The 57,247-nt window shown below is 53.2% G+C and carries 55 protein-coding genes (1 of these 55 cut by a window edge); 14 read left to right on the forward strand and 41 right to left on the reverse strand.

Annotated elements, in window-relative coordinates; genetic code table 11:
- Window positions 1-33: 33 nt before the first annotated feature.
- The 14 genes from cysC to DEP07_RS10305 form a co-directional block, all read right to left on the reverse strand.
- The gene (cysC, locus tag DEP07_RS10240; RefSeq protein WP_173596855.1) at window positions 34-663 is read right to left on the reverse strand and encodes an adenylyl-sulfate kinase; all 630 of its coding nucleotides are present in this window, start codon (window positions 661-663) and stop codon (window positions 34-36) included.
- 47 nt (window positions 664-710) lie between these two features.
- Window positions 711-1,853, reverse strand: a complete 1,143-nt coding sequence (gene sat, locus DEP07_RS10245) for a sulfate adenylyltransferase (RefSeq protein WP_173596854.1) — start codon at window positions 1,851-1,853, stop codon at window positions 711-713.
- A gap of 44 nt (window positions 1,854-1,897) precedes the next feature.
- Window positions 1,898-2,614 carry a phosphoadenylyl-sulfate reductase gene (locus tag DEP07_RS10250; RefSeq protein ID WP_173596853.1) on the reverse strand — a complete coding sequence of 239 codons (717 nt, stop codon included), beginning with the start codon at window positions 2,612-2,614 and terminating at the stop codon, window positions 1,898-1,900.
- The gene (locus tag DEP07_RS10255; RefSeq protein ID WP_122963936.1) at window positions 2,611-3,696 is read right to left on the reverse strand and encodes an inorganic phosphate transporter; all 1,086 of its coding nucleotides are present in this window, start codon (window positions 3,694-3,696) and stop codon (window positions 2,611-2,613) included. Before DEP07_RS10255 ends, DEP07_RS10250 begins: the two co-directional genes overlap by 4 nt.
- Before the next feature lie 18 nt (window positions 3,697-3,714).
- On the reverse strand, window positions 3,715-5,235 hold the full coding sequence (gene cobA, locus DEP07_RS10260) for a uroporphyrinogen-III C-methyltransferase (protein ID WP_287102435.1): 1,521 nt from the start codon (window positions 5,233-5,235) through the stop codon (window positions 3,715-3,717).
- Between the two features lie 54 nt (window positions 5,236-5,289).
- Window positions 5,290-5,526, reverse strand: a complete 237-nt coding sequence (locus tag DEP07_RS10265) for a DUF3906 family protein (RefSeq protein ID WP_287102436.1) — start codon at window positions 5,524-5,526, stop codon at window positions 5,290-5,292.
- A gap of 44 nt (window positions 5,527-5,570) precedes the next feature.
- On the reverse strand, window positions 5,571-7,187 hold the full coding sequence (locus DEP07_RS10270; protein ID WP_173596851.1) for a nitrite/sulfite reductase: 1,617 nt from the start codon (window positions 7,185-7,187) through the stop codon (window positions 5,571-5,573).
- Complete coding sequence (locus DEP07_RS10275) at window positions 7,153-7,965, reverse strand: sirohydrochlorin chelatase (protein ID WP_122963933.1); 813 nt, start codon at window positions 7,963-7,965, stop codon at window positions 7,153-7,155. Before DEP07_RS10275 ends, DEP07_RS10270 begins: the two co-directional genes overlap by 35 nt.
- 184 nt (window positions 7,966-8,149) lie before the next feature.
- Window positions 8,150-8,920, reverse strand: coding sequence for a potassium channel family protein (locus DEP07_RS10280; RefSeq protein WP_122963932.1), 771 nt, complete (start codon window positions 8,918-8,920; stop codon window positions 8,150-8,152).
- A gap of 40 nt (window positions 8,921-8,960) precedes the next feature.
- Entirely contained in the window at window positions 8,961-9,398 is a 438-nt protein-coding gene (locus DEP07_RS10285; protein WP_063228032.1) for a DUF350 domain-containing protein, read from the reverse strand.
- A gap of 21 nt (window positions 9,399-9,419) precedes the next feature.
- The gene (locus tag DEP07_RS10290; RefSeq protein ID WP_287102466.1) at window positions 9,420-10,661 is read right to left on the reverse strand and encodes a glutathionylspermidine synthase family protein; all 1,242 of its coding nucleotides are present in this window, start codon (window positions 10,659-10,661) and stop codon (window positions 9,420-9,422) included.
- Complete coding sequence (locus DEP07_RS10295) at window positions 10,661-10,927, reverse strand: hypothetical protein (RefSeq protein WP_122963930.1); 267 nt, start codon at window positions 10,925-10,927, stop codon at window positions 10,661-10,663. Before DEP07_RS10295 ends, DEP07_RS10290 begins: the two co-directional genes overlap by 1 nt.
- A 12-nt stretch (window positions 10,928-10,939) precedes the next feature.
- Window positions 10,940-11,389, reverse strand: coding sequence for a hypothetical protein (locus DEP07_RS10300; protein ID WP_173596849.1), 450 nt, complete (start codon window positions 11,387-11,389; stop codon window positions 10,940-10,942).
- Window positions 11,390-11,766: 377 nt separating this feature from the next.
- Window positions 11,767-12,567, reverse strand: a complete 801-nt coding sequence (locus DEP07_RS10305) for an inositol monophosphatase family protein (protein WP_287102437.1) — start codon at window positions 12,565-12,567, stop codon at window positions 11,767-11,769.
- Between the two features lie 179 nt (window positions 12,568-12,746).
- Between DEP07_RS10305 and DEP07_RS10310 the strand changes: the two genes are divergently transcribed.
- The gene (locus DEP07_RS10310) at window positions 12,747-13,124 is read left to right on the forward strand and encodes a hypothetical protein (RefSeq protein WP_274874158.1); all 378 of its coding nucleotides are present in this window, start codon (window positions 12,747-12,749) and stop codon (window positions 13,122-13,124) included.
- Between the two features lie 3 nt (window positions 13,125-13,127).
- Here the strand turns inward: DEP07_RS10310 and DEP07_RS10315 are convergent, their stop codons facing one another.
- Window positions 13,128-13,616 carry a PaaI family thioesterase gene (locus DEP07_RS10315; protein ID WP_122963926.1) on the reverse strand — a complete coding sequence of 163 codons (489 nt, stop codon included), beginning with the start codon at window positions 13,614-13,616 and terminating at the stop codon, window positions 13,128-13,130.
- 210 nt (window positions 13,617-13,826) lie between these two features.
- Here DEP07_RS10315 and ilvD point away from each other — a divergent pair, with 210 nt between their 5' ends.
- Entirely contained in the window at window positions 13,827-15,503 is a 1,677-nt protein-coding gene (ilvD, locus tag DEP07_RS10320) for a dihydroxy-acid dehydratase (RefSeq protein WP_122963925.1), read from the forward strand.
- Window positions 15,504-15,586: 83 nt separating this feature from the next.
- Here ilvD and DEP07_RS10325 read toward each other — a convergent pair whose 3' ends face one another.
- The 7 genes from DEP07_RS10325 to DEP07_RS10355 form a co-directional block, all read right to left on the reverse strand.
- Window positions 15,587-16,654 carry a glycosyl hydrolase family 18 protein gene (locus DEP07_RS10325; protein WP_173599137.1) on the reverse strand — a complete coding sequence of 356 codons (1,068 nt, stop codon included), beginning with the start codon at window positions 16,652-16,654 and terminating at the stop codon, window positions 15,587-15,589.
- Between the two features lie 34 nt (window positions 16,655-16,688).
- Window positions 16,689-18,452 (reverse strand): polysaccharide deacetylase family protein, encoded by a 1,764-nt coding sequence (locus DEP07_RS10330; RefSeq protein WP_242774888.1) that lies wholly within the window; start codon window positions 18,450-18,452, stop codon window positions 16,689-16,691.
- A gap of 45 nt (window positions 18,453-18,497) precedes the next feature.
- Complete coding sequence (locus DEP07_RS10335) at window positions 18,498-20,360, reverse strand: glycosyltransferase (RefSeq protein ID WP_122963923.1); 1,863 nt, start codon at window positions 20,358-20,360, stop codon at window positions 18,498-18,500.
- A 20-nt stretch (window positions 20,361-20,380) separates the two neighbouring features.
- Window positions 20,381-21,694, reverse strand: a complete 1,314-nt coding sequence (locus DEP07_RS10340) for a nucleotide sugar dehydrogenase (RefSeq protein ID WP_122963922.1) — start codon at window positions 21,692-21,694, stop codon at window positions 20,381-20,383.
- A gap of 26 nt (window positions 21,695-21,720) precedes the next feature.
- On the reverse strand, window positions 21,721-23,178 hold the full coding sequence (locus tag DEP07_RS10345; RefSeq protein ID WP_122963921.1) for a polysaccharide deacetylase family protein: 1,458 nt from the start codon (window positions 23,176-23,178) through the stop codon (window positions 21,721-21,723).
- Between the two features lie 115 nt (window positions 23,179-23,293).
- The gene (locus DEP07_RS10350; protein ID WP_371736944.1) at window positions 23,294-24,739 is read right to left on the reverse strand and encodes a polysaccharide deacetylase family protein; all 1,446 of its coding nucleotides are present in this window, start codon (window positions 24,737-24,739) and stop codon (window positions 23,294-23,296) included.
- Window positions 24,740-25,135: 396 nt separating this feature from the next.
- Entirely contained in the window at window positions 25,136-25,636 is a 501-nt protein-coding gene (locus DEP07_RS10355) for a C40 family peptidase (protein WP_122963919.1), read from the reverse strand.
- A gap of 453 nt (window positions 25,637-26,089) precedes the next feature.
- Here DEP07_RS10355 and trmB point away from each other — a divergent pair, with 453 nt between their 5' ends.
- Together trmB and DEP07_RS10365 are read left to right on the forward strand one after the other, a co-directional pair.
- A complete protein-coding gene (trmB, locus tag DEP07_RS10360) occupies window positions 26,090-26,734 on the forward strand; it encodes a tRNA (guanosine(46)-N7)-methyltransferase TrmB (protein ID WP_242774884.1) in 645 nt (214 codons plus the stop codon).
- 115 nt (window positions 26,735-26,849) lie between these two features.
- Window positions 26,850-28,331: a sensor domain-containing diguanylate cyclase gene (locus DEP07_RS10365; RefSeq protein ID WP_122963917.1), complete on the forward strand. Its 1,482-nt coding sequence runs from the start codon at window positions 26,850-26,852 to the stop codon at window positions 28,329-28,331.
- Window positions 28,332-28,352: 21 nt separating this feature from the next.
- Here the strand turns inward: DEP07_RS10365 and DEP07_RS10370 are convergent, their stop codons facing one another.
- The 3 genes from DEP07_RS10370 to DEP07_RS10380 all read right to left on the reverse strand — a co-directional run bounded on the left by DEP07_RS10370 (window position 28,353) and on the right by DEP07_RS10380 (window position 32,110).
- Complete coding sequence (locus DEP07_RS10370) at window positions 28,353-29,072, reverse strand: response regulator (RefSeq protein WP_122964069.1); 720 nt, start codon at window positions 29,070-29,072, stop codon at window positions 28,353-28,355.
- A gap of 38 nt (window positions 29,073-29,110) precedes the next feature.
- The gene (locus DEP07_RS10375) at window positions 29,111-30,697 is read right to left on the reverse strand and encodes an ATP-binding protein (RefSeq protein WP_122963916.1); all 1,587 of its coding nucleotides are present in this window, start codon (window positions 30,695-30,697) and stop codon (window positions 29,111-29,113) included.
- Between the two features lie 102 nt (window positions 30,698-30,799).
- Entirely contained in the window at window positions 30,800-32,110 is a 1,311-nt protein-coding gene (locus DEP07_RS10380; protein ID WP_122963915.1) for a CitMHS family transporter, read from the reverse strand.
- 227 nt (window positions 32,111-32,337) lie between these two features.
- Here DEP07_RS10380 and DEP07_RS10385 point away from each other — a divergent pair, with 227 nt between their 5' ends.
- Window positions 32,338-32,559 (forward strand): hypothetical protein, encoded by a 222-nt coding sequence (locus DEP07_RS10385; RefSeq protein WP_122963914.1) that lies wholly within the window; start codon window positions 32,338-32,340, stop codon window positions 32,557-32,559.
- A 126-nt stretch (window positions 32,560-32,685) separates the two neighbouring features.
- Here DEP07_RS10385 and DEP07_RS10390 read toward each other — a convergent pair whose 3' ends face one another.
- The 5 genes from DEP07_RS10390 to DEP07_RS10410 form a co-directional block, all read right to left on the reverse strand.
- Window positions 32,686-33,552, reverse strand: a complete 867-nt coding sequence (locus DEP07_RS10390) for an ABC transporter permease (RefSeq protein WP_063228018.1) — start codon at window positions 33,550-33,552, stop codon at window positions 32,686-32,688.
- A complete protein-coding gene (locus DEP07_RS10395; protein ID WP_242774879.1) occupies window positions 33,524-34,486 on the reverse strand; it encodes an ABC transporter ATP-binding protein in 963 nt (320 codons plus the stop codon). The genes DEP07_RS10390 and DEP07_RS10395 overlap by 29 nt, the downstream gene beginning before the upstream one ends.
- Before the next feature lie 115 nt (window positions 34,487-34,601).
- On the reverse strand, window positions 34,602-35,780 hold the full coding sequence (locus DEP07_RS10400; protein WP_122963912.1) for an anti-sigma factor family protein: 1,179 nt from the start codon (window positions 35,778-35,780) through the stop codon (window positions 34,602-34,604).
- Window positions 35,777-36,325, reverse strand: a complete 549-nt coding sequence (locus DEP07_RS10405; RefSeq protein WP_122963911.1) for an RNA polymerase sigma factor SigX — start codon at window positions 36,323-36,325, stop codon at window positions 35,777-35,779. Before DEP07_RS10405 ends, DEP07_RS10400 begins: the two co-directional genes overlap by 4 nt.
- A gap of 108 nt (window positions 36,326-36,433) precedes the next feature.
- Window positions 36,434-37,135 carry an AAA family ATPase gene (locus tag DEP07_RS10410; RefSeq protein WP_122963910.1) on the reverse strand — a complete coding sequence of 234 codons (702 nt, stop codon included), beginning with the start codon at window positions 37,133-37,135 and terminating at the stop codon, window positions 36,434-36,436.
- Window positions 37,136-37,202: 67 nt separating this feature from the next.
- Between DEP07_RS10410 and DEP07_RS10415 the strand changes: the two genes are divergently transcribed.
- Window positions 37,203-38,627 carry a L,D-transpeptidase family protein gene (locus tag DEP07_RS10415; RefSeq protein WP_217022347.1) on the forward strand — a complete coding sequence of 475 codons (1,425 nt, stop codon included), beginning with the start codon at window positions 37,203-37,205 and terminating at the stop codon, window positions 38,625-38,627.
- Between the two features lie 142 nt (window positions 38,628-38,769).
- On the opposite strand, the gene DEP07_RS10420 is transcribed toward DEP07_RS10415, so the two are convergent.
- From DEP07_RS10420 to tkt, 3 genes are all read right to left on the reverse strand, one after another.
- Window positions 38,770-39,120 carry a hypothetical protein gene (locus DEP07_RS10420; protein ID WP_122963908.1) on the reverse strand — a complete coding sequence of 117 codons (351 nt, stop codon included), beginning with the start codon at window positions 39,118-39,120 and terminating at the stop codon, window positions 38,770-38,772.
- 95 nt (window positions 39,121-39,215) lie between these two features.
- Entirely contained in the window at window positions 39,216-41,792 is a 2,577-nt protein-coding gene (locus DEP07_RS10425; RefSeq protein WP_287102439.1) for a transglycosylase domain-containing protein, read from the reverse strand.
- A gap of 169 nt (window positions 41,793-41,961) precedes the next feature.
- Entirely contained in the window at window positions 41,962-43,968 is a 2,007-nt protein-coding gene (tkt, locus tag DEP07_RS10430) for a transketolase (protein WP_122963906.1), read from the reverse strand.
- A 129-nt stretch (window positions 43,969-44,097) separates the two neighbouring features.
- Here tkt and DEP07_RS10435 point away from each other — a divergent pair, with 129 nt between their 5' ends.
- A complete protein-coding gene (locus tag DEP07_RS10435) occupies window positions 44,098-44,253 on the forward strand; it encodes a hypothetical protein (protein ID WP_167470275.1) in 156 nt (51 codons plus the stop codon).
- 15 nt (window positions 44,254-44,268) lie between these two features.
- On the forward strand, window positions 44,269-44,727 hold the full coding sequence (locus tag DEP07_RS10440; protein WP_122963905.1) for an NUDIX hydrolase: 459 nt from the start codon (window positions 44,269-44,271) through the stop codon (window positions 44,725-44,727).
- A gap of 33 nt (window positions 44,728-44,760) precedes the next feature.
- Here DEP07_RS10440 and DEP07_RS10445 read toward each other — a convergent pair whose 3' ends face one another.
- From DEP07_RS10445 to DEP07_RS10455, 3 genes are all read right to left on the reverse strand, one after another.
- Complete coding sequence (locus tag DEP07_RS10445; protein WP_063228180.1) at window positions 44,761-45,369, reverse strand: DedA family protein; 609 nt, start codon at window positions 45,367-45,369, stop codon at window positions 44,761-44,763.
- 226 nt (window positions 45,370-45,595) lie between these two features.
- Entirely contained in the window at window positions 45,596-45,802 is a 207-nt protein-coding gene (locus tag DEP07_RS10450) for a YqgQ family protein (RefSeq protein WP_063228008.1), read from the reverse strand.
- A complete protein-coding gene (locus tag DEP07_RS10455; protein WP_122963904.1) occupies window positions 45,799-46,197 on the reverse strand; it encodes a hypothetical protein in 399 nt (132 codons plus the stop codon). The genes DEP07_RS10450 and DEP07_RS10455 overlap by 4 nt, the downstream gene beginning before the upstream one ends.
- A gap of 186 nt (window positions 46,198-46,383) precedes the next feature.
- On the opposite strand from DEP07_RS10455, the gene DEP07_RS10460 reads away from it, so the two are divergent.
- Window positions 46,384-47,559 (forward strand): MFS transporter, encoded by a 1,176-nt coding sequence (locus DEP07_RS10460; protein WP_281868136.1) that lies wholly within the window; start codon window positions 46,384-46,386, stop codon window positions 47,557-47,559.
- 204 nt (window positions 47,560-47,763) lie between these two features.
- On the opposite strand, the gene abc-f is transcribed toward DEP07_RS10460, so the two are convergent.
- From abc-f to DEP07_RS10480, 4 genes are all read right to left on the reverse strand, one after another.
- Window positions 47,764-49,704, reverse strand: coding sequence for a ribosomal protection-like ABC-F family protein (gene abc-f / locus DEP07_RS10465; RefSeq protein WP_242774873.1), 1,941 nt, complete (start codon window positions 49,702-49,704; stop codon window positions 47,764-47,766).
- A gap of 457 nt (window positions 49,705-50,161) precedes the next feature.
- A complete protein-coding gene (locus tag DEP07_RS10470; protein WP_242774871.1) occupies window positions 50,162-50,953 on the reverse strand; it encodes a stalk domain-containing protein in 792 nt (263 codons plus the stop codon).
- A 149-nt stretch (window positions 50,954-51,102) separates the two neighbouring features.
- Window positions 51,103-52,041, reverse strand: a complete 939-nt coding sequence (locus tag DEP07_RS10475; protein ID WP_122963900.1) for an AEC family transporter — start codon at window positions 52,039-52,041, stop codon at window positions 51,103-51,105.
- A 15-nt stretch (window positions 52,042-52,056) separates the two neighbouring features.
- Window positions 52,057-52,458, reverse strand: coding sequence for a hypothetical protein (locus DEP07_RS10480; RefSeq protein WP_122963899.1), 402 nt, complete (start codon window positions 52,456-52,458; stop codon window positions 52,057-52,059).
- Window positions 52,459-52,780: 322 nt separating this feature from the next.
- On the opposite strand from DEP07_RS10480, the gene DEP07_RS10485 reads away from it, so the two are divergent.
- The 5 genes from DEP07_RS10485 (at window position 52,781) to DEP07_RS10505 (ending at window position 56,899) form a co-directional block, all read left to right on the forward strand.
- Entirely contained in the window at window positions 52,781-53,599 is an 819-nt protein-coding gene (locus DEP07_RS10485) for an amino acid ABC transporter substrate-binding protein (RefSeq protein ID WP_122963898.1), read from the forward strand.
- Window positions 53,600-53,677: 78 nt separating this feature from the next.
- Window positions 53,678-54,514: an amino acid ABC transporter substrate-binding protein gene (locus DEP07_RS10490; protein ID WP_173596836.1), complete on the forward strand. Its 837-nt coding sequence runs from the start codon at window positions 53,678-53,680 to the stop codon at window positions 54,512-54,514.
- Window positions 54,501-55,196: an amino acid ABC transporter permease gene (locus DEP07_RS10495; RefSeq protein WP_122963896.1), complete on the forward strand. Its 696-nt coding sequence runs from the start codon at window positions 54,501-54,503 to the stop codon at window positions 55,194-55,196. The genes DEP07_RS10490 and DEP07_RS10495 overlap by 14 nt, the downstream gene beginning before the upstream one ends.
- Before the next feature lie 17 nt (window positions 55,197-55,213).
- Window positions 55,214-55,951 (forward strand): amino acid ABC transporter ATP-binding protein, encoded by a 738-nt coding sequence (locus DEP07_RS10500; RefSeq protein ID WP_122963895.1) that lies wholly within the window; start codon window positions 55,214-55,216, stop codon window positions 55,949-55,951.
- A gap of 576 nt (window positions 55,952-56,527) precedes the next feature.
- The gene (locus DEP07_RS10505) at window positions 56,528-56,899 is read left to right on the forward strand and encodes a YybH family protein (protein ID WP_122963894.1); all 372 of its coding nucleotides are present in this window, start codon (window positions 56,528-56,530) and stop codon (window positions 56,897-56,899) included.
- 36 nt (window positions 56,900-56,935) lie between these two features.
- Here DEP07_RS10505 and DEP07_RS10510 read toward each other — a convergent pair whose 3' ends face one another.
- Window positions 56,936-57,247 carry the 3' portion of a hypothetical protein gene (locus DEP07_RS10510; RefSeq protein WP_287102440.1) on the reverse strand. 9 nt of this gene lie beyond the right edge of the window, so only the last 312 of its 321 coding nucleotides appear in the window; its start codon lies beyond the right edge, outside the window — the gene reads right to left on this strand; it ends in the stop codon at window positions 56,936-56,938.

Here is a 57,247-nt window from a genome sequence, read left to right on the forward strand (position 1 = left end):
CATGCGTGGCGCACCAAAAAAAGCACGGCGCATTTACGCGTCGTGCTTTTTTTCGTAGGCGAGGATGCCCGCCTGCTCCAGATAGGCCAGGATCGCAGCAACCGACTCCTCAATCGACTGCTCGCTGCTGGCGACGACAAGCTCTGGCTGATCCGGCTCCTCGTAGGGCGCAGAAATTCCGGTGAACTGGCCGATCTCCCCGCGCCGCGCCTTTTGATATAGCCCTTTCACGTCTCGCCGTTCGCATTCTTCCAGCGGACATTGGACGTAGACTTCGATAAATTCCCCTGCCGCTACCAAACTGCGCGCCAGCTCGCGATCCGAGCGATACGGCGAAATAAACGCGGTCAGGACAATCACGCCTGCATCCACAAACAATTTGGCAACCTCGCCGATGCGGCGAATGTTCTCTTTTCGGTCCTCTTCCCCGAATCCCAGTCCCTTGTTCAAGCCGTGACGGATATTGTCGCCATCCAGCACATAGCTCGCCAAGCCGCGCTGATTCAGCTCGTGCTCGACCGCGTTGGCCAATGTCGACTTGCCCGCCCCGGACAAGCCCGTGAACCAGAGAACAGCGCTTTTATGTCCAGCGCGCTGCTGCCGCTGTTCTTTCGTCACCGTTGTCGGGTGCCACACAATATTCGCAGCACTGTCGTTCGCCATAGTCGTTCCCCTTTCTTCCCTTCCTTGCCAAAAAGCTGCTTGCCTGGTCATACGGAGATCGGCCGCAACCCCTCGATCAACACTTGCGCCACTTCCGGACGGCTAAATTCCGCTGGCGGAGCTTCGCCGCGAGACAGCATTTCCCGCACCTTCGTTCCCGACAAGGCGACATGGTGTTCAGCGCTGTGCGGGCACGTCTTCGCAGATGCCATATTACCGCATGTCTTGCAGTAGAAGCTGTTCTCGAAAAACAGAGGCGTGATGCCCAGTTCCTCAGGCTGGAACTGGCGGAAAATATGCTGGGCGTCATATGTACCGTAGTAGTTGCCGACACCCGCATGGTCTCTGCCTACGATAAAATGAGTGCAGCCGTAGTTTTTGCGCACCAGCGCGTGGAAAATGGCTTCGCGCGGCCCGGCGTAGCGCATCGCGGCAGGAAACACGGCCAGCTCGACCCGCTCAGCCGGGTAGTATTTGTCCAGGAGCACCCGATAGCTTTTCATCCGCACTTCGGCCGGAATATCATCGGATTTCGTCTCGCCCACGAGCGGATTGAGAAACAGGCCATCGACGGTTTCCAATGCCGATTTCTGGATGTACTCATGCGCCCGATGCACAGGGTTGCGCGTCTGGAAGCCGACGACCGTTTTCCAGCCTTTGGCGGCAAACGCCGCTCTCGTTTCCACCGGGTCGAAATGGTGAGCAGCAAACGCCCCTTTATCAGCTCGCCGCACCAACGTAATCGGCCCGCCGAGATACACATCAGGACGTTCCAGCAGCTTTTTCACGCCGGGATGGTTCTCGTCGTCCGTGCCGTATACGAGGCGCGCTTCCTGCCGCTTATCCGGGGAATAAATGTCGGAAATTTCCAACAGGCCGTACACCTCGCCCTGATAGACCAGGCGCACCGCGTCTCCTGCTTGCAGACTTCCTGCCACAGCTGCTGAAACGGGAAGCGTGATCGGAATGCTCCAGACCGATCCATCGACCAGCCTCATGCGTTCCACGACAGATGTATAGTCGTGCCGATCCAAAAATCCGGCAATCGGACTGTATCCTCCGATCGCGATCAGCTCCAAATCTGACAGGGCAAAAGCATCCAGTTCGACCTCTGCTGTCGCACGGGACAGGTCAGCGGTCGGATCAAAACGGTTTACCAGTACGTTGCCATGCGGAATGCTACCACTCACTTTCAAGCCCTCCTCATCCATATCCGTTTTCTCTATCTTCACACTCACTTGGCGAGATGCAGCCCGCACTCTGTCTTGCCCAGATGCGACCAGCGACCAGCGCGTTCGTCTTCGCCCGCTCTGACCGGACGCGTGCATGGCGCGCAGCCGATGCTCGGATAGCTTTGGTCGTGCAAAGCATTGTACGGCAGCTCGAACACACGAATGTACTGCCACACCTCTTCTGCCTTCCAGTGAATCAGCGGGCAAATTTTCAGCGACTGAAACTTCTCGTCGCGATTGACAAACTGGACGTCTGCTCTTGTCGCAGACTGTTCGCGGCGCAGTCCTGACATCCAGGCCACTGTGCCCTTCAACACGCTTTCCATCGGCAACACCTTACGCAAGTGGCAACACAGATCCGGCTTCGCGATCCACAGTTCGTCGCCGTGCTCTGCTGCCTGCTGGGCAAGCGACAGCTGCGGCTCCTTGATCGTCAATTGCAGCGCAGGATAGCGGGCACGCACTTTTTCAATCAGCTCATACGTCTGGGCAAAGTGCAGATGGGTATCCAAAAACGTGACGCGGGCGTCTTTTTTCACATCGCTGATCATATCGATGAGCACCATGGCTTCTGCCCCGAAGCTGCATGAATAGATCAGATCATCGCCAAACGTCTCGTAGGCCCACTTGATGACATCGACGGTATCTCCCTTTGCCAGCGTTTTGTTGATCGCGGCAAGCTGCTCGGCTGTTGCCGTGTCGTAATGTAAACGGCTCATATGCCCCCTCCTTGATCGTTGATGGAACTGTTTTCCCTGCGAATCAGCCGGATCAGTCCTACGAAGCCCAATGTCGCTACGAATACGCTCACGAGCACGACGAGCGTGTACAAATCCGAGCGCAAAAAGAGATGGACAAACGCGAAGGAAACGACCAGCGAGGAAACAGGCGAGACAATCCAGACCATGAGAATTTGCTTGATAATCCCTTTTTGCCACAAAACAAAACCTCGCTCAGACGTCCCGACACCCAAAATCGCGCAAGTAGTCGCCTGCGTCAGAGGCACGGGAATCCCGAACAAAGACGCGACAATCACCAATGTCCCACCCGTTGCCGATACGGCACTCCCTTGTAAAAGCGACAGCGACGTAATTTTCTTGCCGTTCGTTTCCAGCACTTTTCCGCCCAGCAACAGGCACCCGGCAGCGACGGCCAAACCGCCGAGCCACACGCCGGAGTCGGTCGACATCAAGCCTGCTCCCACTAACGGGCCAACCGCATTCGCTACGTTGTTCATTCCGGCTGAAAACGCTTCGTATACCCCACACAAAACGAGCAAGATCGTCAGCCAGCGCTCTCCTTTGGAGCCTGGTTTTTGCAAGTCTGGCCAGCGCCGCTCCACACGGGAAATGACCCTCCCGGCGACGTAGGCTCCGATAAAAGCCGCGATTGGCACCACGATCCAAAAGAACAGAATGACGAGAATGTGCCCCACAAACAGCGACTGATAAGCAAGCCCTACCCCGACGATCGATCCGACTGTCACTTCGCTGGTCGAGAGCGGAATCCCGAGCAGGTTTGCGCCAAAAAGCGTCAGTGTGGCGGAAGCAAGGATGATCACGACGACCTCGATGCTGAGCAAATTCGTCGGAATAATTCCTCCGCTAATCGTCTTGACGACCTCGCCGCCGCCAAGCACAGCTCCAAGCAGAGCCGCGATGGCGACGAGAATCATCGCAAGCAGCTTGCTTTTAACCGCTCCGCTGCCGTATGCTGCACCCATCGAAGCAGCAGTCCCGCTTGCGCCGATATTCATTGCAAAAAACAAAGCGATGGCGATGGCGACGTAACTCCAATCCACGAGCAGCCCTACCTCCTGTCATGCCAATCTGTTTTTCCAAAAAAGCAGGGGCGCCGGATTCGTTACACTGGCGATTTGCTCATGCGGATGGATTCCTTGGGCAAAGCTTTCCAGGCTATCGTCGATGACGATGCGCCACCCCATTTTTTTCGCCACCTGCTGTGTACGCTGGTTGGCGCAAAAGAGTGGCACATTCTCCCAGCCAGCCCCTGCAAAATCCGCCAAGGCAGGCAAAACCTCGCCGTCATCGGCTGCAAACCAGTCAAACGGCCGCTTTTTTATCCAGGAAACAATCGGATGCGTCTCCTCCCACTCCAGGACTCCCCCTGCTGTGAGATGGATGACATCTGCCGCCGGATGGGCAAGCGCTGCCACGCCTTTTGAGCGCAGATGCAAAACCCGCTGTTCCCCGTTCTTTTGCACAAGCTCCTCGATCAAAGCCGACGAAGCGAGCGACTCGGCAAAGACCCGCTCCGGATACAATCCTCTGTCCGCCAGAAACAGTGCTGTACGCTCCCCGCGCGCGGCGAGCTTGCACGTCAGCTTTCGCAGGTCAAAGCGGCGCCTGCCAAGCTCCGCGAGAAACGCCCTCGCTTGCCGCTCGTCGTCGAGCAGCACCCAGCTGTATGCCGCCATGTCTTTTGGCACGCCCAAGCATTCCGCTGCCAGCAAGGGCCGCTCCGCAAGCGGCAGGGGGACCACTTCTGCCCCTAGCTGCTCCAGGCGGTTCGCCAGCAGTTGGCTGCCTGATCCTGCCCGGGTTGCCACGGCCACCCGCTGTCCGAACAGGGGCCGAGACTCGTACCAGTTCAATTGCTCGCGAAGCTGCACCACTTCGCCGACAATGATGATCGCAGGTGCCGCAAAACCTGCTTTGGCTACATCCTGATCGATCGTCGCAAGCCTGCCGACCAATGTTTGCTGCTCGCCAACCGTGCCCCATCTGACCAGGGCGACTGGGGTATTTCCCGCTTTTCCGCACGCAAGCAGTTGCTCTTGAATGTGCGGCAAATTTTTCACGCCCATGTAAATCACGAGCGTCTCCACTCGGGACAATGCCTGCCAATCCACTTGCTTGTCGGCATTTTGCTCGCAGAGATGTCCGGTGACAAAAGCAACGGAGGAGCTGAACTGGCGATGGGTCAACGGAATGCCCGCATAGAGCGGCGCAGCCATGCCGGAAGTAATCCCCGGCACGATCTCATACGCCACGCCATGCTCCACGCACATTTGCGCCTCTTCGCCGACCCGGCCGAACATGCTCGGGTCCCCGCCTTTCAGGCGCACGACGTTATTCCCCTGTTTGGCTTCTCGTATCAGCAGGAGGTTGATCTCTTCCTGCGGCAGCGTATGGCTGTCTCTTTCCTTGCCGCAGTAAATGAGTCTGGCTTCCCTTTTGACATGGGAGAGGAGCAACGGACTAGCCAGACGGTCGTAGACGACGACATCCGCATTTTGCAGCGCCTCCATCCCGCGGATGGTAAGCAGTTTCGGATCGCCGGGGCCTGCCCCTACAAAGACGACTCTGCCAGCATTCATTGTTGATCACTCCTCCTTGACGCCTTCCTAGCATGAAAAGCAAAGCTGCCTGTTTCAGAACCGGGATGTCTCCACGACGTAGCCGACTCCCTGACGGCCGAGCGGCTTTTTCTCGACCAGGCTCAGCTCCTTGACCTTCGGCGGGACAATCGTGTGCCGAAGCAGGTTGTTTTCCGCAGTGGAAAAGGCACGCTCATCCGATTTCGCAATCACGACCACGGTCAGCAACTGGCCTTCTTCCAGCACAGCCTCCAATTTGTACAAATAGCTCTCGGCTTGTTCCTCTGCCATGGTACTCCCTCATTTCCTCAGATTGCGTTTTTCGCTCGGCTTGGTTATGCGGTTTGCAAAATGCTGTCGACTTGCTCCTGAATCCGGGCAAGCCCGACCCGTTCGACGTAGCGCCAGTATTCCTCGCCCTCCAGCCGATCTTCCTTGTAAAGCGCGATCAGCTGCGCCAGGAAAGCCCCCAGCCTGTCTACGGTGACGCGCGCGTTCAGCTTGCGGTTGAATTGCGGCTCTTCCAGCGTTCCGCCTACGTGGACATCAAAAGCTTCGACCATCCCGGCTGGCGTCTTCACCAGCGCGCCTTGCAGACCGATGTCGGCAATCTGGCGTTGTCCGCACGAGTTCGGGCAGCCGATCATGTGGATGCGCAGCGGTGTGTCGAGCGAAACCGCATCATCCAAATATTGCGCCAGCCCGCGCATTCTTTCTTTTGTCTCGACGATAGCCAGATTGCAATACTCGATGCCTGTGCAGGAGACGGCATATCCGACAAACGTATTCGGCTTTAGTTTGAAACGGTTGACAATCAGCGGTTCTTGGCGGAACGCCGCCACTTTTTCTTTGGCGATGTTACGGATCAGGATATTTTGCGTGTTGCAGGCTCCGATCGTGCCATCCCCGTATTCGTCCGCCAGACGAGCCAGTTCGATCAGCTCCTCCGCGTTCATCCGCCCGACGGGGACAGACAGCCCTGCGTAGTACAATCCTGGCTGGCGCTGCTCGTGCAGACCGTAGAAGTAACCGCCGTTCCAGCCTTTCGTCAAATCCTCTCCGCCAGCTTCCAGCTCGCCTACCAGTTGGACAAGCTCTTCCTTGAACTTCTCCGGTCCCCAGTCCGCCACCAAAAATTTCAGGCGGGCATGCGTGCGCTTCTGCCGATAGCCGAAGTCGCGGAACAGCGTCGTGACGCCTGCCGCCACTTTGACGACTTCTTCCGGACGGACGAAAATATCGAGCTTTTTCGCCAAATACGGCTTTGCCGACAAGCCTCCGCCCACCCAGACGTGAAAGCCGATGACTTCTTCGCCAGCGATGACTTTTTTCGCCGGAGTAAAGGCGAGGTCGTTGATTTGCGCATGGGCAGCGTTGTAAATGTTCGCAGATACGGACATTTTGTATTTGCGCGGCAGGTTGGAGAAGTCGCGGTTAAGCAGGAAAAACTGCTCCAGCTCGGCTACGATCGGGCGCGTATCCAGCACTTCATGCGGATCGATTCCTGCGAGCGGATTGCCCATGATCTGCCGCGGACAGTCTCCGCAAGCTTCGAAGGACGACATGCCAGCCGCACCGAGCCGATCAAAAATGTCTGCGAGCGACTCTACGGTCAACCAGTGAAACTGGACAGCCTGACGCGTCGTTACGTCGACCAGATCGCGGCCGTAATCCTGGGCGATTTTGGCAAGCACTCTCGCTTGCTCGCTGCTCATGATCCCGCCAGGTATGCGCACACGCATCATGAAGTGGCCGTCTTTCGGGCGTTGCTGGTAGACACCCGCCCACTTGAAGCGGTCCATATCAGAAGATTCGATCGATTCGAAGCCTTCTTTGGAATAAGTGTTGACGATTGTCTCGATGACATCCAGTCCGTCCTTTTCCAGCTTGGTAAATTCCATTTTGTTCAGGGACGGATCATCTGCCCACTTCCACTGTTTTCTCTCTGCCATGCTCATACACGCTCCTTTGCGTAAAAAGGTCTGTTACAAGTGCCATGCGAATCGATTGGGCAATCCAATCAGCAATCAGCGGATGGGGCAAATACGCGCTGCCGTTATACCGATACGACAACTCTGCCAGCCGTGCCGGAATCGCCTTGCGGGTGAAATACCCTTGACTGACAAACAGAGGGAGCACGATGACCTCCCCTTTTTCCGAGAGCGCCACGACTTGTTCCCGCAGCGTGTCTGGCCGAAGCGTCGCATATCCGGCTGCAGCAAAGGCATAGCGGTTTTGCAGGCGAAACGTCATGCGGCGCAGCAGCTTTTCCCATCGCTCCTGGCATCCCGGCCAGTCGCTGCCGTGACCGACGAGCAACAACGCTTCCTTGCGAGGATCTTTTGCCAACTCCATGGCGCGCTGTCCGACGATCTGCTCCACCAGCGAATGATCTTCCAACGGCGGACACCATAAAATCCTCGCCCGAACAGGAATGCGCACCTGCTCCGTCTCCCAGGTGGGCCAAGGCGTAAGCCCCAGCATCGCCCGTATCTCTGTCACATGATTGCTGCCCGCCGAGGCAAACAGAGGAACCACGACAATCCGCTTCGCTCCGGATGCCTCCAGACGCTTCCACTCGTCGCTGATGCTGCGCCCCTCTACTCCCCCCAGATAGGCGACCCGGGTCGGCAGCTCGCTCTGGCACTGCCTGACTGCTGATTCAACCAGATTCAGCCAGTCGGGATCGGGAGAACCGTGAGCGATTACCAAAGCCGCAGTTTTTGCCATCGGATATACCCCTCATCCAAACTTTTTTAGTAAATCATATGTGTTTACTCGGAATTATAAATGGGTTGCTTTTCCGCGTCAACAATCAATTCGTATTTCTTCGGTATAATCTTCACGAAAATAGCTTCTTTTCTGTATTTTCCCCCGAAAAGTCATGAAAAAAAGCTGCCGGCGCACCGACAGCTCACTCTTCTTCGTGTTTCTTTCTCGTTCGACGATACAATAAGTCCAGACTTTCTTTTAACGTCTCGTACTCTTCTTCCCGCAAGCTCTCGATTTGCTGGATGTAGGAAATCGTCTGCTTCCGGATTTCTTCTGTCAGTCGGTCGGTTTCGGAGTCGCTTTTGGCATCGTGCGTCTCCGTCCAATGGGTCGCAAAGTTGGCTGTCAGCGCACCGATCATGCCAATCCCTGTCACCATCAAAATCGTCGCCATGATCCGCCCGCCTGACGTCACAGGGGAAATATCCCCGTACCCTACCGTCGTCGTCGTCACGATCGACCACCAAAGCGCATCGGTGAAGCTCTTGATATTTTCGTTCACGCCGTATTCCAGCAAATAAATCGCTGTCGAGCTCCAGAGCATGATAATCGTAACGACCCCGAGAACTTGCCGCATAGGGCCGGAGCGGATGACGCCAAGCAAAAACGGAGAAGCCCGCACAATGCGCACCAAACGCAGGACACGCATGAACCGGGCCAAATACAAATACTGGTCCAAGGGAATCATCGCCACCAGATCGAACCAGTTGGAGATGACAAACTGCCGCTTGTTTTTTGCCTTCCACAAGCGAACCATATATTCTGCGATGAGCATGACGATAAGCCCGTTGTCGACCCAATGCATCAATTCGTCTGTCAGCAGCGGGTGGTTCGAGAAATCAGCAAAAAGCAAAATTGCATACGTAATTACTAGCATGATGACGAATATCTCATACATGACGCGCCAAAACACGAAGGACTCCTCCCGAGGACCGATCCCGCTTTTCTATATCTTAGTAGCTGATGAGAGCCGCCATCAGCAAGCCTGCCGCAATGCTCAGCCGGGAGGCGAAAATGCCGACAGAAACGTTGCCGTTCGGGATTTCCGACACCACTTTGAACGGCGTGATCCACTCGAACAAATAAAAAATAACGACTTGAAACACCATGCCAACCAATCCCCACACGACCAGATCCAACAGGTTGACGGAGTGATAGACAGCGGATGCAAGCACGATCGCCAGACCGATAATTTTTCCGCCCAAATCGTGTGCCGCTGCTTTCGCCGCCGCCATTTTTTTCGGGTCGTCTGTCTGTGCCCCGTCTTTGATCAACGCAAATTCCTTATACGGAGTCGTAAACGTAAAAACGAAAATGCCGACTGCCAATATCGGAATAGTCACGGCCAAATAGGCCAAAAAATTGAGTATGTAACTCCATTGTGTAATCATGCCGCACTCCTCTCCTTTTCGTTACCCTTTCATGCCGACCGGCAAGTAATAGGACAAGTTGTTGGTGATCGGGCCGCCGACACGGGCCACGACCGCAGACGCTTCTCCGCCAATCCAGAAGGAGCCCCACAACAGCCTGCCTTGATACGGGCCTGACAGCGTCTGTACCGTAATCTCGGGCAATTCCACCCGCTTTTGATAAATCATCGGCTGCTCCCAGTAAAATTCCTCCTGATCTTTTTCGACCAGTGTCCCATCGGCTGCAAACAGCGCGACACCGCCACCCTCTCTGCCGAAAATCGGCTTGGTGACATAGTCATTCGCTCCTGCAAACCGATTTTCGAAGTACGTTGGAAGCATGTACGTCTCGATGATCGCGTGTTCTTCTTCCTGGAAAAATTCGCCTGCCTCGTGCAAGTTCCAGATCAGCGCCTGGAGCGCTTTCGTCTGGATCAAAAACGCAGACGGCGGATTGATAATCGCCAGTTTTTTCGCAGCGATCAGGGAAAGCACGTGCTCCCCTGTGGGATAGCCGTCTTCGTCCCGCTCTTCGGCCAGCTTTTCCAAAGCGTGCAGCCGATACAGCACATCGACGGGAAGCAAGCTGCCCTCTGCTTCGACGTACAGTCCGTCTTCCCAGACGCGAAGCTTTTCCAGCGGCGCAAATCGGGCGTCGATTCCCGACTTTTCCATCAGATACAAGGTCGTTCCCTTGTCTTCCTCGTGCCAGTCCAGCGAGCTGAACCAGACGTGCTCAACCGGATAGCCCTTGTCTTTGTAAGCTTGCATCAGCCTGGCAAAAGCGCGTTGCAGCTGCGCGTCCATCCCGGCATTCGGGTTTTTCACCCCGAAGTAGCGACACGCGTGTTCGTTGACGTGAAAAGCTTCCACAATCCCTGTCGGGGTATCGCTGTTGCATTCCAGCATCTTCAGCCCTTCGCTCGTGCTGGCGAAGTCAAAGCGGCCGATCGCTGTAGGCAAATCTTGCAGGACAGCGGTTCGCACGGTTTGCAACGCTCGCGCCGGAACGCCCAACTCAAGCAAAAGCGCATCGTCCGCGCGTTGCAAGACAGGCATCACTTTCGTAAAAATGCGGCCGAGCTTTGCCGTTGCTGTCGCAAGCTCCTCCCGAAACGATTCGGAGATGAGGTGGATATCCGCCAGCGCGTACTCTTCCCCGTACATCCAATCCCACAGGAAAATTCCTTCCTCGCGCAAAGGGCCGTACAGCGCTTCTCTTCGGTTCTTGTTATCCACTTCCATCACCCCGAGCTGGACACACCCGAGCTGCCGATTCCGCCTTTGGAGCTGCTGGGGCTAATGCCGCTGGATACTCCTGACGACTTGCTTTTGGACGAACTGCCGCCGTAGTAGCCGGACGATCCGCGCGAACTGCTCCCGCCGTCGTCGCAATATCCGTCATTGTCATCGTCGTAGCAATCGTCATCATAATCAGACGAGCATCCGCTGATAGCCAGCGTTGCCGCCACAAACAGACCGACCACCTTTGCCGATTTTGTCAGTGCCATGCTTTTTCCCTCCTACCCTGCCGGCTGTGCGTAGTAAATGTACACCTGACGATCCTCATCCACCTCAGCCGAGGTTTTTTCCCATTCGCGGCCATTCAGATACAAATAGTCGCTTTGCAAATGCAGGAGAGCATCGTCGTCATCTTTGAACGAAAACGTGTGCACGAGTGGGTAGAGACGTGTGTTCTCCCTGTATTCGCGCATCTCGATCTGGATGCTCCCCCAGCGCACGGACGGTCTTTCGGCATAGTCCACCGCCGTCTCCTCGGACGAGTGGCGGACGTAGATCACATATGTCCCGCCCTCGATGGCGCAAGAAGTCTTCTCGTAGACGACATGCCCCTTCACCAGATAGTCGCAGGCAAAGCGCAGCGACACCTCGTCCTTGTCGATGCGATCGTAATAAAACAGGACAGGGTACCCGTTCGTCTCGTCCAGCAGACGATATTCCAGTCTAGCCATGCTGTCACCCCATTTCTCAGTAAAATGATGCCCTTTTCAAGATAGCACCAATTTATACGCATCACGGAACAAATGGTTGCCGAAAAAACACGAAATTCGGCTAAAAAGGGAAAAGCTGGTGCAAGAGTCCCGTCTCCTGCCCCAGCCTTGGCCATTTTTGTGAAGGCTCTTTTCGCAAATTTTGTTGCTATTGCTGTTGTGGAAACGTGTGTTCTATAATGAAAATCAGGAAGTCTATAGGATTTCCATTTACCGTGAATGCACGCTTCGCTTGGTACTATAAATATCAAGCAACTCACGGCTTTTCTAAAAGCAACAATTTCTTAGAAAAGAGCGTTTGTGAAAATGGTCGCGCTGTTTGTATGTGGCTTCCAAGCCTACCGCTGCACATTCGCCACGTGCTGCTCCACTGTCATCGCGCGGATCGTCTCGTGCAGCTGACCGTTTGTCGCTACGAGCGAACGCGTCTGATCCTGGAAAAACGGCTCGTGTCGGTAAGGCTCACCTTGCCAATCGGTTATGGTAGCGCCCGCTTCACTCGCGATCACGATTCCGGCAGCCACGTCCATGATCCCCGAACGCTGCATGACGATGTAGTCGAGCCAGCCATTGGCGAGCAGGCACCAATCGAGTGCCGGAGCCACGTTGCGCAACAGACGCTTCGTCTGGAGCATGAACGGCTCTGTAAAAGCAAGCTCCTCCTGCCTGGTCACGGTTTCGCGTCCGCGAATGTACGTCCCTGCTGCCCGCGTCAAGTCTGTCCGGTTGTTGATCGAGATGCGTTTGCCGTTCAGGAACGCTCCTTGCCCTTTTTCCGCCCAGAACATTTGACCTGCTACCGGATTGTACACGACGCCAAGGGCGAGTTCGCCTTTGTGCTGCAAGGCAATCGATATACTAAAATACGGATGGCCGATAAAATAATTGTTCGTGCCGTCCAGCGGATCGACAATCCACAAATACTCCTCGTCGCGGCTGACCATCCCGATCTCTTCGGAAAAAATCGTATGCGTCGGGAAGTGACGGTGCAGCACTTCAATGATGCGCTGCTCGCTGCCTTTGTCCTCCGGCAGTTTCACATCGTTATGCAGCTCCTCGTCAGGGGTGAGCTGCTCCAGAAAACGCTCCTTCAAAAAGGCTCCTGCCACACTTGCTGCTTCCTTGGCAATTTCCAGCATCGGCTTTTCGCTCCTTCATTGGGTCGTTTGTCCATTGTTTTCCCTTGCATTCCTCATGCGCACATCACTATGATAGAATGACACCCATCGCGAAAAAGACAAAAGACGCAGCGCAGGCGAGCGGGCGCAAAGCCAGGCTTTGGCGCATACAGCCCGACGCTTTTTAGGAGGGGAAAAACATGAACAGCGACTTCATTCGTCTGAAAAATATGGAGGGTGAGCTGAAATTCACTCAGATGAACAATAGCTACGGCTTTACGGTCACGACAAAAGAACTCGTGTTTTTCAAGCCGCACCTGACCTACCACCTGTTTTTGCACGATATCGTCAGCATGGTGCCGCATACGCTCGATACGACGCCGATGTCGTTTCGGCTGAACAGAGAAACCGTCCACACAACCTTTGGCTCCCAATACTACAAAATCGGCGTCAAATGGGCGCGGATCGTCTCTCGTTCCGGCATCGTGGAGAAAGAAAACATGGAATTTATCGTGCCCCTCTCCGGCAAGATGCTGACCTATATTTCACAATACAGCGGACTTGTTGTGATCCGGTGAAGTTCAGGTAAAAAATTTTCGATTTAAAACGATAAACGAACCCGTGCCGTGCGCGATCCGATGGTTACGCTCGTCGTAAACGCTGCCTTCCATAACAACCAGCGTCTGTCCCCGATGCAAAAATGTCGCTTCAGCGCGCAGCCGTTCCCCTATTCCCGGACGCAAGTAGTTGAGCTTCAACTCGGTCGTGACCGCGTACTGCTCCGGGGGCAGGGAACGGTTGATCAACGAGCCCATGGCCGAGTCGATCAGCGTGGCGAGAATCCCTCCATGTACCGCGCCTCCCGAATTGTGCATGAACACCGTGAGCGGCAGTTCGAAGCGATACGACTGCTTCTTTTCGTCGATAAACTCTCCCTTCAAGCCGAGAAAGCCTGAAAGATAGGCACTTTTGCGCTCGCGCTTTTGCCGGATAGCCTGCATCGCCAACTCCAGTATTTTGCGCTCCTCATCGCTGCCTTCCTCGCAAATACTTTTCAATTCCTCTATCATTTTGTTCACTCCAACAAAATTAAAATTCGTTCTCTTATTGTAGCCGATAAAGCTTGTTTTCGCCATGCTGCAAGCGGCATGGCAAGCTGCCTGCAAGCGTCAGACTGAGCAAATGTTCAGACTTTTACGGTTGTTTCTACTAATAAAAATTGATAAGATAGTGCAAAACATAAGACAGGTCATTTTCAAGCAGGAAGGGAGAGCTATACATTGGCTAGACAACGCAGTGACATGATTAAAAAAGGTTTCGACCGCGCACCGCACCGCAGCTTGCTCCGGGCGGCAGGCGTAAAAGACGAGGATTTCGACAAACCGTTTATCGCCATCTGCAACTCTTACATTGATATTATCCCAGGCCATGTGCACTTGCAGGAGTTTGGCAAGCTGGTCAAAGAAGCTGTTCGTGCCGCAGGCATGGTTCCATTTGAGTTTAATACCATCGGGGTTGATGACGGGATCGCCATGGGCCATATCGGGATGCGCTATTCCCTCCCAAGCCGCGAGATCATCGCAGACAGCCTGGAAACAGTCGTAGCCGCGCACTGGTTCGACGGCATGATTTGCATCCCGAACTGTGACAAGATCACTCCGGGAATGATCATGGGCGCTCTGCGCGTCAACATTCCGACTGTCTTCGTGACAGGCGGACCGATGAAAGCAGGCAAGACAAGCGACGGCCGCTCCATCTCGCTTTCCTCCGTATTCGAAGGAGTCGGGGCGTACCAGGCAGGTCTGATCGACAACAAGCAGCTGGAAGAGCTGGAGCAATACGGATGTCCGACTTGCGGTTCCTGTTCCGGTATGTTTACCGCCAACTCGATGAACTGTCTGCTCGAAGCGATCGGTCTGGCGCTGCCAGGCAACGGCACCGTCCTCGCCGTCTCTCCGGAGCGCCGCGAACTGGTACAAGCCTCCGCAGAAAAACTGAAAAATTTGATCGAGCGTGATATCAAACCGCGCGATATCGTTACCCTCGAAGCGATCGACGACGCCTTCGCGCTCGATATGGCGATGGGCGGCTCGACGAATACCGTTTTGCACACATTGGCGATCGCTCAGGAAGCAGGCATCGAGTATCCAATCGAGCGCATCAACGAAGTGGCGAAGCGCATTCCGCACATTTGCAAACTGGCGCCATCGTCCGACTACCACATCGAGGATTGCCACGAAGCAGGCGGCGTCTCCGCTGTTCTCAAGGAAATTGCGCGAAAAGAAGGCGCGATCCATCCGAACCGCATCACCGTGACAGGCAAAACGCTCGCGGAAAACATCGCGGAAGCGGAAATCAAAAACGACCAGGTGATCCGCCGTCTGGAGAACCCGTACAGTGCCTCCGGCGGTCTGGCCGTCCTGTTCGGCAACCTCGCCGAGCAAGGCTCGATCATCAAAACGGGCGGTGTCGATCCTTCTATTAAAAAGCACGAAGGACCAGCGATCTGCTTCGACTCCCAGGAAGAAGCGCTGGCGGGCATCGCGGCAGGCAAAATCAAGTCCGGTCACGTCGTCATCATCCGTTACGAGGGACCAAAAGGCGGTCCGGGCATGCCAGAAATGCTGGCTCCTACTTCGCAAATCGTCGGGATGGGACTCGGCAAGGAAGTGGCTCTCGTCACAGACGGCCGTTTCTCCGGCGCTTCCCGCGGCATCAGCATCGGGCACGTCTCCCCGGAAGCGGCTGAAGGCGGCCTTATCGCGTTCGTCCAAGACGGCGACATCATCTCGATCGATCTCGAAGAGCGCACGATTCACCTGAACGTTGACGAGGCTGAACTGGCCCGCCGTCGCGAAGGCTGGAAAGAATTTGAGCCGAAAGTGAAAACAGGCTACCTGGCACGCTACTCCAAGATGGTAACGAATGCGAGCATGGGCGGCATCCTGAAAATCTAGTATGCGCACGACCTAATAGAAAAGAGAAAAGCCCCCTTCCCTCTGGCCTAGAAGTAATGGCCGCAAAGGAAGGGGGCTTCTTCTTATTCATTCATGAACGAAACACTTGCCGGACTCAAATCACCCAGGCGCCACAAAGCGAGCTTGTGGTAGCCTTCACTGGCAATGACTTGCGACCAGGTTTGCAATGTCGTCTCGTCGGCATACCAAACCGTGTGCTTCTGTTTTTGCTCGTCTACGTACTGGAAATAAAGGCTGCCACTCGCCTCGTCACGCTGCGGTTGCGCCATATTGACTTTCGCCAAATACACGGCTTGCTGCTCCGTTACCTGGACCGCCTTGCCCGAAGCTGTCCAGTCAAACCCGCCAGACGCAATAGCGATTACCTTTTCTCCCGGCACGACCTTCATGCGGGTTGCCAGTTCTTTGATAAACGCCCGGTCCGCTTTCGGTCCTGGCCCGGTCGAGGTTCCGTACAGGTTGTACGCCATCATCACATAGACGGGGCCTTTGGGCAGCGCGAGTGTTTCAATCGGCGTCCGCGGCTCCAGCACCACCCGGAGGGTCTTTTCTTTTGCCTGAAGGCGCTTATGCAGTTCCTGGATAAACAGCAGCATGTTCTGCCAGTCTTTGTCCGCAACCCGTTCGTAGTCGATCTCCACCCCATGGAACTGGTACGTCGTTACCGCCTCCATGATCTGGTCGATGTGCTTCGTCCGGCTTTGCGGCGTCGCCATCAGCCGCGTTACGATCGCCGGGTCCTTTTGGCTGTCCGTGCCATTCTTGCGCTTCTGATCGTTCACGATCGTCAAATCCACATGGACGAGACTGCTTTTTCGCGAGATTTCCTGGACTTTGGGCAACCCCTCTTTGAACATATCGGTAAACAGCAGTTGATCCGCTTCGTCAAAATAGGCGGCAAACATCTGCACACTGGTCAAACCGTTCGTCATGCCTTGCAAATCCGCGGAGCCGTCCATCCATTGCCAGTCCGTGACCCAGGCTGTCTTCTCCATCGGCTGTTCTGCCGCCTCCACACTTTTCCACGAATCGGAAGTGCTTCCCAAGATATCGCAGCCCCCGAGTAACGTCCCAATAGCACTGAGGCATACTGCGAGAACAATCGTCTGTTTTTTGAACCGCTTCTTCATCGTCACCTGACCTGGTTCCCCTTTTCCTTCTATGTTAGAACGTTTCGATGACCCAGTCGATGGCAGCATGGAACGCTTTCTCCGATACGTGCACCACTTCATCCCAGCCCGAATACGAATTTTTGAACAGGATAGCATCGCTCGCCTCGCCATTGGTCGGAACAAACACGCTCATGTCCGTAAAAATCGCATCGTAAATGTCATCTTTTTTGTTTTGCTTGCTGTACTGGGCTTCCAGTGCCAAGCCGCCTTTCTCCATGGTAGCATCTATTTGCTGTTTGTCTATCAGCAGCTGTTTGTCCACAGCCACAGATAACTGATTGTCCCGGAGAGTGATGTCAAGCAGCCTAGATTGTTGAATATTGATCGGGTATCCCTCGTCTTCCTTGGGAGCACCCGCTTCCGTCTGGGCCTTGCTGTAGACGGTCGCCTTGTCGTACGCCAAATCTTCCGGCTTCCATTGTACCTCGCCGAGCTTGGTCTTGGACAGCTCTTTTACAGCGCTGCCGGGCTTTTTCTCTTCGAGCTTGAGTTCATTGTTTTCCAAAGTCAGGCGCATGAACGAGTTTTTCTTGCGGTCATAGCGCAAATAAATCGCTTGCTTGCCGACGACGTTGCCTTCGAGCTTTGCTGTAAAGCCCACATTCTTGTAGTTTTCGCTGTCGCGCAAATAAATCTGGCCGTTCTCGCTCGGCGGGGAAGTCAAAATCAGTCGGTTGTCCTTAAATTCTTCCGCTCCGCTCATGCGCTCCCATTGTTTCGCCTGGTTCTCGTCTCCCAGCACGAATTTCATCTTTTGCTGCGTATCCTTCTGAATTTTCATCAGCAAATGATTGGTCGACCAATAAGGGGCAGGCTGCACGCGAGTCAAGTTGTACAAGCTCTCGTCACGCGAATTGTACACGTTGCCTTCCCGGTTGAAATGCATGGCGAACAGCTTGCGGATGTTCGCATCATTGACATCGGAAACGAGCCGGTTCATCCCTTGATAGAGCGTATTGGCGTGCATGATCATGTACACGCGCGGGACAGACCCGAGCTGCTCGGTGTAAATATCTTTCATCAACTGATAGTCGTGGGTAATCCGTTCTTCCATCTGCGTCCGATTTTCCACCGGAATCATGTCCTGATCGCGGATGAAGTCCATCAAAAAATGGTTGTAATACTCCACGTGGTTTTTCGTAGGCAACTGGTTTTCGTCTCTCACGCCGATAAACGTGCCGTCCCGGTCAAAAATATTGATGTAGGTCAGCCGATAACCGTTTGTGCCCATTTCCCAGAAGCCTTTTTCCTGCATGCGCAGCAAATCTTTGGGCTGGAGAAACTTGTTGTCGCTGTTGCCCATCTTGTTGGCGTACGTCAGCGCAGTTGCCTTGTAGTTGTACTTTTCCAGAAGCGGCTGAGCAAACAAATGAGAGTCGTTTCGCCCATCTTCAAAAGCGAGAAACAAAGCTTTGTCTGGCAGCGGCTTGTTTTTTTGGTAAAAATCCAGAACATCTTGTTGCGAAATCGTCACGTAGCCTTGCTTGCGGAGCGCCTTCAGATGTTCATCCAGCAGCTCTTTGGCAATCAGCTTCGGTGTGCCGTTGCGCCCGACGCCAAAGTAGGAAAGGGCAATGAATCCTTTTTGATTTTGCCACTGTGTCGTATCTGCCTGCACGTATTGTTTCGTATCGAAAACGGCTTGATAGACAATCATGCCGACAAGCAGCAAAATCGCAAATTGCCAGACAGTGCGAATCTTTTTTCGGCGATCCTTCTTTTTGTAATCCAGGGCGGCACTACGCTTTCCTCTCATCTCATCCCCCCCTTGCTCTCGAAATCTCCCACGCAGCAACTGTGTTTAAAACGGCAAGCTGAATCCTTTTTTGCCTTTTTGCTTTCGGGCTTCTTTTTTCAATTTCGCCTCAATGTCTTGCGGTGTCTCCCGTGTGCCCCAGGTCGATTTCCAGAACGTCACCCAGGCGACAGGCATTTGCCAAAGCAAGACAAATTCGTAGAACACGCAAAAAACAAACCCGAACACCCACAGCTTGCTCCTGCGGAACAGCAAATGAGCCAGACTCATCAGCATCGCCATCAGCAAAAGCCCCATCAAAAACGTTCCGGGGAACACGTGATGGACGAGCGGAACGTATCCGAGGTTGTACAACACGATGACAGGTGCTGCAATCGGAACAATCAGGCCAATGTAAAAGAATAGCGCCATGAACGGCTCTTTTTTCCAGATGAACATGCTGGCCCGCAGCGATTCACGCAGCCACGAACGCTTCCAGCGCATTTGCTGCTTCAAGAACACGCTCATCTTCGACGGCACAATCGTCGAACAGATGGCCGAGTCCTGGTAAGAGGTTCGATGTGTCTGCAAAATGTAGTTGGTCATGCTTCGGTCGTCGCCAAAAGTCGCAGGCTGACCGAGAAACTTCTGACTCAGCCAGGCATCGGAATGCTTGGTGATCAAATCTTTGCGATAGCACGACAGCGGCCCGGACAAGCACGTCACGCTGTCAAACCAGGCTTCTGCCGCTTTCATGATGCGAAAAGCGATATAATACCGAACCGTTTGCAGCTTCGTAATCGAGTTCGTGTATTTGTTCTCCACGTCTGTCCGCCCGGCTACGCCGCCCATTTTCGGGTCCTGAAAAGGCTGAACCAGATGGCGGATCGCGGTCGGCTCCAGGAAGCTGTCCGAGTCCACAAACACGACCAGATCGTGCTTCGCCATCTCCACGCCTTTGACCAGAGCGACGCGCTTCCCGCCATTTTCGGGCAGGACATGCATGCGCACCCTTTCTCTCGTCATGAAGCGGTCGGCCTCGTTATGGATCATCTCGATGACCTTCTCGATCTGCTCCACCGAGCGGTCCGTCGAGCGATCATCGACCACGATTACTTCCAGTTTGTCGATCGGGTAGTTTTGATTGACACAACTCAAAATCGTGCGGTGAATCCATTCCTCTTCGTTAAAGCACGGGATGATGATCGAGACTCCCGGCGTAAAGTCCGGATTGATCGGCACATCCCGGTACAGGGCGCCAAAAAAGTAGCGGGTCAGCAAAAAAGCCGCCGCGATCAAGCTGTACATGTACAAAAGAATGTTGTACTGGAAGTAAATCACGCTCTCCGCGCGCATGAGCATGATGAAAATCGTCGAGAACAACAGCATGGCGCTGGAGCCGTAAATGGCGTAGCCCCATCGTTTTCTTTGCAGATATTCTGTCAGCGGCTTGGCAAATTCAAACGCCACCATCAGCTTCTCCTGCTCATCCTCGGTCTTCGTAAAGTTTCGGACGACCTTCGCCTCTAACTTGACGGATGATTCAAATCCTTCCGGCATCGTGCCTGGGGGAATATCGCAATGAATCGAAACCGTTTTTCCCACAAACAGCCGCTCTTGGGCAGCTGGCCCAAATTCGCACAAAAGACCTGTTGTGGAAATATCGACTGCGCGCCCCTTGAACGCGCTTTTTTTCTGTTTCTTGCGCGTGTAGACCACGACATCAAAATTGGCCATGTAACGCAGGCTCAGCATCCGCAACCTGTCCAGGTAAGCTGGATCATCCTGAGCCACATCCGCAGCCTGTCCTCTTCGATCTGCCTGTGTCCGAATATTTTCTGGGTCTGGAACATTGGAGAGGAGTCGCCGATCCGCTCGAGAAACCGTCAGCACTTCATCTGTATTTTTCTTTTTCTTTTTGAATATCACTGTCGCTTCTCCACTCCCTCTTACAAGCTCCAGTAATGGTAACCCTTATTCACAAAATCGGCTTTTTGATAAACTCCTTTGATATCGAAAATCATTTTTGTCTGACCGCTTCCGTACATGGCATCGAAGTCGTCCACGCTCATGCTGGCAAAAAAGGCGTGCGGAACCGCTACGATCACCACGTCCAATTCTTTCAGCGCATCCGGGTGGGAAAGCTCGATCCGGTATTCCTCGTACGCCAGTCTGGGATCAGCCAGCGGATCGACGACAAGCGGCACAATCCCGTACTCGTGAAGCTCGGAAACAATGTCCACTACTTTCGAGTTGCGAATATCCGGGCAGTTTTCCTTGTAGGCCAAGCCCATGATGCCGATTTTCACGTTTTTGACGTCCAGCTTCATCCGTACAACCGACTTGATGATTTGTTCCGCGATGTATTTGCCCATCCCGTCATTGATGTGGCGACCCGCCAAAATGATTTTGGAATGGTACCCGCTGTCTTCTGCCTTGTAGGTCAAGTAATACGGATCGATGCCGATACAGTGCCCTCCTACCAGACCGGGTGTGAACGGCAAAAAGTTCCACTTCGTCCGGGCAGCCTGCAGCACAGCCTTCGTATCGATGCCCATCTGATGAAACAGCATCGCAAGCTCATTCATGAACGCAATATTGATGTCGCGCTGGGCATTTTCAATGACCTTGGCTGCTTCGGCGACCTTGATGCTCTCCGCCCGATACACGCCCGCCTCCACAACCAGCCCGTACACCCGTGCCACCGTATCCAATGTTTGTTCGTCCATGCCTGATACAATCTTCACGATCGATTCAAAACGGTGCACGTCATCGCCCGGATTGATGCGCTCCGGCGAATAGCCGACTGTGAAATCCTCTCCACAACGCATGTTCGATTCGCTTTCCAGTATCGGGATGCATATTTCCTCGGTCACTCCCGGATACACGGTCGATTCGAAGACGACAACCGATCCTTTCGGCATGTGTTTCGCTACCGTCCGCGTCGCCGCCTGTACGTAGTGCAGATCAGGCACATTGCCGCTCTTGATCGGCGTGGGCACGGCGACGATGAAAAACCGCGCTTCCGACAGTCTTGTTTCATCTGACGTAAAGTCAATCGTACTGGCTCGCAGCCGCTCCTCGTCCATGCTTCCATCCGGGCATAGCCCGTTTTGGTAATTATCCACTTTTGCACGATTGACATCAAAACCGATTACAGACACTTTTTCTGCCAACGCAACTGCTACTGGTAACCCTACATATCCGAGTCCGACGACAGCAATTTTTTCCTGGCGCTCTACAATTGCGTCAAACAGATCCATGATGTTTCTTCCTCTCTCATTGTCGATTACGAACCAAACATTTCTGACATTTTCACAAACGTATAGCCTTTCTCTTGCAGCTTCTCAATGATGGTTGGCAACGCGTCTACGGTTTTTATGTCATCGAGCATGTGCAGCAGGATCACACTGCCATTTTTTGTTTTCTCGATGACGATGTTTGCAATTTCGTCCGCCGTCTTTGTTTTCATGTAATCGGAAGGATCTACATCAAAGTTCGTAATGGTATGGTAACCAGTCGCTGAAATAGCTTTTAATGTATTGTCATTAATGGCTCCGGTCGGTGGTCGGAAGTACATGGTCGGCTTTTGCTGAATCGCGCCTGTAATGATCTGATGCGCTTTGACGATTTCTTCCTGCATCTGAGCCACTGTGATTTTGGTCAAAACGGGATGAGAGTACGTGTGGTTCGCCACATCGTGTCCTGCTTCATATATCGCTCTGGCGAGGTTCGGATTTTTTGCCACCCCGTCGGCCCGCAAGAAGAACGAAGCTTTAATCTGGTACTTGTCCAATGTGTCCAAAATTTTTGTGACAGTAGCATCGCTTCCCCAGTCGTCAAAAGACAGGGCGATCTGCGGCTTGTCTGACTCGTCTCTTTGTACATATCGATAAGTAACATTTTGAACATCCAAATTGATTTTCGCAGCGTCATAGCCTTCAATTTGCTCAGCTGGCTTTCTCTCTTGGCTGCCTGCAATCAAGTCTTTCAAAGGAACAAAGCGATATCCGGCATCGTTTGCTGCCCGCGCCAAAAGAGCAACATTCTCGGCGAGTTGCTTGCTCTCAACGGTGTCCATGGTTATGATCCCGCCACGATTGATGTATTTTCTGACGTAGCGCATTTTTTGTTCTTCTGTCTCTTTTTCCCAGTTATGCAAAAACAGGCTGGTGGAGATAACAGCTTCATGGCCTGCGCCCGCTGCGGCCAACAAAATGTCATCGGTATAGGTCGCCGATTTTGTTCGCACGTAACGTGTTTTAATCCCTGCCTTCTTCTCAATGACATCTTTGGCCAGCTTGATCTCGGAGCTGATCTTGTCATAGGGAAGCTTGCTCAGATCGAGCAGATTCAGTGTATTGTTCTCGACCTCATGGCCGCGCGCAGCGATTTCTTTTGCCAGATTCGGCTCCTCGGCTACACGCATGCCAGGCAAAAAGAAAGTCGCCTTGATCTGCTGCTTGTCCAGTGCATCGAGCAGCTGTTTCATCTTCTTGCTGTCAGCCATCCCGTTAAAGGTAAGAGCCAGTTCTCGCTTGGTCGTATAGACGAAAGGAATGCCCTTGCTTTTTTCTCCTGTATAGCGAATGATCTTTTGAGTCGTTTTGGTTTTTTGCGCAGCGTAGCCAAATGGCTGGCCCCGATCGTGCAGCGGAGCGCATCCTGCTAACACGGCAATCGCAAGCATCGCCATGGCTATGGAAAACAAGAATGATTTTTGGTTTCTTCCTATCTTTTTGGGCATGTCTTTTCTCCTTTTCTCCCGATATACGCAAAGAAAATTCCTCGACTACAGTCCTTCATACTACTCCTTATGAAAGAAAACAGCTATAGTCAATTCCAGGCAGTTTTCCCGCGTTTTACTTTGGAACCATGTCAGCCATTTTGACGAATTTGAAGCCTTTCTGTTTCAGCTTTTCCAAGGCAACAGGCAGCGCTTCAACTGTATGTATGTTGTCGAGCATATGAAGCAAAATGACGCTGCCGTTTTTCGTCTTGGTCATGATTCCGTTGACGATATCATCGGCGCTGTGTCTGGCATCCCAGTCCAGCATCGTCACGTCGTACATCGCGATGTTTTTGTATCCGACTGCCGAGATCAATCGGGCTGTCTCGTCGTTAACGACTCCTGTCGGTGGACGAAACAGCATCACAGGCTGCTGCTGAATCGCATCTGTAATGACACGGTGCGCTTTCACCAAGTCTTCTTGCAACTGCTGCGGCGAAATCGTCGTGACGACCGGATGGCTGTAACTGTGGTTCGCCACGTCGTGCCCGCCTTCCACCATCGCCCGCGCCAGGTTGGGGTTGTCCTCTACCCCTTTTGCCCGCAGGAAAAAGGTCGCGACGACATCGTGCTCTTCCAAAATATCGAGAATCTTCGTAACCGTCTTGTCGCTGCCCCAGTCGTCAAAAGTCAGGGCAATTTTCGGTTCGTTCGTCTCCATCTGATAGATGAGGTGATAGGTGGCATTTTTCGTGTCGGGATTGATTTTTGCCGCATCATAGCCAGGAATTTGTTCCAGCGGCTTGCGCTCTCCTCCGTTTTTCACAAGCTCCCCCAGCGGAACGAGCTTGTAGCCGATGTCATTGGCCGCTTTCGCAATATAGGAGATGGCGGGAATCACTTCGGGATTGATGTCTGTATTCATCGTAATAATCCCGCCCCTGGTCATGAACCTCTCCACGTACTCGCCAATCGCCTTTGCATCCTTTTTCATGTCCCGGTCTTTCGGATTGATGCTGTAGCTGACTACGCCTTTCATTCCCAACGCAGCCGCAGCCAGACGGACATTATCGGTAACATCCCCCGATTTGGTGCGCACATAGCTTGGAGTAACTCCGGTCTGCTTTTTGATTACGTCGTTGCCAAGCTGAATCTCTTTGTAGATTTGCTCATAGCTGAGTTGGGCATCGTCCAAGTGATTCAGCGTGTTGTTCTCGATTTCATGCCCTCGCTTGAGGATTTCCTTGGCGATCTCCGGCTCTTCCGCAACCCGCATGCCCGGGAGAAAAAAGGTCGCTTTGATCTGGTACTTGTCCAGCTCGTCCAGCAGCTTCTTCATGGTTGCGTCATCCCCCATCCCGTTGAAGGTCAGGGTCAGTTCTTTCTTTGCTGTATATACAAAAGGAATGACTTTGCTCTTCTCACCGTTGCTCGCGGGAATCGTTTGAGTCGTATTCGCTTTCGGAACGTTGTTTGCTTCTTCAACCCCAAACTGGCAGCCGACAAGCAAAGAGCTTGCAATCATCCATGCACTCCACGGCAGAACCCGCCGTTTGCGTGGCGTACGCGTAGTAACCATCAAGTTTCCTTTCCCCTTGTCATAAAATATGTACAAGAATGACAATATAGGTAATTTTACCTATGAAAAAAGTTCCAGAAAAGCAGTTTTCTTTCTAATTTCGCACTATACACTACTTTTAAAGAGGTAGTAAAGCCCTAAATTCCACACTTTCCCTGCGTATGCCTGTGTTCATTTTACATAAACGGCTTATGAATGAACAACATACATATTGTAGTTTACCATAAACATTATCAGTCACTTTTCTACCATTTTCGCACGTATACAAAAAGAACGATCCACAAAGGATCGTTCCGAGAAGCATTGCGGCTTGTTCTTTTCCAAAATTTGCTTGCGCTTTTCTCGCAACAATCTGCGCTGCGAGACGTATTACTAAGTAAGAGAACAAAGAATCAGCTACAGAACACGTCGCGCAGAAACGAAGCGCTTCTCCCAGGACGTTCCTTTAAATGCGGTAAAGGTCACACCCGGTTGCCCGTAGGTATGTAGAATCTTGTTGTTTCCCGCATAAATAGCAACGTGAGTAATCCGCTTGGACTTCGTCGTCGTGCTCGCCTTGAAAAATACCAAATCCCCTTTTTTCAGGTTGGCCTTGGACACACTCACGCCTTTTTTCGCCTGGTCACGCGAGGTACGTGGCAAGCTTTTGCCTACTGCTACACGGAATACGCGCTGCGTGAAAGAAGAGCAGTCAAAAACAGCTGTTGTCGAGCTCTTTGCACCAAATTTATAGGGGGTCCCCAGATATTTTTTACCTGTGCTGATGACTTTGTCTGCCTTCGCTTGCGTCCAGGCTGCGTGAGCTACATTTTGCTCTCCTGGCATTGGCAGTGCAATCGCTGTTACTCCTAAAGTCAATCCCATTACGATTCCGATGAGGGTTTTTCGCAATTTCATGTTGTTCATCCTCCCTTTTGACAGAACGCGCTTCTACGAGATGGTTTCGGTAGAAGCTTTATTTATGCAAAGTTTGGGTGACCTCTCACTTGTTCTCTACTTTACCAAAGCTGTCGCGCTGTGAAATTACCAAAAACTTGGCAGAAACCGATTGAACAAATGGATGTGATTTCCGCTTGACGCCCTCAAGCCCGCTGTAACAGGCATTCCTTAAATTTTCAGTTTATTTTCATGCCAAAATGTTCCTCCGGTTTTGTCCAATTGTATCCAGTGCGATTCGCCGATTGTCCGCATCATATGCGACTTATGACCTATACCCACTTGCAAAAAATCCCTTTTCGCGCTATTTTCACGCGGGCAAAAATGGTTTCTTCCTTCTCTCTCTTCTCTATGCTTGCAACCTGTTGAGAGTCATCGTAAAGTAGATAGGAGTTCGTTTTGAAGGAGGAACATATGCGACTGCGTAACATCCCAGGCGCCGAAGCGGCCCTGCGTGAATATCCGACATTTGTAGACAGCCCGCTTTCCTATAAAGGAAGATGGAAGGAACGCTTCGGAAATGACCATCCGATCCACGTGGAGATCGGCTGTGGAAAGGGACGCTTCATTAATACACTGGCAAAGCGTCACCCTGATACGAATTTCATTGCGGTTGAACTGAAAGCAGAGGTTGTTTTGCGGGCCTTGCAGCGAACCGAGTACGAGACGATTCCGAATCTGGCATTTATCCAGTTCGACGCCTCCAAGCTCAGTGAACTGTTCGCCGATCATGAAATTGCCCGGATTTATTTGAATTTCAGCGATCCGTGGCCAAAAGCGCGCCATGCCAAGCGCCGCCTCACCTACGCCAGCTTCCTGAACAACTATCGCCAGGTGCTCACCCAAGACGGCGAAATTCATATGAAGACCGACAACGAAAAGCTGTTTGAGTTCTCCCTCAATCAATTCGCTGCCGAGCGCTTTCAGATGAAGAACATCACCTTTGATCTTCACCAATCGAAGCTCGCAGAAGAAAACGTGATGACCGAGTACGAAGAGCGCTTTTCTTCCAGAGGACAGCGAATCTACCGGGTAGAAGCCAGCTGCTTGATAAAGTAAGCGAAGCGCAACGCTTTTACAAGTAAATGACTCCCACGCGAACACGCTATGGATACAGCTCGTGCTTGCGTGGGGTTTTTTCGATCTTTCAAGCAAAGGATTGGGAGAAAAGCATATGAATCGCTACGATGATGCCTTTCACGAATGGAATAACAGCCTTTTGTTCGCGCGGTTACGGATGACCTCGATATTCTTGCTTTTGTGCTATCCCGTCTTTCTGTACGTCGATCTCGTCCTGCTTAAAGACGTCGGCAATCCGCTGTTTCTTTACACGCTTACTTCTATACATACATCAGGCTTTATCGCCTCCTTGATTCTCGTCTTCATCTATCAAAAATTTCAGAAGAGCGAAAGCTTCATGCGCTCCTCCTGGCCGCACTCTCTGATCATTTTGTTCGTGGCGGGCTACGTCCTAGCAAGCGCTCTGTCGTCTTTGAACAGCCACAGACTCTCGGGAAATATTGACGCCTACGTCGTCGTGCTCATCGGGGTTGCAGCCGTCTTTCCGCTGCGCCCGCGGTACTTCGCCTATATTCTTGTGCCTTGTCACTTGCTGTTTCTGTATGTGTTGGCGCAAATTCCCCAGGATGATTTCTCGCTTCACGCCAAACAGATCAATACGAGCATGACGGTGTGCATCTCCTTTTTCATCGTGCTTGCTTTCCATTCTTATAGAAAAAAAGAGTTCAACTACAAGCGTGAGCAAAAGGAATCAGCGGAAAATTTGCGCAAATTGTTTGACATCAATCCGTACCCGCTGCTTCTCTCCCGCCTCTCTGACGGGCGCATTTTGCTGATGAACGAGCGCGCCCAAAAAGAATGGCCCTGCACAGCAGGTGACGAAGAACGTTACGACACGAGCTATGTTTTTCAGGACGCAGCAGATCGCCAGGAAGTCGTCGAGCAACTGCGCAAAACAGGCAGCATCAAAAACCACGTGCTCCAGCAAAAAAGCGCGCCGGGCTTTACCCGTTGGGCCATGGTTCACTATGAAGTGATTGAGTACGACAACATCCCGTGCATTTTATCCGGGATGACAGACATCACCGAGTTGAAAAAAGTAGAAAGCGAGCTGGCAAAGCACGCCTCGATCGACTTGCTGACTGGTCAGTTGAATCGCCGGAGCGGGATCGAAGCCCTGCAACAGATCGTCGCTGAATCCCGCAGCTCCTGGATTTCATGCACGATTTGCTTCGTCGACATCAACAATCTCAAGCAAGTAAACGACCAGTACGGACACCGGGAGGGCGACGCGCTGATCACGACGGTGTGCGATGTGATCAGAGGCGTCATCTGCGCTGACGACATTTTGTTTCGCTACGGCGGTGACGAGTTCATCATCCTCTTTACCGGCAAGTCGCAAGAAGCAGTCGATGCGCTTTGGGACGTCATCTGGCAGCAGTTTTTGGCGATCAATGCCGCCCAGAAAAAGCCGTACCTCATTACGGCGAGCCACGGACTGTTTTATTTCTGCTCTGGTATGGATGTAACGATCGAGGACATGATCGAGCAAGCTGATGCAGCCATGTACAAAGAAAAAACCAGACGGAAAAAGGAGCTGTCCGACATGGTCGGCGGCGCTCATCCGCTGGTTTAATCCTGAAAAGCCGCTAGTTGTTCAGTTGCCGTCTTTTCGCCCGCTCACCATTCTGTACACACGTTCTGGCCGTCCAACCACGCCGTAGGAAAGGTCAGCGACGGCTTCGCCAATAGCAACCAGATACTCCAAATAGCGACGGGCCGTTGAACGGCTGATGCCCGTTTCTTTGCTGACCAGCTCGGTAGTAGCTTCTTGTGTTTGCATCAGATAACCGGATATTTTGTCCAGTGTAATCTGATCAATCCCTTTGACGGCTCTTCCTTCCGCTGGTTTTTTGCTGCTTGTCCGGGAAATTAGCTCATCAATCTGGGCCTGGCTGATTTGCTCCCTGTCCTGTTTCCACTCCCGCACTTTTTGCCTGAACTCCTGGTAGCTCTGCAAAGTCTGTTGCAGGCGGGCAAAAATCAGCGGCTTGGTGATGAAATCAAAGACGCCGTAGCGTATCGCTTCTACGACGGTATCCACCTCTTTGGCTGCTGTCAGCATGATGCAGTCGCACGCGGGAAACTGCTCCTTGATCACAGACAAGAAATCCAGTCCGTCCATGTCCGGAAAATAAATGTCCAACAGCACCAAATCGGGCTGAAGCAGCTCCAGCTGATCCCTGGCTTCCTGGGCATTGGTTGCAATGCCGACAACCTCGTACCCTTCCACCTTTTCCACAAAGCGACGATTTACTTCGGCAATCCTCAAATCGTCCTCTACAATCAAAACCCGTATTGCGCTTTTTCCCGCCATGCTCTTCAATACAGCTCTCCCTCCTTCATCTGCGACGTTCAAACCTCTTTCGGCAGCGTCACCGTAAAAATAGTTCCGCCCGCCGGATTACCTGTATGCGTAATATTGCCATGCAGCTGGGAAACCGCTTGTTGCACCAGATGCAGGCCGTACCCGTGATTCGGCTGCTGCTTGGTAGAAAAGCCAAGCTCGAATACCCGCTCGGCATGTTCCCGCGAGATGCCTGGGCCGCGATCTTCTACTTCGATCAACAGCACCTCTTCCATATCGAGCAAAAAGATCGTGATCTCCTGGGCAAAGGCGCCCGGTGCCCAGACGGCATCCATCGCATTATCGAGCAAATTTCCCAAAATGACAATCAGTTGGGCGCGATCAATAGCCGCTGGAATTTCGCGGAAGTTGCTTTCCGGATCGATTTTCAGCTCAATTTTGCGCTCATTGGCCTGATTCAGCTTGCCGAGCAAAAGTCCGGCGATCAGCGGATCTGGCACCTCTTGCAAAATGAATCGCGTGTGGCTGACGTGTGCATCCAGCTCGGACGAGATAAACTGGATTGCTTCCTGATACGACTCCAGCTGGATCAAACCGGAGATCAGGTGCAGCTTGTTGGAATACTCGTGCGTTTGCGAGCGGAGCACTTCAGCATATTCCTTTACCCTGGACAGCTCCTGCGTCACCTCGAACAATTCCGAACGGTTGCGGAAGCTGGCGACAGCGCCCGTGATCTGGTTGTTCGCATCCTTGATCGGCACGCGGTTGACAATCAGCACCTGCTCGTTCACCAGCGCTTCGCGGTCAAACTCGGCTTCCCCCGTCTCGATTACTTCCGTGAGGCCAAGCGCGTGCACCAGGTCGTCCTGCTTCTCTGTCAAACAATCGCGCTCCTTTTCCTGCTTTTGGCCGAGCAGTCGTTGCGCCGTCTGATTGGCAAGCGTGATCGCCCCTGTCTCGTTGACCGCCACAATGCCTTCGCGAATCGATTCAAGCACAGCCTGGTTCTCCTGATACAACCGTCCGATGCTCGCTGGTTCCAAGCCGAAAATCGCTTTTTTGACATTCCGGGCAAGCAGCATCGTACACACGACGCCCAAAAGCAGCGTGATGATCCCGACAAGCACAATCCGGTCGCGGTACGATTCAATCGTCTCATTAATATCGGCAAACAAAAATCCGACAGATACGACTCCTATCACTTGCCCTGCTTCATTATAGATCGGCGTTTTTCCCCTGAGGCCAGGCCCCAGCGATCCGACCGTTTCCGAGATGATCGAGTTTCCTTCGAACACCGTTTCGTTATCGCCCCCGACCATCGGCTTGCCGATTTCATCCGGGTCTGGATGGGAGTAGCGAATCCCTTGCAAATTGCCAACTGTAATAAAAGCGGCGTTCGTGCTTACCCGGATTTTTTCCGCAATCGGATTGATGATTTTGGCCGGGTCCTCTGTGTAAAACGCCTGCTTGATTTCCTCCATTTGCGCCACGGTTTTCGCCGTGTCCAACGCCCGTCTGCCAATCTCTTTTTCCAGGGCATCCGCGAGCATCAGCTCAAACGTAATCCCCAAAATCACGATGACACCTAGCAGGAGCGAACAGATGATCAACATCAGCTTGCTGTGAAAACGCACGTTCCTCTCCCCCCTTCTTCTCATTGTAACCCAATTTTGCGTCCAACTGAAAAAGAGGCCCTTCGCCCGGCCTCTTTTTCCCGCAAGTTCGCAAGTTCTCTGCTACAACGTGAGCACTCCCGTAAGCAACGCGACAACGATCATGACAAGCGAAGTGCCGAATGCCCATTTCATGATAAAGCGCTGCGTCTGCGCGTAGTCCACGCCAACCATCCCCAGCAGCAAATATTGAGCGGCAAACAGCGGACTCAAAACGTGCAAGGGCTGGCCGAGAATCGACGCCCGCCCGATCTCTGCCGGATCGACCCCATACGCTGCTGCCGCATTTGCCAAAATCGGCACCACGCCGAAATAATAGGCGTCGTTGGACATGAAATACGTAAAAGGCATGCTGGTCAAAGCGACCAATACAGGCATGTGCGAGCCAAGCGAGTCCGGCAGCCAGGAGACAACCGTATTCGACATGGCGTCAATCATTTTTGTCTCGGTCAAAATGCCTGTAAAAATTCCGGCAGCGAAGACCATCGAGACAGTCGCGAGAGCGTTGCCCGCGTGCGCTGCGATCCGCTCCTTCTGGTCTTCCATTTTGGGATAGTTGATCAACAGCGCGATGGCAAACGCGATCATGAACAAGATGGGCAAAGGCAAAAAGCTGGTGATAAGTCCGAGCATCAGCGCAACGGTCAGCAGCAGATTAAACCAGAGCAGCTGTGGACGCTTGCTCGCAGTTGCTTCATGAGCCGCCGCCAACTCGGCTTGTGCTGGCGACGATGCGCGAGATGCACCGCCAAGCTCGATAATCCCCAGCCGTTTCCGTTCTGCTTTGCCCAATATACAGGCGACGAAAATGACCCAAGCGATCCCGGCAGCCATGGCAGGAATGAGCGGGGTAAACAGCTCGGATGCGTCCAGTCCCAACACACTCATCGCTCTCGCAGTCGGACCGCCCCACGGCGCCATGTTCATGACGCCCAGCGCAAGCATCGGAATGACCGCCAAAATCATCGGTTTGATCCCCATTCGTTGATACAGCGGCAACATGGCCGTGACCGTAATCATGTAAGTCGTCGTACCGTCTCCGTCCAATGCGACCAGACTGGCGAGAATCGCCGTACCGACGACGATTTTCAGCGGATCGCCCTTGACGATCTGCAATATTTTCGCAATCAACGGATCAAACAAGCCAGCATCCATCATGATTCCGAAGTACAGGATGGCAAACAGCAGCATGATTCCCGTAGGCGCAATCTGCTTGATACCGGCAAGCATCATCGTGCCAAGCTGATCCGCAAAGCCGCCGAGCAAAGCAAACACAACAGGAACCACAATAAGTGCAACCAAAGCCGAAAGTCGCTTCGACATGATCAAATACATGAAAACGGCTACCATTAAAAAGCCAAGCCATGACAGCATACCTTTTTCCTCCTTGGGAGAATGCGCTTACAACAACGTGTACGAATGCGCTTTCATTTGCTGCTGTCATTATAGCAATGTTCGTAAAAATCCGAATACAATTTGCGCATAAACAGTTTTACCCGCATTTTTGTCATAAACGTCATAAAATTCACGATACGCCTGTCTGCTTATTCGTTTAAATGGTACAATAGTGACAACCTATATTTTTCCAAACGGAGGTTTGCATGCTCGATTTCGGAATCGCATCCATCCCACTGTTCATCATGCTTTTGTTTTACGGCCTGATCATTTATTTGCTCATTAGCCTGATCCGGTTCATGAACAACAAAATTGCCCTCGACCAAGAACGAAATGAAAAGCTGGACCAATTGATCCAGCTTCTACAAAAAGGCGAACAAAAAGAACCAGCCGCTCCCCCGCAATCCGACCACCTTGACACACGCTAGACCGTCCTGTTGACCGCAAGCACTCACATCCCATTTCATGAAAAACGTCTCGACGTTTTTCCCAGAAAAAAGCCCGAGTCCGTCTCTTCACGGCTCGGGCTGCTATCATTTTCATCTTTGTGCGATCTACACATCCCGCTTTCCAAACAACCGGACAGCCAGCGCCAGCGTCGCCGCGCCGTAAAACAGCGTGTAGAAAAACATCAACTGGCTTGGCGGAGACGTGGTGCCAAATATCCCCTGGGAAGCAAACGAAATCGGGTCCTCCGCTGCCTCGAAAAGCGCGACCGTCGATTGTCTGAACAGCGAATCGGTAGGAAACAACAAGCTGGATATAATCCCGATGTTGATCAGTGCGTTCTCCCCCAAAATCGACCCGATCTGCTCGACAAACCCGCCGATGAAGCTGATTCCGTACAAAATGATCAGGATGATGCCGCCTGTTACCGTCGTCGTGATGCTGCTGAGCAGCAAGGAGACGCAGACGAGAATCACTGGCATCAGGATAAAATACCCGAGCGACGTCCCTATTTGCTGCGCACTCACGTCAACCGCCAGCATGCCTCCGCCAACCCATTGATTGATCCCGAGAATGCCGAGAAACATCAGGAGCGCATAGAGGACAAGCATGCTCGTCAATCCGCCGAACTTCCCCAGGACGTATCGGTGGCGCGGCAACGCCCGGGCCAACCACGTATCAATCTGATGACTCTCGACTTCGTGGGCAATACTGCCGACACTGCTCAGGATCGCGAGCAGCGCCGTAATGAACGAACCAAAGTACAGGCCCATGCCGAGCAGTTGCGTGGAGAAAAAGTTTTTTTGCAGCAGCATGTCACTTGCCCTGCCACCCCATGACTCGTTCATTTCCCGCGCCGCATACCAGGTCGCTACGCCAAACAGCAACAGGAAAGCCAGCGACATCAATATCGTAATCGTAAAAATCCGCTTGGAGATCATCTCCCTATACGTGATTTTCATGATCGGCCACATGTGCTTCCCCCTCCTTCTTTTGCACCCAGTACAAAAATACTTCCTCCAGCGATTGCTGCTTTTGCACAACCTCATGTACTGCAGCGCCTCGGCCAACCAGTGCCTGCAAAAGAGCCGGAACCCGGTTGTCCTGATCCAGAGTCAAAAGCCACGTGGCGCGAGAAGCAGCTTCCCTGAGCAATCTGCTCTCTGTCACGAATGCCGGAAGCTCCTCACCCGCCGAAAAACTCGCCGCTTCCACCGTAAGCTCCACCTGCGGGGCAACGCTGCTCAGCTTGCGCCAATCTCCATGCACGACCAGCTCGCTGCGGTGAATAATCCCTACATAGTTGCAGACGCTCTCCATCTCGCTCAGCAAATGGCTGTTGAGAAAAATCGTTTTTCCTTGATCGCGGAGCCTGGTAATCAACTCGCGCACTTCTTTTCGTCCAATCGGGTCCAGCGCCGAGGTCGGCTCATCCAAAAAAATCAGCTCGGGATCGGACAAGAGCGCACAAGCGATTCCGATGCGCTGCTGCATACCTTTGGAATAGCCGCGAATGCGCTCGCGCTCACGCCCTGCCATCCCTACCTGCTCCAGTACATCCCGGATGACCGCTCTGCCCTGGGAACGGGACAATCCGCACAGCTGGGCGTGGTGCTCCAGGAGCTGTTGGCCCGTCAGCCAATCGGGGTAGCGAAACAGCTCCGGCAAATACCCGACCTTTTGCCGCGATTCCACCGTGCCGATCGGATGCCCAAGCATGACGGCCTTGCCCGCTGTCGGGTGCAGCAGACCGAGCATCGTTCTGACAAACGTGCTTTTCCCCGCGCCATTTTGCCCGAGAAATCCAAACACACTGCCACGCGGCACTTGCAAAGTGATGTTTTTGCAGCCCGCCTTGCCGTTGTACTGCTTGGACAAATCCCAGGTCTCGATTACGTAATTGGACATCTCATGCCTCCTAAAACTTGAAACTTGAAACTTTAGCGGAAAACGGGACAAAGCAGAGCCTCCCCTACAGGAAAACTCTGCCATTCCGCTTTATATTTCGCTTTATGCTGCTTCTTTAGTTCAGCTGTTTTGCCAAAGCCAGAAGTTCTTCTCCACGCTTTTCGCTGCCATCCAAAATGTGGATTTTCCCGTCTTTTTGCCAAACGAGATGCGTATTGTACTCGCTTGTGAGCAGCATGCCCTCTTCGCCGTTCACTTTGACTTCTTTCATGTCGCTTTTGCCGTCCGCCATGTACGGAACAGGAATCGTATGTTTCCAGTCTTTGATGTCAAGCATTTGCTTTTTCACTTGCTCCGGGATGAACGGCAGAGCCAGCATCGTCTCGCGCAGCTTTTCCAGATCTACGCCATCGGGAGCTTTCAGCTCAGGCGCGTCCACAATCGTGTAGGAATAGCTCTCTTTTCCGGTGCCGATATATGTTGTTTGCATTTTCGGCACTTCCAGCGAGATGCGCTTGCCATTCAGCTCGTCGTCGAAGCGAGCATCGATTTGCAGTTGGGCAAGCAGCTTGTTTGCCCGCTCGGTGTCGATTTCGAGATGCATGCGATACGGCGAGGTAACTTCTACCCCTTCCACAGCCATGTCGGCAGGCACTGACGGCAGCTTGACTCCCGCTTTTTCCGCAGCTTCCCGGTTGTTGTAGTAGTGGTTACGGCTTTCCTGTTTGTTGTCATCCATTCCGTCGATTTCGATCTTTCCGATTCCTTTCAGATCGATCTCCCCGGCTTTGCCGCTTGCCATCCAGTTTTCCACTTCTTGCAAGTCTTCTTGCGTCACTTTGACAAATTCGACTTTGCTCATGCGAAACATGGACAAAAAGTCATTAGCCGCCGCCTGTACTTGCGGAAAAGACAGAGACACGGCGACCACAGCTGCTGCCGATGCCGCTGTTACCCAGCGTTTCGTCGATTTGTTCATTTCGTTCCAGCTCCTTTTTGCTTTGCGCTCTTTGTGGTGATTCCACTCACGCAACTGATTGCTCTTGTTTGCCTTTCCTACTGTTTGCGAAAACCGCTGCCAAGCTGCGTCCGTGTTCACTTTCACCTGATCGGCACGGGCGAATACGTCTGCTTCGATCTGTTCCCGCGACCAAACGTCCAAAGCCATCAGCTCATCCAGGCGAGCGCGGCATTGCTCGCACTCCGTCAGGTGACTGCGGAACTGCTCGCTCTCCCGGGCTTCGCACTCTCCATCCAGAAAAGCCTGGATAAAGCCCGTATCTGCACATTTCATCCCTCTTCCCCCCTGATCCGCTCGTATAGCCTGCGAAATTTGTTTTTCGCTCGCGCCAAAATCGTTCCGACAGATTGAACCGGAGTTCCAGTCGCTTTTGCCAGCTCGGCGTAGGGAAAGCCGGAGTATTTCATGACCAGCAAAGTACGCTCACGCTCATCCAGCTCGTCCAGCACCTCTTGCACGTGGCTGATCGCTTCTTTTTCCAGCCATGCTTCCTCGGATGACGGCGTGGTGTGCGCCTGATCCGCAGTAGTGCGCTCCTGCCTGTCCTGCCTGCGCTTCTCTGATCGCAAATAGTTGCAGGCTGCATAGAGTGCCGCTTTGGATAGCCAAGCCGGGATATTCTCTACAGTGGAGCGATCTGTATCGTAAAAGGAGAGAAACACTTCCTGAGCGACATCTTCTGCTGCTTGCTGCTCGCGGACAATCCGCATCGCCTGCCGGACAACGAACGGGTAGTAAGCGGTAAACAGATCGTGAAACGAGTCTGCATCGTCTTGCACCCGCGTCTGGTTCATCGCCAGTTTTGCCTGCACCTCCATCACGTCTCCTCCTTCCTGCAAAGGCCGCTGACTCAGCTTCTATCGCGTTCTACACCTTATAGAAACCGCCGGGACCTTTTTTGTGACAGGATATTTTAAAAAAAATCGTTATTCGTCTAAAAAAGCAGCCGGCTTCTCCAAAAACCGCCGGGTCAGTTGGTAGTGCTCCGTCTCCTGATACCGCACTTCCTGCACAGGCGATTCGTCAAAGCTGAAGATTTTCGCTCCGGGAAAGCCCATCAAAATCGGGGAATGAGTCGCGATCACAAACTGCGCGCCCTCTGCCACCAGTTCGCGCATCAAAAACAAGAAGGCCAGTTGACGTTTGGGCGACAGGGCCGCCTCAGGTTCGTCCAGCAAGTAAATGCCTTTGCTGTTGAAGCGGTTGGTGAACAGCGACATGAACGCTTCCCCGTGCGATTGCGCGTGCAGCGACCTCCCGCCGTAACTGCCGCTGCCGCCGATCGAGTCGATGTGGCTGGCAAACTGGTAAAAGCTCTCGGCCCGCAAGAAAAAACCGTTCGTCTGCTTCGGAAGCCAGGAAAGCCGGATATAGTCGCCCAGACTCGCTTCGGACTTGTGGACGTCATAATAATTGTTGCGCGATCCGCCAGCCGTGTGAAAGCCGCACTGATACGCGACGGCTTCGAGCATCGTCGACTTGCCCGAACCGTTTTCCCCGACCAAAAAAGTCACGCTCGTGTCCAGCTCAATCGCCTCCAAATTTCGCAGCGACGGCAGGTCAAACGGATACCGCCCCGCCTCGGGAAACTTCTCGCGTAACAGCTTGATCGTCCGTAAATAAACCATTATTTTCCCCTCCACACTCACTTTTTTGTCGAGCCACGCCGATACAACCATATAGGGGGGAGTATCGGTGGACAAGGTTTCCTTTCTTCAGGAAAAAAGCGCCTTTCATATGAAATATCCAGAGCAAAGCGACCTCTCCTTCTACCGGTGGTTTACCCAGCAACACCCGGATGAAGCGATTGGCTGGTACCATCTTGGCCAAGCAAAAGAAGCGCAAGGCGACACGCAGCAGGCGCTCGCCGCTTACAGACAAAGTCTTTTTGCCAAACAAGGCCCTTATTTTAACGAGGCGCGAGACGCCTATCAAAAATTGCTTCGCGAGCAAAAACGCCAGAACTGGCGCAACCAGGCACGCTTGCTTCTGGCGGCACTCGCCTTTTTGTACGCCCAGTTTGTGTTCTCACCCGGGCCTTTGCAAGATGCCGCTCCTGCTGCCCGCACACAGACAGCGGAAAAGCCTGTCGGCACTCCTGCTGGATCGCAGCCTCATGTCGAGGTGATTGCGGTTCCTGCGGCACTTGACCCGAAACAATTGCAGAGCCAGGTTCGCCGTTATGTAGAGGGGCGTCGTCCGGCGCTGACACAGCCGTATACAGTCATCGTCGTTCCGGAAGTGCCCGGATCGCCGCTGTTTACGCCACTGTTGTTTTATCAGCCCAAACAGGTGAAAGGGATTGTGCAATACAATCCCGCCAGCCGGAGTGTCATCAGCCAGCGCTGGTTTGCAGCACCAGCCAGCTTCGCTCAGGAGGCGGCGCTTGCAACAGCGCGCACAGACCTCGCAACCGAGCAGCAAACACTTCAGCACGTGCTGACATTGCGCAATGCCCTCTATCGCTACTATCAGCAAAAAGGGACCCTTCCAACCAGGCTGGCAGATTTGGCAGCAAGCTATCCCGGCAACTATTTGCCGCAAATCCCTGTTCCGCCAAAACGTCTCTTGCTGGAAAGCTATCCGTATCACCCCGCTGCTTTTCAGAGCGGAGCGGCATGGGCAAGCTTGCGCGATGTCCTGCCGCTTCCCGGCTATCCTGAGCCGCTGTCGCCTTTGGAACCGCTGCAAGTTCGCCTTGCACAAAAGTCGCACACGCTCCAGCTTTTGAGCGGCACGCATCTCGTGCGCAGCTATCCGGCGGGCATCGGCAAAAACGACTCGACGCCAGAGGGGTACTATACGATCTTGCAAAAAATCAACAAACCGCGCGGCCATGACAACATATACGGCACACGAGGGATGGTTTTTCAAGGAAACGGCTATGCGATCCACGGCACCAACCATCCGGAGAGCATCGGAACCTCCGTGTCTCTCGGCTGTGTGCGCTTGCTCAATGCCGCTGTGGAGGAACTGTACTCCTTCGTCTCACTGGGCACCGAATTTATCATCTCGGATGCCCCTGCTCCCGCAAGCCCGTGGAGCAATCCGCCTTTGTTCGTCCTTCCGGCGGGACCGGAAGAAGAAACGCCACAAGTCATTTACACCTGGCTGCATTAATGTGCAGCCTTTTTCCTTTGAAAAGACGAATCAGCCCTTCGTCTGGTTACGTGGAGATTCCATCCAAGCCAGTCGCCGAACCCGCATCCGCGGACGAAAAAAGCGCGCTCCCCAAGCGGGAACGCGCTACTTGTATTTGGTCTTATTTTTCTTCTTCCAACTGACTGATCGTTTCTTCCTGTTCTTCTTCCGGATTCCAGTAGTCGAGCACTTTGCCTTGCAGAACCTTGCCTTTGATAAACTCCACCTGCTGCTCACTGAAATCTTCTGTCCATTCGACGCCTAATTCCTCCGCCAACCGCACGACAGTCAACAGCTCTGACCAAGCGACGTAGCGTTTGTACCAGAAAAACTGTGGCTGCTCGTTCATATATGGGTACAGGTCGTCAAAATCGGTATGTTTACAGTCGAGAGCTCGCTCAAAATTCACTTTGGCTCGGCTAAGTTGTTCCTTGAAAAAAGTGGGCAAATCTCTTTGTGCGAAGTCAGACATGGACTGTCCCCCTGTCTCCCGATTTACTGGTATTGTACCACGCGAAAGAAGATGTGCAAATAGCTGAATCTGTCGAGTTGTCTATCCTATGCCGCTCAGCCGCCGTTTGTTCCATTTGCTGGCGGCTGCTGTTGGCCGCCGTCTACAGGCTGTACTGGCTGCTGGCTGCCGTCAGAAACTCCCCCCGGCTGGTTTGCTCCCGGATTGGCGATATCAGGCGGAATCTCTCCAGGATTTCCCGGGTTGCCCGTATTGCCCTGGCCCGGATTCGGATTCTGACCGTTCGGCTGTCCGCCGTTGTTGCTGTTGTTGCCCTGGTTGTCGCCGCCGAAATTCGGCGGAATCGTCACAGAGCCATCGCCGTCGCCATTGCCGTTATTGTTTCCATCCGGATTTTGTCCCTGATTGTTGCCGTCCTCGTGGTGCTCTTCTCCGTCGTTAATCAGGTTTTCCAGATTTTGCATGTTAATCTTGGTGATCGGGGAAGGAGTCTGCTCCTCGCCCTGGGCGTTGCGCGGAACCACCACATAGCGATACTGGTTCGGATCATCCAGCACATCGACATAAGTCGTATCCTTCAAGCCGGAAGCGATCAGCACGCGCTCGTCATTTTGCTTGACGCGATAGACGTCATACGTGTAATCAGGAGAACCGCCAATCCAGCTCAAGACTACTTTCATCTGGTTGTTTTCCATAGTCAGGTCTGCTGCCAGTTGCAGCGGCTGCACTGCCTCTTCTTCCGGCTGTTCTTCGACGGCACCTGCTGGCGGTTGGAAATCTGTCGCCTTCACGCCCTTCAAACCTGCTGCGAGCACTTTGGAGAACATTTGCGCCGTCAAGCTGCTTCCCTGACGCATCAGATGCTGTTTGTCCTCGGGATCGAAGCCCATCCAGACCGCTCCGACGTATTCTGGCGTATAGCCGACAAACCAGGCGTCTTTGTTCACACCGCTGTCTCCGGCAATCGATTGGGTCGTCCCGGTTTTTCCGGCTACATGACGGCCAGAGATTCGGGCAGCTTTCCCCGTCCCTTCCTGAACCGCCCGCTCCAGCATCGTGTGAACCGTCCACGCCGCCTGCGGCTTGAGCACTTGTGTCTGCTTGTCTTCGTATTCACGAACGACGCCTTCGCTCTTGTTCTCGATTTTGGCAATCGTGTGCGCTTCCGACATAACCCCGCCGTTGACAAAAGTCGTGTACGCCTGCGCCATTTTCAACGGAGACGTCCCTTGGCTAAGACCGCCGAGGGCGATGGCCAGGTTGCGGTCCTCCGGCGCCAGGTCGACGCCGAATTTTTTCAGGTAATCCAGCCCGTTATTGACTCCGATTTCATTTAACAGCCAAACAGCAGGCACGTTGAGCGAGTCGATCAGGGCGCGGTTCATGCTCACCGTTTCGCTGTATTTGTTGTTGTAGTTGCGCGGCTCATAGCCGTTGAAGCTTTGCTTTTTGTTGCTGAGGGAAGAGTTCGGCCCCCACTTTCTGCCGTCCATATCAACCGCAGGCGCGTACACCGCCAGCGGCTTGAAGCTGGAACCTGGCTGGCGCTTCATGTCGGTCGCGTAGTTAAAGCCTTTTGCGGCGTAGTTGCGGCCGCCCATCATTCCGGCAATCCCGCCGTTTTTCGCATCCACGACAATCATCGCCGACTCGACGCCGCGTTTTGCGCCGTCTTTCGGGAAGTTTTTCGCGTTGGCGTACTCCGCGATCATCGCATCCTGTACTTTCGGATCGAAGGTCGTATAGACGTGCCAGCCGCCACGGTACAACTCTTCCTCCGTCACGCCGTAATTTGCTTCCGCTTCGTCCACCATATGGTCGAAGAAAGCGCGGTAGCCTTTTTTCAGGCTCGCTCCAGCCGTCTCTGTCGGCTCGGTAGGCAATGCCTCCGCCTGCGCTTCATTTTTTTGTGCCTCGGTAATAATGCCTTGCTCGTACATCAGGCGAATGACCGTATCGCGCCGCAGCTTCGCCTTCTCCGGGTTGTTGAACGGCGAGTACGTCGTCGGCGCTTTCGGAATTGCTGCGAGCATCGCTGCTTTGGCAACCGTAAATTTATCAGAGCTGACGGACATTCCGAAGTAGTAGTTCGAAGCGTCCTCGATCCCGAACTCCCCTTCACCCAAGTACACGCGGTTGAGATACATTTCCAAAATCTGATCCTTGGAATAGCGGCGCTCCAGTCCGATCGCAATGCTCATCTCTTTGGTCTTGCGCCAAAACGTTTGGTCCAGGTTGAGGAAAACGTTTCTGGCAAGCTGCTGGGTGATCGTGCTTCCCCCTTCAGCCAATGAACCTTTTTTAATGTCATTGATGATAGCTCCGCCGATCCGTACCATATCGACGCCTTTGTGCTCGTAAAACCGTTTGTCCTCGACAGCAAGGAATGCGTCAATCAACACTTTGGGCACTTCGTTGATCGGTTTGTATTCACGGTTTTTTTGACGAATCAGACTCGTCATCTCTTCACCGTTTTTGTCATATATGACCGTTGGTTCTGCTTTCAAGTCTTTCAGCTTCTGTTCGTTTTCCGCAATCATCCGGTCTCCCGCGTACAACAGGGAAAAGTATCCCCCGATGACGCTCAAGATGAGAAAGACGGCGAATCCTACGGCAATCATCAGCAAGTTGTTCTTTTTCTTCCTGACTTTCTTCTTGGCCTTTGTTGCCATTTCTTACCTCCTGGTTTTCTCTCTCCCCCGCATCTTATATAGACGGATGCTTTTGAAAAAAGTTTCTCCCTTTTGGCACGTGTCTATCATTCCACACTGTTTCGGTTTTGTCACTGGAAAAGCCTATCTCCTTGTGAGAGATAGGCTTTTCTTATGAAGCAAAGGCAATTTATTTGAGCAGCCCTTCTGCTGTAGCCACTACATTTTCTACGGTGAAGCCGTATTCGCGCATGATGCGGTCGCCAGGTGCGGAGGCGCCGAACTGGTTGATCGCGATCACTTTTCCGCCATCTCCAGCATAACGTTCCCAGCCCATAGGAGAGCCCATCTCTACTGCTACACGCGCTTTTACTGTCGGAGGAATGACCGCATCGCGATACTCTTGCGGCTGACGCTCGAACAGGTTCCAGCTTGGCATGGACACGACGCGTGCCTCGATTCCGCGGGAGAGCAGCTCTTCACGCGCTTGCATCACCAAGGATACTTCGGAGCCGGTAGCGAGCAAGATCAGTTGCGGATTGCCGCTTGGAGCGTCTGCGAGCACATATGCCCCTTTGCTCACGCCTGCTTCCGCTTTCTCGATGGTCTCTGGCAAGACTGGCAAGTTTTGGCGAGTCAAAACAAGTACGACTGGCTCGTCTGTGCGGGAAACAGCGTATTTCCAAGCTTCGTTTGTCTCTACGGCATCAGCCGGACGCATAATGGTCAGTCCTGGCATCGCGCGCAAGGACGCCAATTGTTCGATCGGCTCGTGAGTCGGGCCGTCTTCCCCTACAGCGATGGAGTCGTGCGTGAACACGTACACAACCGGCTGTTTCATCAGAGCAGACAGGCGGATAGCCGGACGCACGTAGTCAGAGAAGACGAAGAACGTACCGCCGTATACTTTTACCCCACCGTGCAGAGCCATACCGTTGAGTGCTGCCCCCATGGCGAACTCGCGAACACCAAACCAGATGTTGCGGCCATCGTAGGAGCCTGGCAGGAAGTTGCCCGCTTCTTTGATCACTGTGTTGTTGGAGTGAGCCAGGTCTGCGGAACCGCCGAGGAAAAACGGCACGGATGTTGCCAGTGCATTGATTGCGTTTCCGGAAGCGACGCGGGTTGCCAGCTTCGCCCCTGCTTCGTATACCGGCATGTTGGCATCCCAGCCTGCTGGCAGGTGGCCTTCCTGTGCTGTCGTGAATTGCGCAGCCAGGTCCGGATATGCTTTGGCGTACTCGGCAAACAGGTCACGCCATGCCGCTTCCGCTTTTTCGCCCGCTTCTGCCAGTCCTGCGTAGAAATCAGCCACTTCCGCAGGAACGTGGAACTCTTGGTCATGCGACCACTCGTAGTTTGCTTTTGTCAGCTTCACTTCATCTTTGCCGAGCGGTGCGCCGTGGGAAGCGCTGGAGCCGCCTTTGTTCGGGCTGCCGTAGCCGATGACAGTTTTGACTTCGATCAGCGTAGGACGATCCAGATCTTTTTTCGCTTCAGCGATGGCGGCATCAATCGCTGCCAGATCGTTTCCGTCTTCTACGCGCAAATATTGCCAGCCGTACGCTTGGTAGCGTCCTGCCACATTTTCCGAGAACGAGCGGGACAGTTCGCCGTCCAGCGAGATATCGTTCGAATCGTACAGCACGATCATTTTGCCCAGTTTCAGGTGAGCAGCCAGGGAAGAAGCCTCGCTGGATACGCCCTCCATCAGGTCGCCGTCACCGCAGATGACATACGTGTAGTGGTTCACGATGTCAAACTTGTCGCGGTTGTAGACAGCTGCCATATGTTTTTCCGCCATGGCCATACCGACCGCCATCGCGATCCCTTGTCCCAGCGGTCCAGTCGTTGCGTCAACACCAGCCGTATGTCCGAACTCCGGATGGCCAGGCGTTTTGCTGCCCCACTGGCGGAAGTTATGTAGGTCTTCTAGAGAAACATCGTATTTCATCAAATGCAACATCGAGTATAATAGCATAGAGCCATGTCCCGCAGACAAGACAAAACGGTCGCGGTCGATCCATTGCGGATTGCTTGGATTTACTTTCATGAAACGGCTCCACAGAACATGAGCCATTGGGGCAGCGCCCATCGGCATTCCCGGGTGGCCGGAATTTGCTTTTTCGATGGCATCAATAGCCAGCGTGCGGATGGTGTTAATGGATAGCTGATCGACAGACGTATGCTGAGTCATCTCGCGAAATCCTCCCTGTGCTTTTCTATAAAATCATACCTAGTATCGGGTAAAACACACTGTGCCATTATAGCACAGTTCAAAGTCAGATTCATGCTTGCTTTCATAGAATAAGGAGGTCTTTTTCGAATGTCTTCTACGCTCTACCTCATCATTGGAATTGTTTTGGCCATCGCCGGTTTCGGCATGCTGTTCGCAGCGATGAGCAGTTCCCCTGCCCTGAAGAAAAACCGGGAAAAACTGCGCAGAAAAGCGGCCGAAAATCATCGTCCCGAAGAGCATTGAGAAAGGAACCTCGTCATGCGAAACTACTTTACGATGCCAGTTGCCGTGCACCTGTTTTTGCTGCGCGGACAGGAAATTTTATTGCTTCGCCGTTACAATACCGGATATGAAGACGGAAACTACAGCGTTCCGGCCGGACATCTGGACGGCAATGAAGAAGTCAAGGCAGCAGCCATTCGCGAGGCCAAGGAAGAGTGCGGGATCGACCTCGCACCATCGGACCTTTCGCTTGCAGGCGTCATGCACAGACGGTCTTTTGACGAGCGCATCGACTTTTTCGTCGTCGCGCGTAACTGGCAGGGAGAGATCGTCAACGCCGAGCCTGACAAATGCGACGAACTGATCTGGGTCGATCTCGACAAGCTGCCCGACAATATGATTCCCTATGTGAGACAAGCCATCTCCAATTACAGAAGGAACGAGTGGTTTGACAGCTTCGGCTGGGAAGCTTCCTCTGCACACGCCGCCAATTGAAAAAGGAGCCAACTGTACCTGCACACTCTTCGCTCAGGCAGTCGGCTCCTTTTCCAATTGTTGAGGGCAATCCCCGCTTTCCTGCGAGTCGGCAGGAATCATAAAGCAGCGCAGTCGTATGTACTGGCGAATCACCATGTATACAGCGGCTGCCAGCGCTACCGTCGTCAACGTAATTTTGCTGTAGGAATACACGCCTGCAAGCATCACATCCAACTCAGCAGCAAACCAGTAGCCCATGAGAAAATAATGCAGCGTCCAGACAAACGTGCTCGGTAAAAAGAAGACCAGAAACTGTCCGAGCGGCATCCGATACAAGCCAGCAACGATCGGCACGATATGGCGGATCACCGGAATAAACATGCTGATCACAAGCACCCAGCCCATGTATTCTTGCTCCCAGTCCATGAGCCTTACGTGTTTGTGCCAACGCTTGCCCGCCCATTTTGCCAATACTGACGCTCCCAGCCAGGCACTCACCAGATAGCCCGCCCCCACTCCCACGCTCACAGCCGCAAACACCGCTGCATACACAACAAAAAACCCGGTGTCCACATGCGCCATTCGTGCGCCAAAACCGATCACTGACATCTCATCGGGTGAAAGCTGCCAAAAAAATTGTTTCCAAAACGAATGAAACATGATTGCAAAACTCTCCTGCTCCACAGGCGCTCCCCCCTCTCCGATTCCTTGCTTCTATCGTAGCGGGTAAACCTTTCTAAAAGAGAGAGAATGCCTTAAGTTTTCTAAAAGGAATTCTGAAGAATTTCTTAAGAGGGCGGCATGGGCGTGAACAGGCACACAAAACAAAAAACGCGCTTATCATCGCCGCGTCGCAAAACGGCAGATAAACACGCCTGTCCCTGGTTTATCGGGCTTCCATCGCTTTGCGCTTGCTGTGCACAGCTGACATGGCCTCCATAAACTCTTCTTTTTCAATCACATTCAGTTCGTACAACTCGCGAATTTCATCTTCTATCAGCAACAGATCCCCCACCGGGTCCCCCGTGTAGATGAACAAGCCGAAGCGGTGCAGAAACGCCTTTAAATCGAAATCATTGGGGTTGGCTTTCAATAGGCTCCCTCCAGATCGATTTCCATCCTCGCGAGGACGGCATCGTAGTCAAACTCGACAGCAAAGCCGGTAATAACGATGATCTTCGCATACGGATACGCCTCTTTCCACGCCTCCTCCTCAACCGGTTTCAATCCGACAAGATAGAGCGGATCTTTGGAAAGCTCCGGGTGCTCCTGGCACAGACGCAAAAACTCGCGGCATCTGTCCTGCTCCTGTGCCGCATTCAGAACGAGTACCGCGCGTTCCACTTCCTTTGACTCCCGTTGTCCGGCAATCAGTTCAAACGTTTTTGCAGTAGGCACCATCGCGTTCACTTCCGGAAAACGGTCGAGAACCTCATCCAGCCAATCATCTTCATGCCAGGCCAGGTAGTACAGCATTGCAGTAGACATGATCACAAACACCTCATGGATATATACTAGACAACTTGCCAAACGATTCTTCTTTCTTTTCCATTATAGCACGAGAAGTGCACGGCTGCCCACGCCGCTCGCTTGACTTCGACAGTTCGTTCACGTAAGGTGGAAAATGCAAGCAACTGATAGTGATGATTTTTGTGTGAAACGAGGTAATTTGTTGTGAAGAAGAAGCATCTTGCCCTCTTGTTCTTCGTCGCATTTTTGACCATGCTCGGATTCGGTATTATCATTCCCATCCTTCCCTTTTTTGCAGAAAAACTGGGTGCGACCTCTTTTCAGATCGGCGTTCTGTTCGCCAGCTACAATATTATGCAGCTGTTGTTTGCACCCGTTTGGGGAACTCTCTCGGACCGGATCGGGCGCAAGCCGCTCGTTTCTTTCGGGCTACTCGGCTTTGCCGTGACGTTTATCCTGTTCGGAATGGCGGAAAGCTATACGGAAATGCTCGTTTACCGCATTCTGGGCGGAATCGTCTCTGCTGCCGCGTTGCCGACTGTAACGGCGATGGTTGCCGATTTGCTCCCAACCGAAGAGCGAGCAAAAGGGATGGGGGTCGTCGGCGCGGGCATCGGGCTCAGCTTTGTATTCGGCCCTGTCATAGGCGGCCTGCTCAGCGGCTACGGCTTTGCCGTTCCGTTTTACGCTTCGGGGCTTGTCGCGCTGCTGACGTTTTTCTTCATTCTTTATGCGTTGCCGGAAAGCTTGCCGAAGGAAAAGCGGACGAGCCTGCGAAAAGAAGCCAGTCAAAACCCGCTGGTCTCGCTCTTTGGCTCCCTGTCTCTTTTGTACGGCATTTTGTTCGTCGTGTCGTTTGCCTTTTCCGGTCTGGAAACGACTTTTGCCCTGTACATCCATGACTTGTACGGCTTCACATCCAAAGACCTCGGCTACATGTTCCTCGTCATGGGCATCATTGCAGCCTGTGTGCAGGGCGGCTTGATCGGCCGCCTGGTCAAGCAGTTCGGGGAAGCGGCCATTCTCACCATGGGGATGATTTTTTACGGGATCGGCTTTTTCGCCATTCCGCTGTCGGGAAACTTTTGGGTACTCGCTTTGATTCTGTCTTTGTTCGGCGCGGGCCAAGGCATGATTCGCGCAACTGCCACCGCGATGATTACGCAGCGAACAACGGAAGGCCAGGGGATCACAAGCGGAGCGATCAGCTCGATGGACAGCCTCGGTCGCATTCTCGGCCCGCTGGCTGGCGGCGCCGTCTACACCTTTTCGCACAGCGGCCCGTTTTTCCTCGGCGGCGTCCTGATGGTGCTGATTCTGCTCTGGTTCCAGTTGAGCCATCGGCGACTGCCGGACCCGGAGCCGACGGTGCAAGCTTAGAGCCATAGGCGAGAGCTGGAACAGCAGCCGAAAGTTCGATCTTGAGGCGTCGGTGAGGACTGCTGAACCCGGAGCCAATCATTCAAGCCTAGTCACATCGCCAGGCAAAAAGCGAGGCAGCAACAGTCTTATTGACGACTGTTGCTGCCTTTTTTATGAACATAGTCTCTAACCTTTTCCAAATCGACGCACTTGCCGCCTGCCTTACACTTCCTGCATGCTCACCCAGGCGACGTAGCAGTCATCGATTTCTTGCTGGACGTGCTCGATTTCTGTTTGCCACGCAGCCAGTTGCTGATAGTCCGTCTCTGCTTGGGAAAGCAGCCCGGTCAAGCTCGCCTTTTTCTCTTCCAGCTTGGCAATTCGCTGTTCCAGCTCAGACAGCTTGTAAGTGTTCGGGCGTTTTGGCGCTGCTTCTGTGGCTACCACTTCCCGCTTAGGCTCTGGCGGCTTTGGCTTTGCTGCTGGCTTGGCTTTTGCTTCCCCCGCAAGTCTGTCCGCCCTCTTCTGCGAACGTTCCTTTTGCTTGGTTCTCGCCTCTTCATACGTGCCTACGTCATGCACGATCCGCTTGTCTTCCACCCAGAAAACGCCGTCTACCATTTTTTGCAGAAAATAGCGGTCGTGGGAAACAATAAACAGCGAGCCGTGGAAATCGGCGAGCGCTTCCTCCAGCGTTTCCCGCGCTTCAATATCGAGATGGTTCGTCGGTTCGTCGAGAATGAGCAGGTTGATGTCCTGATGCATCAACTGGGCCAGGCGCAAACGCATTCGCTCGCCACCGCTCAGCTGGCTGACCTTTTTGAACACATGCTCGCCGTAAAACAGAAACTTCGCCAGCAAATGTCTCGCCTCTGCTTCCGTCACTTTCGCGACATCGCGGAACGCTTCGATCAGCCGCTGGTTTTGATCCCCTTCCAACGCTTGCTGCGAGAGATAGCCGACTTTGACGCTGCTGCCGATTGCGAGCCTGCCTGCATCCGGCTCTGTCTCTCCCAAAAGCATGCGGATCAACGTGGACTTCCCGCAGCCGTTTGGCCCGAGCAGTGCTTTGCGCTCCCCGAAACGAAGCAGCAAGCTGGCGTCAGCAAACAGCTGCTTTCCGCCGTACGTCTTGTGCACGTCTGTTACGATCAGCACGTCCTGGCCGCTGCGGTCTGTCTTTTTGAATTGCAGCCCCATCCGGTCCGCTTCCATTTTTGGCCGCTCGATGCGTTCGATCCGGGCCAGCGCTTTTTCCATGCTTTTCGCCCGACGGTGAAACGCCTCGTTTGGCGGGTTGGAGCGATTGCCCCACTCTTTTAGCCGCTTGATCGTCTCTTTCATTTTTTTGATCTTTTTCTGCTGCTCCTGGTAGGCGGCAAACTGCCGCAGCAAACGCTCCTCCCGCTCGGTGGCAAAGGCGCTGTAGTTTCCGATGTAAAACTCCGCTTCCCCGCCGTCCACATGGTAGACAGAAGTAACGACTGCATCCAGGAAATAGCGGTCGTGGGAAATAATCAGCACCGTTCCCGGATAGCTCTGCAAAAATTGCTCCAGCCACTCCATCGACTCCACGTCCAGATGGTTCGTCGGCTCATCCAGCAGCAGGACATCGCTCTTTTGGCACAAAAGCTTGGCAAGCCCCGCCTTCGTTTTCTCCCCTCCGCTCAGTTGGGCAAACGGCGTAGCGAGCAGCTCTTCGCTTACTCCCAATCCTTGCACGACCTGAGTCATACGCGTCTCCCACTGGTAGCCATCCTGCTGCTCAAATTCGTCTTGCAACTTCTGGTAACGCTGCATCAGCCGATGCAACGCCGCTTCGTCCTCGTAGAGCAGCGCCATCTGGCTTTCCAGCTCGCGCATCTGCTCCTGAATGTGGCGAACTTCAGCAAAAGCGCTCGCCACCACATCTCGCCCCGTCCACTCCTGCGGATACTGCGGGGATTGCGGCAAATACGCCCACACCGTTCCTTTTGCCCGGTACAGCTCGCCTGAGTCCGGACTTTCGATGCCTGCCAGCAGTTTGAACAAGGTCGTCTTGCCCGCACCGTTTGGGCCGACGATTCCTACCCGCTCGCCCGCTTTTATTTCCAACGTAATATTTTGCAAAACCGGATCGGCTCCGTACGATTTTTGTAATTGGGTAGTTGCGACGATAATCATGATTTTTTCCTCCCTGGTATGTGGTACGGTTCAACATAATGGTCTTTCCTGGCCGGCCCCGGCGATTTTTGCCCCCATATGCCATCTGTCTGCCAAAAGGCAAAAATGGACGCAAAAAAGCCGCAGGCCATTACCTGCGGCATCGCGAGGGGAAGATATCGTCAGCCAAAAATGCTGCCCGAATCAGTCACCCATTATTGACAAGAACAAACCGTCCCTGGTCGATGCATGGTACGCCTATGGAAACTTCGTTCAGTTGTATGCGCAAAAATGGGCAGACTGGTCCCGTTGAAAGAAAAATCATGCGTCATACTGGAAGTTTCTACCACAAACCACGCCTGAACGGTTCCGAACACGTACACACACCTCCATTCCCAAGGATTAGGTAAATCTTATCCACCATCATAGTACAGCTGCGAGCGAAAAACAAGGGGCAGTCAGCAAAAGAAACGGCTGCTTATTGGTTGCTTTGCGTCCCTTCAAACAAAGGTTTGTTCGTATCGGCATCGATGAACACAATCGTGTTGTACGGCGGGAGCTTCACTTTTGCCGTCAAGTACGGATAGGTGATCACTTGCGGATACATCATCCCTGGAACTGGCTCTGTCAATTTCACGTAGACCAAAAGCTGCTCCCAGCTCTGCTGCACCTTCGTGACTTGCAGGCCGTAACCGGGGTGAGGAGATTGGCCGCGCGCGATCACGTACAAGTCTCCCTGTTGGTGAATGCCTTGCTTGCCTTTGACGGACTCGACGAACTCCTGCTCTGCTTCGGTCAACTGCTTTTCATCCACGAGGACGAACGAATCATTTTGTCCGGATGACACAATTTCCACCGCCCTTTTCTCGGGATTCCAAGCAATCTTTTGGCCTGCCTGCTCCACTAGCCACCTCAGCGGCACATACACGTCTTTGCCGCGAAGCAGCGCTGCTTCGCCACCTTGAACCGCCTTGCCGTCAACCGTCACCGCTCCGGAATCCAGCTGGTAGGCGATCGTATAGTTGCCGACTTTCATCTGTCCTGTTTGTCCTTGCAGCGTCCACTTCGCTTTCAGGATGCTCGCTGCATCTTGGGCCAGTACGTACGTTTTTTGCTGATGCAAAACGGCCTGTTTTTGCAAAGCCGCCGCTTTTCCATCTACGGAAATCGTTGCCGTCTGTGCCTGGCTCCCGCTTGTCGCTGCCGCCACCGAGTAGACGGACACAAGCTGGAGGCTGAGGGCTGCAATCAGCCATGCTTTTTTGTTCATCTTCGTTCCTCCATTCCTTTTTGCCGGGATTCATTCTATCTTCTATCTTGTTAGACTTACCTCAGGTCTTATTCGTTTCAGTGCTCTTGCCACAAAAAGAACAACCGGCCTGACCAGAAAGCAGACCGGTTGTCCATGGAAAAAACAAATTAGTGCAACAGCCAGTTGCTCATCAGCACAACAGCCGGAATCGTCAAAAGCGCCAGCAACGTCGAAAAGACGGTCGTCATCGCGCCCATTTCCTCATCTGCCTTGTAGCGTCCAAACAAAATCGAGGCGAGCGTCAAAGTCGGCATGGCCACCTGTACCAATGTCACACTGACGATATCGCTGTCCAGCGAAAACACGGAGAGCAGCAGCGCCGTCAAAAGCGGAAAGACAAACAGCTTGAAAGCAAGCGGCATGCCAAGCAGCGGCAATGATACTTGCGGCTTGCTGCGCAAAAACAGCGGGAGCAGCATCCCGATATACATCATGGCGAGCGGCGAAGCCAGTTTGGCCAGCGTGCCAAACAGGTGCTTGACTGGCTCAGGCGGGGCAAAGCCGATCAGCGCGGAACCAAGCCCGAACACGATGGCAATCATCGGGATGTTGATCAGCGTTTTCAGCCCTTTGAGCGAAAACGAGCCTTTTTCCTGGAGCATCATGACCCCGACTGTCCACAGCACGACGTCGACGCCAGCGTCAAAAATGGCAGCCAGGAGCGCACCTTTTGGCCCGAACAGCGCTGCGCACAGCGGCAGACCGATAAAGCCCGTGTTGCCGAGGCCAGACAAGATCGCGATTTCCCTGCGCTTTTTGGCAGGCAACGGCAATGTCCTCGCTCCTGCCCAGCCGAGCAGGATGCCCAAACAGTTCAACACAATCGAAATGACGAATATTGCAAAAATTTGCACCAAAAGCTGGTTATCGATCTGGGTTTGAAAAATCCCGTCCAAAATGATGCAGGGCATCGCCACGTTGATAATGATCGTAATGACGAGCTGCCGCGAATCGGCCGTCAACGGCTGTCGGTAACCGATCAGGCTACCAATGCCGATGATGACGGCCATGATGAGTACGGATTGCTGCAACGTCTGAAATTCCATCGCACCGTCCCCCGCTTACATTTCGATCGGGAGCCATTGCAAATTTGCCGGCTCGCCTTTATCGCATGTCCGCAAAACATCCCCGCAAAGCGGAACAGCTTGTTCGAGCGGAACGCACCAGGAGAGCGGGAACACCGCTTCGCTGCCTTCAATCACGAGCGATGCCATCACCGCGTTCTGCTCGCCATTCGTCAGCACAAAATGCTGCTCGCCTGGCTCGTGCTCTTTCCACTGGACAAGCACTTTGCCGTTGTTGCCGCCAGCCACCACCAAATCCACGTGGTCACCGTATGCGGCATGCACCAGCGTGCGATTCTCGCCATTCAACTGCGCGATTTCCTTCAATACTTCGTGCCAGGCTACATGCTTCTGCTCCGTTCCACTGCCATCGGTATACATACGCCAGTCGTTTAACATGCTGATTGACTCCTTTTATCCATTCATGGTTGTCTTTGTCCCAAAGCATCAAGATGTTTCGTCCGAAAAAATGGGCAAACGCCCAAGGTCGTACTTATTGTACGCTATCTGCCCCCACAACCTCAACCACTACTTGCAAGCCCTCTGACGCTCCTGCACATAGCGATAGGGCAATTGGAGAATCCTGAGAAAGGAACCGTTTGCAGACCAAGAAATTCATAGTAAACAAATCGGAATAAATATTTTTATGATTGACAAAGACCGATGAGGCTACTACTATGAATCCATGAAATTCGATCAGCATAAAGGGGATTTAATCATCATGAAAAAAGTCGTTTTCTCTACTTTGCTCTCTTGTCTGTTGGTAGGAATCGTTGGTTGCAGCAGCTCTGGCGCCCCTTCCCAAACCGATAGCGCTACACCGCCAGCTGCTTCGCAAAGCTTGCTGGAAAAAGTCAAAGCGGAGAAAAAGCTCGTCATCGGGACAGAAGGCACTTACTCGCCGTTTACATACCACGATCAGTCCGGCAAACTGACCGGATACGACGTGGAGGTCGTAAGCGAGGTTGCCAAGCGGCTCGGTGTGGAGCCTGTTTTCCAGGAAACGCAATGGGACGCCATGTTTGCGGGTCTGGATTCCAAGCGCTTTGACGTGGTTGCCAACCAGGTAGGGATACGCCCTGACCGTCAGGAAAAATACGATTTTTCCCAGCCGTACACGATCTCGCGCGCTGTTCTCGTCGCGCACAAAGACAATACGACGCTAAAAAGTTTTGCAGACATCAAAGGCTTGAAAGCCGGGCAATCCATGACCAGCAACTACGCAGACCTCGCCCGCTCGAACGGGGCAGAGATCGTCGCTGTCGACAACTTCAACCAGGCGATTGACCTGATCGCGCAAAAACGCGTCGATGTCGCTATCAACGACAACTTGTCCGTGCTCGACTTTTTGAAACAAAAACCGGATACGCCAATCCAAATCGTCACTAAAAACGACAAAGGCCAGCCAACCGCCTTCCTGTTCCGCAAAGGCAGCACAGAACTGGTCGCCGAGATTGACAAGGTGCTGGATGAGATGAAAAAAGACGGCACGTTGAAGGCGATTTCGGAAAAATGGTTCAGCGAAGATATCACGAAGTAAACATTCATTGACAAAATTGTCTGTCCCTTTTAGTATGTTCCTAATAAAAATCATATCGGTTTAGTGGGGGTTTCATTTATGAAAAAACTATTGTTTTCCGTTCTCACATCTGCTTTGCTGGTCGCCTTGGCCGGTTGCGGCTCCTCTTCCTCTCAGGCGCCACAAAACAACGCTTCGCCTGCTCCAGCTGCCAGCGAAGAGAAAAAAGAGCAAAACTTGCTGGAAAAAGTCAAAGCGGACGGAAAAATTTTGATTGGTACCGAGGGTACTTACTCCCCCTTCACCTTTCACGATCAATCCGGCAAGCTGACCGGATATGACGTCGAAGTCGTAACCGAAGTCGCCAAGCGCCTTGGCGTTGAGCCAGTGTTCCAGGAGACACAGTGGGACGCCATGTTCGCGGGACTGGATTCCAAGCGCTTTGATGTCGTAGCGAATCAGGTCGGAATCCGCCCTGACCGCCAGGAAAAATACGACTTCTCCAATCCGTATACCGTATCGACAGCAGTGCTCGTCACTCACAAGGACAACACGACGGTAAAAGGCTTTGAAGATATTAAAGGCTTGAAAGCAGCGCAAACGCTGACGAGCAACCTCACCGACATCGCGAAGAAAAACGGAGCGGAAATCGTCGGAGTAGAGGGTTTCAACCAGGCGATCGACCTTTTGACTTCCAAGCGCGTCGACATTACGATCAACGACGGTCTTTCCTTGCTTGACTTCCTGAAGCAAAAGCCTGATACGCCAATCAAGATCGTCGCCAAAGATCCGAATGTAGCGACAAACGGGTTCCTCTTCCGCAAAGGCAGCACAGAGCTGGTTGAAGCGTTCAACAAAGCGCTGGATGACATGACGAAAGACGGTACGCTCGCAAAAATTTCCGAGAAATGGTTTGGTGCAGATGTTTCTAAGTAACTTCTTTGACAACCCGGAACGCCTGAACCGATGGATCGATATCGCGCAAAGCTCCTTTCTGCCTCTGCTGAAAGGAGCCTTGCTCTATTCTTTGACGCTTGCCATCGTTTCCTTTTTCTTTGGCCTGATTCTCGCTGTTTTGACCGCATTGGCCCGCCTGTCCGGCATCAAGCCGCTGGTTGGCCTTGCCCGTTTTTATGTATCGCTCATCCGTGGAACGCCGCTGTTGGTGCAGCTTTTCATCATTTTCTTCGGTTTGCCGAGCGTAGGAATCATGATCGATCCGTTTCCTTCGGCCGTCATCGGCTTCTCGCTCAGCGTCGGCGCCTATTCCTCCGAGGTCGTGCGCGCCGCGATTCTGTCCATTCACAAAGGACAGTGGGAAGCCGCCTACTCTCTCGGGATGACGTACTGGCAAGCGTTGCGCCGGGTCGTGTTGCCGCAGGCAGCGCGCGTTTCGGTTCCCCCTCTGTCCAACTCGTTTATCAGTCTGGTCAAGGATACGTCACTCGCCGCGGCCATTCTCGTTCCCGAGATGTTTCGCAAAGCACAGGAAATCGTCGCCTCGACCTATGAACCGTTGCTTGTCTACTCGGAAGCCGCGCTTATCTACTGGATGATTTGCTTTGTCCTTTCCTTTATTCAAGACCGGATCGAAAACAAGCTGGACCGCTACGTCTAAAAAGCAGGTGAACGCAGATGATTACCATCACGGATTTGCATAAACAGTTTCACAACTTGCAAGTGTTAAAAGGAATTTCGCTGACGGTGGAAAAAGGCAAGGTCGTCGTCATCATCGGCCCTTCCGGCTCCGGGAAAACGACGCTGCTGCGCTGCCTGAACGCACTGGAAGTACCGACCAGCGGCAGCGTGCAGATCGGCGAAGTCAAGCTCGACTTTTCGCAAAAGGTTGATCGTTCAAGCATCCCCCGACTGCGCAAACAGACAGGCATGGTGTTTCAAAGCTACAATTTGTTCCCGCATATGACCGCGCTGGAAAACGTCATGGAAGGTCCCGTGACTGTCAAAAAGGCAGACAAGGACAGCGCGCGGGCGAAAGCAGCCAAGCTGTTGTCCAAAGTAGGTCTCGGAGACAAGCTGGATCATTACCCGGCGCAGCTCTCCGGCGGCCAGCAGCAGCGCGTGGGAATCGCCCGCGCCCTGGCGATGGACCCGCAAGTCATGCTGTTCGACGAGCCGACTTCCGCCCTCGATCCCGAGCTGGTCGGCGAAGTATTGAAGGTCATGAAGGAGCTGGCCCAGGAAGGCATGACGATGGTCGTCGTCACGCATGAGATGGGATTTGCCCGCGAGGTGGCGGACGAAGTCATTTTCATGGATCAGGGCGTAATCGTGGAGCGCGACACTCCTGCCAAGCTGTTCGCCCAGCCGCGCGAGGAGCGCACTCGCCAGTTTTTGCAGCACCTGAAAGCGTAAAGCAAAAGACTCTGCCAGCGCAGTAAAGCGGGCAGAGTCTTTTTTGCTAACGTCTATCCGTGCTTAGTCATCCCAGAAAGAAGTGACCAGAAGAAAGATGAGGATGATCCAAAAAAACCCGCCACCTCCGAAGCCGAAACCACCACCGCGCCTGCATCCCATGGCTTTTCTCTCCTCTCTTCTCACGTCATCAAGCAAAACTGGCCTCGTAAACTCGCAAAGAAGCCAGCGCTTCCTTTCAGCTTATGACAACCTAACTCTGTCCGCATGGATGCCTGTCTAGTTGACTCGCAAAATAAAAAAAACGGGTGCTTGCCCTTCTCGCCCGCTTTTCGCCTAAAATTAACAAATGCTTCATGCTGGCTCTACTCTCCCTTAACATGTCCGGTCTATGATGGTATTGTCAGACCCTACGATGGACATTACGTCCTCCATTACCGCCCGAATAGCCCCCTTCTAGATCGGGCGGGCTTTTTTTCGTGGCTTTTTCGCGGGCTGGTGCCCCTTTCCCAAATCCGCTACAATACATAATAGTTGAACAATTCCCTGAATTTTGTTGTGGAGGTCATTTTCGCCATGGGTTATCAAAAAGCGCTTGAACAGTACATCGCCGCTACGAACACACACGACTTTTCCCAGGTGGAAAAAGTCTTGCACCCACATGCCGTCTACTGGTTCTCGGACAAGACCTGCACATCGCTTGAAGAAATCGGCCGTTACTTCGAGAATGCCTGGAATGTGATCAAGGAAGAAGTGTATTCCGCTGTCGATGTGCAATGGATCGCGGTAGACCAGCATTGTGCAACCTGTCTGTACACGTACCAGTACGAGGGCTACTACAACGGCCAGTTCGTCACCGGAAGCGGCCGCGCCACCAACGTGTTCACGAAGACGGCAGACGGCGACTGGAAGCTGATTCACGAGCATCTGAGCAATCAGCCTAAATAAAAGACCGGAGAGAGGAACTGCCAGGAGCAGGATGGTTTATGACAACACATCCGGTTCGTACAGTTCCTTTCTTTGTTTTTCGATCAGTCTGCACAAAAGCGCAATGCCTTCCTCCAGCTTGTCGTCCGGGACCGAGCCGAAGCCGATCCGGATATGCCCACCTCCTGACAAATCGGTAAAACAGGCTGCCCCCGGCAAAAAAGACAGACCGTGCGGCTTGGCGAGAAGCGACAGCGCCTCTGTATTCGCACTCGTTTGCAGCCAAAAATTAGGGCCAGCCTGCGGCGCTTCCCATGTCAGCGCAGCTCCGCCATGCTGCCGCAAAAGCTTGTCCACCCGCTCTTTTTT

The organism is Brevibacillus sp., from assembly GCF_003521185.1.
Lineage (GTDB): Bacteria > Bacillota > Bacilli > Brevibacillales > Brevibacillaceae > Brevibacillus > Brevibacillus parabrevis.

Excerpts from the sequence above, each read along its gene's own strand:
- cysC (WP_173596855.1), bottom strand. The coding sequence starts at position 663 with ATGGCGAACGACAGTGCTGCGAATATTGTGTGGCACCCGACAACGGTG.
- DEP07_RS10250 (WP_173596853.1), bottom strand. The coding sequence starts at position 2,614 with ATGAGCCGTTTACATTACGACACGGCAACAGCCGAGCAGCTTGCCGCG.
- cobA (WP_287102435.1), bottom strand. The coding sequence starts at position 5,235 with ATGAATGCTGGCAGAGTCGTCTTTGTAGGGGCAGGCCCCGGCGATCCG.
- DEP07_RS10265 (WP_287102436.1), bottom strand. The coding sequence starts at position 5,526 with ATGGCAGAGGAACAAGCCGAGAGCTATTTGTACAAATTGGAGGCTGTG.
- DEP07_RS10270 (WP_173596851.1), bottom strand. The coding sequence starts at position 7,187 with ATGGCAGAGAGAAAACAGTGGAAGTGGGCAGATGATCCGTCCCTGAAC.
- DEP07_RS10275 (WP_122963933.1), bottom strand. The coding sequence starts at position 7,965 with ATGGCAAAAACTGCGGCTTTGGTAATCGCTCACGGTTCTCCCGATCCC.
- DEP07_RS10285 (WP_063228032.1), bottom strand. The coding sequence starts at position 9,398 with ATGATTACACAATGGAGTTACATACTCAATTTTTTGGCCTATTTGGCC.
- DEP07_RS10290 (WP_287102466.1), bottom strand. The coding sequence starts at position 10,661 with ATGGAAGTGGATAACAAGAACCGAAGAGAAGCGCTGTACGGCCCTTTG.
- DEP07_RS10295 (WP_122963930.1), bottom strand. The coding sequence starts at position 10,927 with ATGGCACTGACAAAATCGGCAAAGGTGGTCGGTCTGTTTGTGGCGGCA.
- DEP07_RS10300 (WP_173596849.1), bottom strand. The coding sequence starts at position 11,389 with ATGGCTAGACTGGAATATCGTCTGCTGGACGAGACGAACGGGTACCCT.
- DEP07_RS10305 (WP_287102437.1), bottom strand. The coding sequence starts at position 12,567 with ATGCTGGAAATTGCCAAGGAAGCAGCAAGTGTGGCAGGAGCCTTTTTG.
- DEP07_RS10310 (WP_274874158.1), top strand. The coding sequence starts at position 12,747 with ATGAACAGCGACTTCATTCGTCTGAAAAATATGGAGGGTGAGCTGAAA.
- DEP07_RS10315 (WP_122963926.1), bottom strand. The coding sequence starts at position 13,616 with ATGATAGAGGAATTGAAAAGTATTTGCGAGGAAGGCAGCGATGAGGAG.
- DEP07_RS10325 (WP_173599137.1), bottom strand. The coding sequence starts at position 16,654 with ATGAAGAAGCGGTTCAAAAAACAGACGATTGTTCTCGCAGTATGCCTC.
- DEP07_RS10330 (WP_242774888.1), bottom strand. The coding sequence starts at position 18,452 with ATGAGAGGAAAGCGTAGTGCCGCCCTGGATTACAAAAAGAAGGATCGC.
- DEP07_RS10340 (WP_122963922.1), bottom strand. The coding sequence starts at position 21,694 with ATGGATCTGTTTGACGCAATTGTAGAGCGCCAGGAAAAAATTGCTGTC.
- DEP07_RS10345 (WP_122963921.1), bottom strand. The coding sequence starts at position 23,178 with ATGCCCAAAAAGATAGGAAGAAACCAAAAATCATTCTTGTTTTCCATA.
- DEP07_RS10350 (WP_371736944.1), bottom strand. The coding sequence starts at position 24,739 with ATGGTTACTACGCGTACGCCACGCAAACGGCGGGTTCTGCCGTGGAGT.
- DEP07_RS10355 (WP_122963919.1), bottom strand. The coding sequence starts at position 25,636 with ATGAAATTGCGAAAAACCCTCATCGGAATCGTAATGGGATTGACTTTA.
- trmB (WP_242774884.1), top strand. The coding sequence starts at position 26,090 with ATGCGACTGCGTAACATCCCAGGCGCCGAAGCGGCCCTGCGTGAATAT.
- DEP07_RS10365 (WP_122963917.1), top strand. The coding sequence starts at position 26,850 with ATGAATCGCTACGATGATGCCTTTCACGAATGGAATAACAGCCTTTTG.
- DEP07_RS10370 (WP_122964069.1), bottom strand. The coding sequence starts at position 29,072 with ATGGCGGGAAAAAGCGCAATACGGGTTTTGATTGTAGAGGACGATTTG.
- DEP07_RS10380 (WP_122963915.1), bottom strand. The coding sequence starts at position 32,110 with ATGCTGTCATGGCTTGGCTTTTTAATGGTAGCCGTTTTCATGTATTTG.
- DEP07_RS10385 (WP_122963914.1), top strand. The coding sequence starts at position 32,338 with ATGCTCGATTTCGGAATCGCATCCATCCCACTGTTCATCATGCTTTTG.
- DEP07_RS10390 (WP_063228018.1), bottom strand. The coding sequence starts at position 33,552 with ATGTGGCCGATCATGAAAATCACGTATAGGGAGATGATCTCCAAGCGG.
- DEP07_RS10395 (WP_242774879.1), bottom strand. The coding sequence starts at position 34,486 with ATGTCCAATTACGTAATCGAGACCTGGGATTTGTCCAAGCAGTACAAC.
- DEP07_RS10400 (WP_122963912.1), bottom strand. The coding sequence starts at position 35,780 with ATGAAATGTGCAGATACGGGCTTTATCCAGGCTTTTCTGGATGGAGAG.
- DEP07_RS10405 (WP_122963911.1), bottom strand. The coding sequence starts at position 36,325 with ATGGAGGTGCAGGCAAAACTGGCGATGAACCAGACGCGGGTGCAAGAC.
- DEP07_RS10410 (WP_122963910.1), bottom strand. The coding sequence starts at position 37,135 with ATGGTTTATTTACGGACGATCAAGCTGTTACGCGAGAAGTTTCCCGAG.
- DEP07_RS10420 (WP_122963908.1), bottom strand. The coding sequence starts at position 39,120 with ATGTCTGACTTCGCACAAAGAGATTTGCCCACTTTTTTCAAGGAACAA.
- DEP07_RS10425 (WP_287102439.1), bottom strand. The coding sequence starts at position 41,792 with ATGGCAACAAAGGCCAAGAAGAAAGTCAGGAAGAAAAAGAACAACTTG.
- tkt (WP_122963906.1), bottom strand. The coding sequence starts at position 43,968 with ATGACTCAGCATACGTCTGTCGATCAGCTATCCATTAACACCATCCGC.
- DEP07_RS10435 (WP_167470275.1), top strand. The coding sequence starts at position 44,098 with ATGTCTTCTACGCTCTACCTCATCATTGGAATTGTTTTGGCCATCGCC.
- DEP07_RS10440 (WP_122963905.1), top strand. The coding sequence starts at position 44,269 with ATGCGAAACTACTTTACGATGCCAGTTGCCGTGCACCTGTTTTTGCTG.
- DEP07_RS10445 (WP_063228180.1), bottom strand. The coding sequence starts at position 45,369 with ATGTTTCATTCGTTTTGGAAACAATTTTTTTGGCAGCTTTCACCCGAT.
- DEP07_RS10455 (WP_122963904.1), bottom strand. The coding sequence starts at position 46,197 with ATGTCTACTGCAATGCTGTACTACCTGGCCTGGCATGAAGATGATTGG.
- abc-f (WP_242774873.1), bottom strand. The coding sequence starts at position 49,704 with ATGATTATCGTCGCAACTACCCAATTACAAAAATCGTACGGAGCCGAT.
- DEP07_RS10470 (WP_242774871.1), bottom strand. The coding sequence starts at position 50,953 with ATGAACAAAAAAGCATGGCTGATTGCAGCCCTCAGCCTCCAGCTTGTG.
- DEP07_RS10475 (WP_122963900.1), bottom strand. The coding sequence starts at position 52,041 with ATGGAATTTCAGACGTTGCAGCAATCCGTACTCATCATGGCCGTCATC.
- DEP07_RS10480 (WP_122963899.1), bottom strand. The coding sequence starts at position 52,458 with ATGTTAAACGACTGGCGTATGTATACCGATGGCAGTGGAACGGAGCAG.
- DEP07_RS10485 (WP_122963898.1), top strand. The coding sequence starts at position 52,781 with ATGAAAAAAGTCGTTTTCTCTACTTTGCTCTCTTGTCTGTTGGTAGGA.
- DEP07_RS10490 (WP_173596836.1), top strand. The coding sequence starts at position 53,678 with ATGAAAAAACTATTGTTTTCCGTTCTCACATCTGCTTTGCTGGTCGCC.
- DEP07_RS10495 (WP_122963896.1), top strand. The coding sequence starts at position 54,501 with ATGTTTCTAAGTAACTTCTTTGACAACCCGGAACGCCTGAACCGATGG.
- DEP07_RS10500 (WP_122963895.1), top strand. The coding sequence starts at position 55,214 with ATGATTACCATCACGGATTTGCATAAACAGTTTCACAACTTGCAAGTG.
- DEP07_RS10505 (WP_122963894.1), top strand. The coding sequence starts at position 56,528 with ATGGGTTATCAAAAAGCGCTTGAACAGTACATCGCCGCTACGAACACA.